The sequence below is a fragment of the Streptomyces rishiriensis genome (genome assembly GCF_003112535.1).
Classification (GTDB): Bacteria; Actinomycetota; Actinomycetes; order Streptomycetales; family Streptomycetaceae; genus Streptomyces; species Streptomyces rishiriensis.
The window spans coordinates 151073-208428 of sequence record NZ_BEWA01000001.1 but is presented as its reverse complement, the minus strand read 5'-3'; the positions used below and the strand labels follow the sequence as shown (position 1 = coordinate 208428).

Annotated in this window: 45 protein-coding genes and 14 pseudogenes (1 of these 59 cut by a window edge); 31 read left to right on the top strand and 28 right to left on the bottom strand. The window is 69.5% G+C overall.

Annotated elements, in window-relative coordinates; all coding sequences use genetic code 11:
* Positions 1–6201, top strand: the 3' portion of a protein-coding gene (locus Sri02f_RS01010; RefSeq protein ID WP_108999145.1) for a type I polyketide synthase. Its footprint begins 1320 nt before the window's first position; the window shows 6201 of its 7521 coding nt (coding positions 1321–7521); its start codon lies off the left edge, out of view; it ends in the stop codon at positions 6199–6201.
* 260 nt (positions 6202–6461) lie between these two features.
* Positions 6462–6618 (top strand): annotated as a pseudogene (locus tag Sri02f_RS42445) (flavoprotein); the annotation flags it as partial.
* Positions 6619–6620: 2 nt separating this feature from the next.
* Here Sri02f_RS42445 and Sri02f_RS01000 read toward each other — a convergent pair.
* The 7 genes and pseudogenes from Sri02f_RS01000 to Sri02f_RS00965 all read right to left on the bottom strand — a co-directional run bounded on the left by Sri02f_RS01000 (position 6621) and on the right by Sri02f_RS00965 (position 12573).
* Positions 6621–7115: a recombinase family protein gene (locus Sri02f_RS01000; protein WP_245970269.1), complete on the bottom strand. Its 495-nt coding sequence runs from the start codon at positions 7113–7115 to the stop codon at positions 6621–6623.
* 251 nt (positions 7116–7366) lie between these two features.
* Positions 7367–8791, bottom strand: a complete 1425-nt coding sequence (locus Sri02f_RS00995; protein WP_108999144.1) for a hypothetical protein — start codon at positions 8789–8791, stop codon at positions 7367–7369.
* Between the two features lie 142 nt (positions 8792–8933).
* On the bottom strand, positions 8934–9581 hold the full coding sequence (locus Sri02f_RS00990) for a Tn3 family transposase (protein WP_245970267.1): 648 nt from the start codon (positions 9579–9581) through the stop codon (positions 8934–8936).
* Positions 9571–9894 (bottom strand): hypothetical protein, encoded by a 324-nt coding sequence (locus Sri02f_RS00980; protein ID WP_245970260.1) that lies wholly within the window; start codon positions 9892–9894, stop codon positions 9571–9573. The genes Sri02f_RS00990 and Sri02f_RS00980 overlap by 11 nt, the downstream gene beginning before the upstream one ends.
* Before the next feature lie 238 nt (positions 9895–10132).
* Positions 10133–10594 (bottom strand): annotated as a pseudogene (locus tag Sri02f_RS00975) (NUDIX hydrolase); the annotation flags it as partial.
* 74 nt (positions 10595–10668) lie between these two features.
* Positions 10669–11562, bottom strand: coding sequence for an ATP-binding cassette domain-containing protein (locus Sri02f_RS00970; protein WP_245970257.1), 894 nt, complete (start codon positions 11560–11562; stop codon positions 10669–10671).
* A gap of 129 nt (positions 11563–11691) precedes the next feature.
* On the bottom strand, positions 11692–12573 hold the full coding sequence (locus Sri02f_RS00965) for an SDR family oxidoreductase (protein WP_108999143.1): 882 nt from the start codon (positions 12571–12573) through the stop codon (positions 11692–11694).
* Between the two features lie 88 nt (positions 12574–12661).
* On the opposite strand from Sri02f_RS00965, the gene Sri02f_RS00960 reads away from it, so the two are divergent.
* Both Sri02f_RS00960 and Sri02f_RS41005 read left to right on the top strand, forming a co-directional pair.
* Positions 12662–13240 (top strand): TetR/AcrR family transcriptional regulator, encoded by a 579-nt coding sequence (locus Sri02f_RS00960; protein ID WP_108999142.1) that lies wholly within the window; start codon positions 12662–12664, stop codon positions 13238–13240.
* Between the two features lie 117 nt (positions 13241–13357).
* Complete coding sequence (locus Sri02f_RS41005) at positions 13358–13603, top strand: hypothetical protein (protein ID WP_159106630.1); 246 nt, start codon at positions 13358–13360, stop codon at positions 13601–13603.
* On the opposite strand, the gene Sri02f_RS00955 is transcribed toward Sri02f_RS41005, so the two are convergent.
* The 3 genes from Sri02f_RS00955 to Sri02f_RS00945 form a co-directional block, all read right to left on the bottom strand.
* A complete protein-coding gene (locus tag Sri02f_RS00955) occupies positions 13588–15084 on the bottom strand; it encodes a cellulase family glycosylhydrolase (RefSeq protein WP_108999141.1) in 1497 nt (498 codons plus the stop codon). The genes Sri02f_RS41005 and Sri02f_RS00955 overlap by 16 nt on opposite strands.
* Before the next feature lie 191 nt (positions 15085–15275).
* The gene (locus tag Sri02f_RS00950; RefSeq protein WP_373865053.1) at positions 15276–16460 is read right to left on the bottom strand and encodes a cellulose-binding domain-containing protein; all 1185 of its coding nucleotides are present in this window, start codon (positions 16458–16460) and stop codon (positions 15276–15278) included.
* Between the two features lie 26 nt (positions 16461–16486).
* Complete coding sequence (locus tag Sri02f_RS00945) at positions 16487–17710, bottom strand: cellulose binding domain-containing protein (RefSeq protein WP_245970256.1); 1224 nt, start codon at positions 17708–17710, stop codon at positions 16487–16489.
* A 400-nt stretch (positions 17711–18110) separates the two neighbouring features.
* Between Sri02f_RS00945 and Sri02f_RS00940 the strand changes: the two are divergent.
* Both Sri02f_RS00940 and Sri02f_RS00935 read left to right on the top strand, forming a co-directional pair.
* Positions 18111–18650, top strand: a pseudogene (locus Sri02f_RS00940) (NF041680 family putative transposase); the annotation flags it as partial.
* 55 nt (positions 18651–18705) lie between these two features.
* Positions 18706–20244 (top strand): transposase, encoded by a 1539-nt coding sequence (locus Sri02f_RS00935; protein ID WP_159106629.1) that lies wholly within the window; start codon positions 18706–18708, stop codon positions 20242–20244.
* Between the two features lie 570 nt (positions 20245–20814).
* On the opposite strand, the gene Sri02f_RS00930 is transcribed toward Sri02f_RS00935, so the two are convergent.
* From Sri02f_RS00930 to Sri02f_RS00920, 3 genes and pseudogenes are all read right to left on the bottom strand, one after another.
* Positions 20815–21102, bottom strand: a complete 288-nt coding sequence (locus tag Sri02f_RS00930; protein ID WP_108999137.1) for a hypothetical protein — start codon at positions 21100–21102, stop codon at positions 20815–20817.
* A gap of 297 nt (positions 21103–21399) precedes the next feature.
* Positions 21400–23856, bottom strand: coding sequence for an FtsX-like permease family protein (locus Sri02f_RS00925; protein ID WP_108999136.1), 2457 nt, complete (start codon positions 23854–23856; stop codon positions 21400–21402).
* Positions 23850–24587, bottom strand: a pseudogene (locus tag Sri02f_RS00920) (ABC transporter ATP-binding protein). The gene Sri02f_RS00925 and the pseudogene Sri02f_RS00920 overlap by 7 nt, the downstream one beginning before the upstream one ends.
* 199 nt (positions 24588–24786) lie before the next feature.
* Here Sri02f_RS00920 and Sri02f_RS00915 point away from each other — a divergent pair.
* The 4 genes from Sri02f_RS00915 to Sri02f_RS00900 all read left to right on the top strand — a co-directional run bounded on the left by Sri02f_RS00915 (position 24787) and on the right by Sri02f_RS00900 (position 27396).
* Positions 24787–26058, top strand: a complete 1272-nt coding sequence (locus Sri02f_RS00915; protein WP_108999265.1) for a sensor histidine kinase — start codon at positions 24787–24789, stop codon at positions 26056–26058.
* Positions 26058–26690 carry a response regulator transcription factor gene (locus tag Sri02f_RS00910; protein WP_108999135.1) on the top strand — a complete coding sequence of 211 codons (633 nt, stop codon included), beginning with the start codon at positions 26058–26060 and terminating at the stop codon, positions 26688–26690. The genes Sri02f_RS00915 and Sri02f_RS00910 overlap by 1 nt, the downstream gene beginning before the upstream one ends.
* A 188-nt stretch (positions 26691–26878) precedes the next feature.
* Positions 26879–27118, top strand: a complete 240-nt coding sequence (locus tag Sri02f_RS00905; protein WP_108999134.1) for a hypothetical protein — start codon at positions 26879–26881, stop codon at positions 27116–27118.
* Positions 27115–27396 carry a hypothetical protein gene (locus tag Sri02f_RS00900; RefSeq protein ID WP_108999133.1) on the top strand — a complete coding sequence of 94 codons (282 nt, stop codon included), beginning with the start codon at positions 27115–27117 and terminating at the stop codon, positions 27394–27396. Before Sri02f_RS00905 ends, Sri02f_RS00900 begins: the two co-directional genes overlap by 4 nt.
* A 47-nt stretch (positions 27397–27443) precedes the next feature.
* On the opposite strand, the pseudogene Sri02f_RS00895 reads toward Sri02f_RS00900, so the two are convergent.
* Positions 27444–27638, bottom strand: a pseudogene (locus Sri02f_RS00895) (IS6 family transposase); the annotation flags it as partial.
* Between the two features lie 244 nt (positions 27639–27882).
* Here Sri02f_RS00895 and Sri02f_RS00890 point away from each other — a divergent pair.
* Genes Sri02f_RS00890 through Sri02f_RS00880 form a run of 3 tightly spaced genes read left to right on the top strand, consistent with a single transcriptional unit; the run spans position 27883 to position 30318 of the window.
* Positions 27883–28329 (top strand): GntR family transcriptional regulator, encoded by a 447-nt coding sequence (locus tag Sri02f_RS00890; protein WP_245970334.1) that lies wholly within the window; start codon positions 27883–27885, stop codon positions 28327–28329.
* Positions 28330–28333: 4 nt separating this feature from the next.
* On the top strand, positions 28334–29266 hold the full coding sequence (locus Sri02f_RS00885; RefSeq protein WP_108999131.1) for an ABC transporter ATP-binding protein: 933 nt from the start codon (positions 28334–28336) through the stop codon (positions 29264–29266).
* Positions 29263–30318, top strand: a complete 1056-nt coding sequence (locus tag Sri02f_RS00880; protein WP_108999130.1) for an ABC transporter permease — start codon at positions 29263–29265, stop codon at positions 30316–30318. The genes Sri02f_RS00885 and Sri02f_RS00880 overlap by 4 nt, the downstream gene beginning before the upstream one ends.
* A 1495-nt stretch (positions 30319–31813) precedes the next feature.
* Here the strand turns inward: Sri02f_RS00880 and Sri02f_RS00870 are convergent.
* Together Sri02f_RS00870 and Sri02f_RS00865 are read right to left on the bottom strand one after the other, a co-directional pair.
* Positions 31814–32173: a DoxX family protein gene (locus Sri02f_RS00870; protein WP_108999129.1), complete on the bottom strand. Its 360-nt coding sequence runs from the start codon at positions 32171–32173 to the stop codon at positions 31814–31816.
* Positions 32174–32346: 173 nt separating this feature from the next.
* A complete protein-coding gene (locus Sri02f_RS00865; protein WP_174855559.1) occupies positions 32347–32841 on the bottom strand; it encodes a dimethylsulfonioproprionate lyase family protein in 495 nt (164 codons plus the stop codon).
* Positions 32842–32937: 96 nt separating this feature from the next.
* Between Sri02f_RS00865 and Sri02f_RS00860 the strand changes: the two genes are divergently transcribed.
* The 6 genes from Sri02f_RS00860 (at position 32938) to Sri02f_RS00830 (ending at position 39246) form a co-directional block, all read left to right on the top strand.
* Positions 32938–33774, top strand: a complete 837-nt coding sequence (locus Sri02f_RS00860) for a LysR family transcriptional regulator (RefSeq protein ID WP_108999127.1) — start codon at positions 32938–32940, stop codon at positions 33772–33774.
* A 586-nt stretch (positions 33775–34360) separates the two neighbouring features.
* Complete coding sequence (locus Sri02f_RS00850; RefSeq protein ID WP_245970253.1) at positions 34361–35542, top strand: tyrosine-type recombinase/integrase; 1182 nt, start codon at positions 34361–34363, stop codon at positions 35540–35542.
* Positions 35539–38040: a tyrosine-type recombinase/integrase gene (locus Sri02f_RS00845; RefSeq protein WP_108999124.1), complete on the top strand. Its 2502-nt coding sequence runs from the start codon at positions 35539–35541 to the stop codon at positions 38038–38040. The genes Sri02f_RS00850 and Sri02f_RS00845 overlap by 4 nt, the downstream gene beginning before the upstream one ends.
* 43 nt (positions 38041–38083) lie before the next feature.
* Complete coding sequence (locus Sri02f_RS00840; protein ID WP_086680618.1) at positions 38084–38509, top strand: hypothetical protein; 426 nt, start codon at positions 38084–38086, stop codon at positions 38507–38509.
* Between the two features lie 52 nt (positions 38510–38561).
* A complete protein-coding gene (locus tag Sri02f_RS00835; protein WP_245970251.1) occupies positions 38562–38798 on the top strand; it encodes a hypothetical protein in 237 nt (78 codons plus the stop codon).
* Positions 38785–39246, top strand: coding sequence for a hypothetical protein (locus tag Sri02f_RS00830; RefSeq protein WP_108999123.1), 462 nt, complete (start codon positions 38785–38787; stop codon positions 39244–39246). The genes Sri02f_RS00835 and Sri02f_RS00830 overlap by 14 nt, the downstream gene beginning before the upstream one ends.
* A 69-nt stretch (positions 39247–39315) precedes the next feature.
* Here the strand turns inward: Sri02f_RS00830 and Sri02f_RS00825 are convergent, their stop codons facing one another.
* The 4 genes and pseudogenes from Sri02f_RS00825 to Sri02f_RS00805 all read right to left on the bottom strand — a co-directional run.
* Positions 39316–39717: a DUF5958 family protein gene (locus tag Sri02f_RS00825; protein WP_108999122.1), complete on the bottom strand. Its 402-nt coding sequence runs from the start codon at positions 39715–39717 to the stop codon at positions 39316–39318.
* Between the two features lie 2 nt (positions 39718–39719).
* Complete coding sequence (locus tag Sri02f_RS00820) at positions 39720–40346, bottom strand: DUF6000 family protein (protein WP_037652290.1); 627 nt, start codon at positions 40344–40346, stop codon at positions 39720–39722.
* A 75-nt stretch (positions 40347–40421) separates the two neighbouring features.
* Positions 40422–41060: a site-specific integrase gene (locus Sri02f_RS41600; protein ID WP_167467460.1), complete on the bottom strand. Its 639-nt coding sequence runs from the start codon at positions 41058–41060 to the stop codon at positions 40422–40424.
* An 895-nt stretch (positions 41061–41955) separates the two neighbouring features.
* Positions 41956–42240: pseudogene (locus tag Sri02f_RS00805) on the bottom strand (zinc-binding dehydrogenase); the annotation flags it as partial.
* Between the two features lie 50 nt (positions 42241–42290).
* On the opposite strand from Sri02f_RS00805, the pseudogene Sri02f_RS00800 reads away from it, so the two are divergent.
* The 3 genes and pseudogenes from Sri02f_RS00800 to Sri02f_RS00790 all read left to right on the top strand — a co-directional run.
* Positions 42291–42554, top strand: a pseudogene (locus Sri02f_RS00800) (transposase); the annotation flags it as partial.
* A 122-nt stretch (positions 42555–42676) separates the two neighbouring features.
* Positions 42677–43980 (top strand): annotated as a pseudogene (locus Sri02f_RS00795) (IS256 family transposase).
* Positions 43981–44306: 326 nt separating this feature from the next.
* A complete protein-coding gene (locus Sri02f_RS00790; RefSeq protein WP_108999118.1) occupies positions 44307–44645 on the top strand; it encodes a potassium channel family protein in 339 nt (112 codons plus the stop codon).
* Between the two features lie 36 nt (positions 44646–44681).
* On the opposite strand, the gene Sri02f_RS00785 is transcribed toward Sri02f_RS00790, so the two are convergent.
* Entirely contained in the window at positions 44682–45779 is a 1098-nt protein-coding gene (locus Sri02f_RS00785; protein WP_108999117.1) for an FUSC family protein, read from the bottom strand.
* A 250-nt stretch (positions 45780–46029) separates the two neighbouring features.
* On the opposite strand from Sri02f_RS00785, the pseudogene Sri02f_RS00780 reads away from it, so the two are divergent.
* Positions 46030–46161: pseudogene (locus Sri02f_RS00780) on the top strand (transposase); the annotation flags it as partial.
* On the opposite strand, the pseudogene Sri02f_RS00775 reads toward Sri02f_RS00780, so the two are convergent.
* Positions 46161–46720 (bottom strand): annotated as a pseudogene (locus tag Sri02f_RS00775) (ISAzo13 family transposase); the annotation flags it as partial. The pseudogenes Sri02f_RS00780 and Sri02f_RS00775 overlap by 1 nt on opposite strands.
* Before the next feature lie 9 nt (positions 46721–46729).
* Here Sri02f_RS00775 and Sri02f_RS00770 point away from each other — a divergent pair.
* Together Sri02f_RS00770 and Sri02f_RS00765 are read left to right on the top strand one after the other, a co-directional pair.
* Positions 46730–47314, top strand: a complete 585-nt coding sequence (locus Sri02f_RS00770; RefSeq protein ID WP_108999116.1) for a DinB family protein — start codon at positions 46730–46732, stop codon at positions 47312–47314.
* A 34-nt stretch (positions 47315–47348) separates the two neighbouring features.
* On the top strand, positions 47349–48179 hold the full coding sequence (locus tag Sri02f_RS00765) for an IS5 family transposase (RefSeq protein ID WP_174855558.1): 831 nt from the start codon (positions 47349–47351) through the stop codon (positions 48177–48179).
* Between the two features lie 57 nt (positions 48180–48236).
* Here Sri02f_RS00765 and Sri02f_RS00760 read toward each other — a convergent pair whose 3' ends face one another.
* From Sri02f_RS00760 to Sri02f_RS00750, 3 genes are all read right to left on the bottom strand, one after another.
* Positions 48237–49001 (bottom strand): IS5 family transposase, encoded by a 765-nt coding sequence (locus Sri02f_RS00760; RefSeq protein ID WP_108999115.1) that lies wholly within the window; start codon positions 48999–49001, stop codon positions 48237–48239.
* 125 nt (positions 49002–49126) lie between these two features.
* Positions 49127–50029: an MBL fold metallo-hydrolase gene (locus Sri02f_RS00755; protein WP_108999114.1), complete on the bottom strand. Its 903-nt coding sequence runs from the start codon at positions 50027–50029 to the stop codon at positions 49127–49129.
* A 50-nt stretch (positions 50030–50079) separates the two neighbouring features.
* Entirely contained in the window at positions 50080–51363 is a 1284-nt protein-coding gene (locus Sri02f_RS00750) for an MFS transporter (RefSeq protein ID WP_108999113.1), read from the bottom strand.
* A gap of 128 nt (positions 51364–51491) precedes the next feature.
* Between Sri02f_RS00750 and Sri02f_RS00745 the strand changes: the two genes are divergently transcribed.
* From Sri02f_RS00745 to Sri02f_RS42440, 5 genes and pseudogenes are all read left to right on the top strand, one after another.
* A complete protein-coding gene (locus Sri02f_RS00745; protein ID WP_108999112.1) occupies positions 51492–51701 on the top strand; it encodes a hypothetical protein in 210 nt (69 codons plus the stop codon).
* Positions 51688–53079 (top strand): amidase, encoded by a 1392-nt coding sequence (locus tag Sri02f_RS00740; protein WP_108999111.1) that lies wholly within the window; start codon positions 51688–51690, stop codon positions 53077–53079. Before Sri02f_RS00745 ends, Sri02f_RS00740 begins: the two co-directional genes overlap by 14 nt.
* A gap of 167 nt (positions 53080–53246) precedes the next feature.
* The gene (locus Sri02f_RS00735; protein WP_108999110.1) at positions 53247–53825 is read left to right on the top strand and encodes a TetR/AcrR family transcriptional regulator; all 579 of its coding nucleotides are present in this window, start codon (positions 53247–53249) and stop codon (positions 53823–53825) included.
* Between the two features lie 445 nt (positions 53826–54270).
* Positions 54271–54540, top strand: coding sequence for a hypothetical protein (locus Sri02f_RS00730; protein ID WP_108999109.1), 270 nt, complete (start codon positions 54271–54273; stop codon positions 54538–54540).
* Positions 54541–55006: 466 nt separating this feature from the next.
* A pseudogene (locus Sri02f_RS42440) lies at positions 55007–55123 on the top strand (alpha/beta fold hydrolase); the annotation flags it as partial.
* Between the two features lie 187 nt (positions 55124–55310).
* On the opposite strand, the pseudogene tpg reads toward Sri02f_RS42440, so the two are convergent.
* Together tpg and Sri02f_RS00715 are read right to left on the bottom strand one after the other, a co-directional pair.
* Positions 55311–55847 (bottom strand): annotated as a pseudogene (gene tpg, locus Sri02f_RS00720) (telomere-protecting terminal protein Tpg); the annotation flags it as partial.
* Positions 55848–55871: 24 nt separating this feature from the next.
* A pseudogene (locus Sri02f_RS00715) lies at positions 55872–56305 on the bottom strand (telomere-associated protein Tap); the annotation flags it as partial.
* 187 nt (positions 56306–56492) lie between these two features.
* Between Sri02f_RS00715 and Sri02f_RS00710 the strand changes: the two are divergent.
* Positions 56493–56873, top strand: a complete 381-nt coding sequence (locus Sri02f_RS00710) for a VOC family protein (RefSeq protein ID WP_108999263.1) — start codon at positions 56493–56495, stop codon at positions 56871–56873.
* A gap of 265 nt (positions 56874–57138) precedes the next feature.
* On the opposite strand, the pseudogene Sri02f_RS00700 reads toward Sri02f_RS00710, so the two are convergent.
* Positions 57139–57356 (bottom strand): annotated as a pseudogene (locus tag Sri02f_RS00700) (hypothetical protein); the annotation flags it as partial.

Below are 57356 nucleotides of genomic sequence, written 5' to 3'. Positions count from 1 at the left end.
CCCCGCAACCGCGGTGGCGTCTCCCGGGGTTCCCGGGACCACACCGGTGAGCCCCACAGCGCTTCCTACGCCGGCCGATTGCCGGTCGTGGTCTCCGCCCGCACCCCTCAGGCACTCACCGCGAGCGCCGAACGTATGGCTCAGCACCTGCAGTTCACCGCCGATGACGACTTCTACGATGTCGCCTACACCTCCACCGTGCGCCGGGGTCGTCACGAGCACGCCGCGGCTGTGCTGGCCGCCGACCCACAGGAGGCAGCCGAGGCTCTGCTGGCCCTGGCCGAAGGACTGGTCGACGGCCCCGGCGTGAAGGTCACCGTTCCAGAGCGCCCCGGAGGCCTGGCGTTCGTGTTCAGCGGGAACGGCTCGCAGTGGGCCGGCATGGGCGCCGATCTCCTGCGCCACGAGCCGCTCTTCGCCGCAGCAGTGAGCGCCGTGGACGCCGAACTTCACCCCGCTCTGGGCTGGTCGGTGACCCGAGCGCTTCAGGAGGGATCCACCGGCCTGGAACGCACTGAGGTGGCCCAGCCGCTGCTGTTCGCCGTGCAGGTCGGCCTCCTGGCCCTGCTGCGCCAACACGGTGTGGAACCCGATGCTGTCGTCGGGCACAGCGTGGGGGAGATCGCGGCCGGGTATGCGGCCGGCTGCCTTGATCTGGCCCAGGCCTGCCACGTGGTGGCCGTCCGCAGCCGCGCACAGGGCGCCACGGCCGGCAGCGGCCGGATGGCCGCGGTCGGGCTGGGGGCCAAAGAGGCCCGGAAGGAGCTGGCCGCATTCGGCGGCCTCCTGGAGCTGGCCGGCACCAACACCACCCGCGACGTCACCATCGCCGGCGACGCGGCCGCACTGTCAGAGCTGGGCCGTCAGATGGAGCTGCGCGGGGTGTTCTTCCGCGAACTGGACCTCGACTACGCCTTCCACTCCCGGCACATGGACCCTGTCCAGCAGCAGATCCTCCACCCGTTGCGCTCCCTGCGCCCCCGCCCGGGTAGGTTGCCCCTGGCGTCCACGGTCACCGGCAGCATCATGGGCGGCGAACAGCTGGATGCCGAGTACTGGTGGCGCAACGTGCGCGAACCGGTCGCCTTCGGTGACGCCGTCACCGCGCTCACCGACAACGGCTGCACCCAGTTCCTCGAAGTCGGCCCCCACCCGGTGCTCTCCACCTACCTGCGCCGCCTCCTGCCAACCCTGTCGGCTCACGCCACCCTGCGCCGTGACGGCGACGGGCCGCTCTCCGTGCGGCGCGCCGCAGCCTCTCTCATCGCCGTTGGCGTCCGTCCCGGCAACCGCTGCCTCCCCCACCCGGGCCGGGTGGTGTCCCTGCCCGCCTACCCCTGGGAGCGGGAGCGGCAGTGGAACGGCTCGCCCGACTGGTGGGCGCACATCCCCCAGGACAAAACCCTCATCCACCCGCTGCTGGGCCGGCGGGCGGCGGTGGCCGAACCGGCCTGGCATCAGCAGCTCAGCACCGTCAGGCTGCCATGGCTGGCCGACCACCAGGTGGACGGAACCATGGTGATGCCCGCCACCGCGTACCTGGAGATGGCCCTGGCCGCAGGCCGCCAGGCTCTGGCCGCACCGTGCGAGGTGAGCGGCCTGGACATCGTCCGTCCCCTGGCGCTGCCCCGCAGCGACAACCCCTCGCTCCTGGTCCTGCAGACGTCAGTGTCGGCCGAGGACGGCATCGTCCTGATCGCCTCCCGCACCGACGCCGCCGGCGAGTGGACCCTGCACGCCCGGGCCTGCGTGCGCCGCCTGATCCACCCGGCCCCCCAGACGCACAGCCCCGCGCCCGCCCGTCCCACCGGCAACAACCCAGGCCTCGACCCGGACGGTGCGCTCCGCATCGACGCCGCGGTGCACTACACCCACACGGCCCGGGCCGGCCTGGAATACGGTCCGGCCTTCCGGGTCCTGACCGACCTCAGCGTCAACCCGACGTCCGTCCGCGCCCGCTACCAGCTCCCCGAGGCCGCCGCTCGCCACTGGCAGGACTTCCAGGCCCACCCCGTGATCATGGACGGAGCTCTGCAGGCAGCCGCCCCGCTGCTGGCCCAGGCCGCCGGAGGGGGCATGTTCCTCCCCACGGCAGTGGAGAGCCTGCGCGTGTGGCAGCAACCGGCCGCCCAGGGTGAGATCCTCGTGTCCCTCCAGCACGTGGTGGGCGCCGACGCCGTCGTCGACGTCACCGTGCTCAACCAGGACGGCACCACGGCCGCAACCATGACCGGCTGCCGCCTGCACGCAGTCGCCCCCGGCCGCCCCCTGCAGGAACTCACCCCCATCCTGCGCGCCGCACCACAGGTTGCCACTCTTACGGAAACCGACGGCGCCGTGCCGCTCCCCAGCCCTGCCAGCACCGTCACGGCCACGGCCGCAGCCCGGGCAGCGATCGAAGCAGAACTGGCCGACGACTACCGGCACTTCGCCCCTCGGGCGAAGAACGCCGCCGCGCACTGGGGCGCCGCCGCCTTCCGCCACCTCCTGCCCGACGCCACCGACTTCGGCCTGGACGAACTCCTGCACGCCGGCCTGCGCCCCCATTACGCCCCCTACATGGCGTTGATGGCAGACCTCGCCGCCAGGGCGGGACTCCTGCACCCCGACACCTCCCAGGCAGACGGTCCGCGCTGGCAGTTCACCGGCCTCCCCGCCGACCCCTTCACCCACATGCGGCAGTTCGCCCAGCAACACCCGAACTGGATCACCGCGATCGCCGTCTTCAACCGCTGCGGCGCGCACCTGGCCGACATTCTCACCGGCCGCACCGACCCCCGCCAGCTGCTCTTCGGCGAAGCCGACCGCCACCTGGTCGAAGCCTTCTACTCCGACACCCCCCAACTGCGTATCCATACCCAGTTCGCCCGCATCCTGCTCCAGCACGCCCTGCAGGACTGGCCGACCCACCGGCCACTGCGCATTCTGGAAGTAGGTGCCGGAACCGGCAGCTTGACCGCGGCCCTGCTGCCCGCCCTGCCGCACCAGCTCACCCACTACACCTACACCGACCTCACGGCCGCGTTCTTCCCGCGCGCCCAAGCCCGCTTCATCCGGTACGACAACCTCGACTACCGAAGCCTCGACCTCAACCAGGACCCCACAGATCAGGGCTTTGCCCCGGGCAGCTTCGACCTGGTCGTCGCCGCGAACGTCCTGCATGCCACCGCCGACCTGAACGCCACCCTCACCCGCCTGTCCGGCCTCCTCGCCGACGGCGGGCAGCTGCTGGCGGTGGAGAGCCACGACGAGGACATCCTCGGCCCCTGCTTCGGACTGCTGCCCGAATACTGGTCCAACACCGACACCCACCTGCGGTCCAGCCCCCTGCTGCCCCGCGAGAAGTGGGCACCGCTGCTCGCCGGGTGCGGCTTCGACCAGATCACCATCTCCGGCAGCACCGACGAAGAAGCGGCCGGCGACTACTCCGTCCTTCTCGCCCGCCGCTCACCCGCCCACCCCACCAGCCCCGAAACCCGCCCGGCCGGTCACGCCCAACCGGCCGCGACCGACACCGCGGACAGCACCAGTTCCTGGCTGGTCATCGCCCCCACCGCTGACCGGGAGCTGGCCGCCGCCCTCACCCGTACGCTCCCCGCAGCCGACCTGCTCCTCGTGGAGCCCGACGCGGACACCTGGTCCCTGTCCCTGGACGCGGCCGCCGCCAGCCGCATCGTCGTCCTGTCCACCACCACCGACACCGGCCGCTCGGCCGCACAGGCAGTGACCCGCATGGCGGGCCTACTGAAAACCGCGGCCACCGCCGCCACTGCCTCCGGCCCCAGCGAACCGCACCTGTGGCTGGTCACCGCCCCCACCGGCCTGCACGGCACCCCAGAAGGGCTCGCCGACCCGCACGCGGCCGCACTGTGGGGCATCGGGCGGGTCATGGCGAACGAGCACCCCACCCTGACCGTGCGCCGCCTCAGCCTGCACACCTCATCCGACACCGCCTCCGATGCCGCCCGCATCGCCGCCGAAGTGCTGCATCCCAGCACCGAGGATGAAATCGCCCTGAACCGTCACGGACGCTTCACCCCGCGCCTGCACCCCCTCAACCCGCCCACCCACCCAGCCTCCGACGGCGAGGGCTACCGCATCGAACTGCGCCGCCCCGGCCGCGCACACCAGCTCGCCTGGATCGCCGACGACCCCGGACGGCCCGGACGCGGCGAGGTCCTGGTCCAGGTGCGGGCCGCGGCGCTGAACTACCGCGACGTCATGCTCGCCGAGGGCATGCTGCCGCCCGGTGCCGAACCGGCCACCGAAACCGGCCCCCGTCTCGGCCTGGAATGCGCCGGCACCGTCACCGCCATCGGCCCCGGCGTCACCACCCTGGCGGTAGGCGACCGTGTCTTCGCCTTCGGCCATGGCACCCTCGCCTCCCACGTCCGAGTCCGTACCGAACAGGCCGGACACATCCCCCCCGGCATGACCTACGAGCAGGCCGCCACCCTGCCCGCCGTCTACCTCACCGTCCAGCACAGCCTCGAGACCCTCGCCCACCTCCAAGAGGGCGACACCCTCCTGGTCCACGGCGGCGCCGGCGGCATCGGCCTGGCCGCCCTGAACTACGCCCGGCACGTCGGCGCCCGCGTGATCGCCACCGCAGGCAGCCCCGCCAAACGCGACCTGCTGCGCACCCTCGGAGCCACTCACGTACTCAACTCCCGCGACCTGTCCTTCGCCGCACAGGTACGAGAGGCAACCGGCGGACGCGGCGTCGACGTCGTCCTCAATTCCCTGGCCGGCGAAGCCATCGCCCGCAGCCTGGACTGCCTGACGCCCGGCGGGAGGTTCATCGAACTCGGCAAGCGCGACATCTACGCCAACGCGCCCCTGCTGCTGCGCCCCTTCTGCAACAACCTCGCCTACTTCGGCGTCGACATCACCCGCCTGATCGCCGACACCCCCGCACAGGCAGCAGACGCCTTCCGCACCGTCACCTCGCGCATCAAGGACGGCACGTACCGGCCGCTGCCCCACCAGAGCTACCCCGCCCCCTGCATCACCGACGCCGTCACCGCCCTGCGGCACTCCCGCCACCTCGGCAAGGTCGTCATCACGTTCAGCCCCAGCATGCCCGTCGCCGTCGAAGAACCCGACAACCCGCCCGTCCTCGACGCCCAGGCCACCTACCTGATCACCGGAGGGCTCAGCGGGCTGGGCGCCGCCACCGCCCGCCACCTCGCCGCCCGCGGCGCCCGCCACCTCGCGCTCGTCTCACGCCGCGGCGCGACCGCCCCCGAAGCAGCCAGCCTCCTCGCGGATCTGCACCGCCTCGGCGTCGACGCCCACGCCCACGCCCTGGACGTCACCAACGCCGCAGCCGTGGAAGAGCTCCTGGAGGAGGCCGATCGTCAAGGGCACCCGGTGCGCGGCGTCGTCCACGCCGCGATGCACCTGGACGACGCCCCCCTACAGGACCTCGACGCCGAACGGTTCACCGCAGTCCTCGAACCCAAAATGAGCGGCGCGGAAATCCTCGATCGGCTCACCCGCGACCGGCAGACGGACTTCTTCATCGTCTACTCCTCCGTCGCCGCGCTGATCGGCAACATGTACCAAGCCCCCTACGCGGCCGCCAACCTCCACCTGGAAGCACTCATGCGCGCCCGACGCGACCACGGCCACCCCGGAATGGCTCTGGCATGGGGCGGCATCTCCGAGACCGGCTACGTCATGCGCCACCGGCTCGCCGACACCATCGCCCGCTCCGGCATCGGCCTCATCACCCCCGCCACCGCCCTCGACGCGCTCGACCGCCACCTGCACCGCACCACCTGCCAGACCGTCATCGGCGTCATGGACTGGGAGCGCCTCACCCATCTCCTTCCCGCAGTGACCGCCCCCCGCTTCACCGCGCAGATGACCGGCAGCAGCGACCGCTCCAGCCGCGCCCGCGCCCAAGACCTGCGCCAGCAGCTGAAGGCGGCGGACGACGACGAGGCCCGACTGAATCTGATCACCTCCACCCTGACCGAGGTGGCAGCCCACGTCCTACAGACCAGCCCCGACCGCATCAACCCCAGGGCCAACCTCACCGACCTCGGCCTGGACTCCCTCATGGGGGCCGAGCTGAAAGTCCTCATGGAGCAGACCTTCGCCTGCGAGCTACCTCTGATGGAACTGATGGCAGCCGGCACTGTCAACGGCCTAGCCCAGCGCCTCCACCTCGTCCTCAGCCCCGCCCCCCACTGAACCCACGCGCTCAGGGGCCCTCACACGAAGTCCCGCCGGAAGGCCCCTGACCGCCAGAACACGTGCGCACCAAGGACCTCAAGGGTGGCGTGCGGTGAATCGACACCGCCCTCAACTACGCCACGGGCCAGGCGCAGACCCTGCTGGCCCCGGCCCTGGCCGCCCGCCCGTCCCTGCGGATCGCGACGAAGGCCGGCTACTTCACGGCGGCCACCGGCGCCGACGCTGAACGCCGGTGTCCTCACCGAGGACCAGACCATCGCGCCCCGACCTTCCTCGCCATGACCGGCTACGAGCAGGTCCGCTCCGCTACCGCAGCGATCGCGGGCGACCTCGAGTCCGTCGACCGCGTCGAGCTCACTCTTCCGGAGAGCGGAGTGTGTGGTGGCGCCGGCCTCTTCGACGACCCGGCCGGGCCATCACTGACCGCAGGGGGAACCACCCACTACGGCCGTCTGTCCGGACTCCTCGCCGCGCAGCCCGTCGTAGGTCAGCTCACGCTGGAGGTCGCGCTGGAGTTCACCGGCGGCTGCGAGGGTCTGCACCATGAACTTCACGGTGGACAGCGGTTCGCCGGTGCGCGGGTGGCGGGCGGTGAGGTCCATCGCGGAGAACGCGCCGTCGTGGATGCGCAGTGCCACCTGGTCGTGGTGGAGGACGTCGAGCACGTCGAGGATGCGCCCGGTGCCCTGGAGGAGGCGGAACATCTCGGAGAGGTGCACGGTGTCGCCCGGCCGCGCGCAGGTGAGCAGTTCGCGGAACTTCGGACGCTGGAGGGGGTGGAGGCGGCTGGAGGTACCCGGGTCCTCCTCGAAGAGGACCGGGTCCTCGATGCCAGCCTCGTCGAGGACGAGGTTCTGCCGGGCGGTCGACTGCTGGTCGGTCGAGACCCGCTTGTAGACCAGGTTCGCCACCGAGGGCCCCCTCCGTACGGAGGATCGGACCCTATCTGTCGTCAAACCCTGTCAGCGATCACCATCGGATGTGATCGGATTCGCGCCGCCGCGAACCCGGCGTCGGCAAACGATCGTTTGACGACAGGTGGCCCCGCGTCTAATCAACCCGCGCAATCCGGGTGAGGCGGGAATCGAACCCGCGACTCCCGCCACACAGGTGATCGCCGGACCGATCTTGATTTCGGGCATATCTTCATTCCGGTGAATCGTCATGTCTTGCGCACGGCACCGGTGAAACCGGCGATGAACAGGGTGGCCGACGCCCACGCGGCCAGCTGCAGCAGCCAGCCCGCGACGGTGAGGGTCTGCCCTGCACGGGTACCGGTGGGGGCACATAGGTCAGCCATCCCCGTCTTGACCACCGGCAGACCCAGATCCAAACCCACGCCGACCCGCTCCACGACGCTGCAGGGCGTCGTGGGTGTGCTCGCGCGAGCGGTGTGCTCCAGGCCGCCGCCCGGCCCGCCGAGGACGACCGCCAGCGTGACCGAGCTGGCGAGGACGGCGAACAGCAGCAGCAGCGCTCGCCAGGGTTGATAACCGAAGCCGAGGGCCAGCCCGGTGAATCGGACCCAGGCCCGGTCACGCCGCCGAAGCCCGCCGCGGTCGATCTGGTCCCGCCGCTGCGCCATGAGAATGTCCCGCACCGCGCTGTCGTGGCCGGCCGCCCGGTGGACGGCGGCCAACTGCTGGTACGGCTGGGCGGAGTAGCCAGGCGTGTGGTCACGCAACAGCTCCAGCCACCGGGACAACCCGACCGGCGCCGGCAGGTCCGCGTAGGTCAGCCCGTCGATGCCGACCAGGGCCCCCGTGGCCTGACCCGACCGAGTCACCCCGCTGGTGTCCAACCACAGCGAACCGACCGACACGCCGTTCAAGGCGAGCACGGAGTGTCCGGCGCCGGTGGCCCGGAACCCGTCGCGGAGGAACACGGCTCGGTCGACCCGCAGACCGTCGGCGTGCAGGGCGGGACCGGAGGTGTTCGCCAGCCGCGCCCCGTCGCATGCCAGCCGACCGAGATGGGCGTAGGCGAACCGGACCGTGCCCTGTTCGCCGACGCCGGTGGCCCGGAACCCGTCGCGGAGGAACACGCTGTGATCGACCCGCAGAAACTCGGCGTGCAGGGCGGGACCGGACGTGTTCGCCAGCCGCGCCCCGTCGCAATCCAGCAGACCGAGGTGGGCGCCGAGGAACCGGACCGCGCCGGAAGGTGTGTCGGCGTTGGCAACCGCTCCGCGCATCGTCACCACCGGCGCGGTGAAGCGTGCGGCGTCAACCGGTGGGGCGTGCGAACCCGCGGGGTGCCCGAAACAGGAACCGTCCAGCACGAGGCCGGGCAGCCGGCTGTCGCACAGGTTCAGACCGTCGGGGACGAAGCAGTCGACCAGCTCGATGCGCAGATCGCTGGTGATGTTCGCCAGGTCGACGCGGCCGGTGATGCGCGCCCCGCGCAGCCGCAGCCCGTGTGGGTCCGCCTCGATGTCCCGGCGGCCGCGGACCAGGTCACGGATCAGCGCCGCCGGGACGGTGTGAGTGCCGTCCCAGGACCGCATCGCGGCCTCGTCGACCGGCCCGTCACCGGCCAGGTCCAGCATCTCGCCGTCGCGGACCGCGTCGAGCAGGCTCTGCTCCAACCAATCGGCTGCATCCGAGCATGCTGGCGTGCCCCACCGTACGACGGCAAGCACGCCGACACGAGGCACCGTTGAGCCCGCTGGTCGTCTTCGATGGCGATCTCCGGGTGCAGCAGGGCCAGACGGAACAGCAACTGGCCCGCTACCGCTTTGCTGTCATGGGCTGCCCAACGTCGTCGGCCGCGCGGGGCGGGCGGGGCAGGGTGGCGAACAGCGGGAGTTCGAGCCGGGAGTCCATGTCGAGGCGGAAGGTGCCGTACGGGTTGATGTTCGACCAGGACAAGGCGGTCAGCCTGCGCCGGTCCTCGTCGGTGAGCTTCTTCGCCCAGGCCGGTTCGGCGAGGACCTGCTGAAGCAGCAAGGTGTTGACGTGCACGAGCGCGGACTGGAGCAGGTGCAGCGCGAGCATCGACGTCTCGGCGTGCTCCTTGTCCGGCCCGGTCAGGGCGCCGTCCCTGCCGTAGTGGAGCACGGTGTTCGCCGAGTTCCCGTTCTCCACGACCTGGAGCCCGCCGTGGATCTCCCGGCGCAGGTTGGGGCTGGCCAGATAGCCGCAGGCGAAGATCGTGCGGACTCTCGAACGGGACCGCGGCCGAGCTCTCCGCTCTCCTCGAGCCGGGCGACCATCGCCGCCCGGGCCGCCGCAGTCTCGGAGGTGTCGGCGGCGGACTGCGGCGGAAGGAGGGGCGCGGCGGGCACGGTGTTGTCGGTCAGCACGGGGTTCTCCAGGGGATTGGGTGGTGCGGCAGCGGAAGTCGCCGACGAGTTCGGCACCTCGTTCACGAGGCATCGCTTCCGAGTGATCGGTTGTGCTGCGCGTCGTCCGTGCACGCTGCAGTGGGCACGGTGGGAGGGGCGGTACGGGCTGCGGGAGGCGACGGCACGGTGGTGGCGGGCGGGTCCGGCATCTGCCGTAGGGCGCGGATCGGGGAGCGGGCGAGGACGACGAACGGGACGAGCGGCAGGAGGGTTCCGGCGGTCAGGGCGGGCCGGACACCGAGCCACGTGCCCAGTGCGCCGGCGAGGAGCGCGGCCACGGGCCGGGCGCCGGACGTCAGCCAGGTGATCACCGCCTGCGTCCGCGCCTGCATCCGCGCCTGCATCCCGGCTGTGGTGACGATCTGGCGGATGGATCGCTGGGTGGTGCCCGCGGCACCGGCGCAGGCGAGCTGCAGGAAGAGCGCCGCACCGACCGGTCCCGTGGATCAGCGCGGAAGCGTTCACCGGCTCCAGCCGGCCGTCCAGGCCCGCCGCGAGGAGTTTCGCGCGCAGTGTCGGTGAGGTGACTTCCGGCTGCGGGAGCCACTGGGCGCCGGAGACCTCCTGGTCCTGCAACACGATCGTCGGCGGTTCCTCACCGGCGAGGTAGAGGACGTAGCGGAAGTCGTAGTGGCGGTGGGCCGGTTCGCCCTTGGACGGGCTGGCGTCGATGTCGTGGACGTCGATGTCGATCGGCGAGCCGAGCAGCTGCCGCGTCAGGCACAGGGCGCCCGGCGCGATTCCGGCCTCCTCCGACACCTCCCGCAGCGCCGCGGCGAGCAGCGTGCGGTCCTCGGGCTCGATGTGGCCGCCGGGGGTGAGCATGAGGCCGCCGGTGGCCCGGTGTCGGATGTGCAGGACCCGGCTCTGCCGGTCGACGATGACAGCGCTGCACGTGACGTGCCCGGGCTGCGTCGTCCGGGCGGTCGCGTCGACGGGCCGGTCCAGCGCGGCAAGGAGCTCGGCCAGGGCGTCACGCTCGCCGGGGTGCCGGCCGAGGTACGCCTCGACGGTCCTGCGGATCGCGGTGGAGCTGGGGGACATGGGCGTCGTCTCGCCTTCGAAGTCGTGAGAACGGGGTGGCGGGCAGGCTGAGGGATTGGGGGCGCTCGAGTGGATCAGCTCGCCGTCTCGTGGCCGGACGGCTGGGCGCCGCGGGGGCCGGGAACGCCGTCGGACGCCGCCGCGATCCCGTACTGCGCGGCCTGGGCGGTGAACATCCCCTGGTACAGACCCCCCGTGCGGGGCATCAGGTCCTCGTGGGTGCCGTCCTCGACGACGCTGCCGCGATCGAGAACGTAGATGTGGTCGGCGTGCATGGTCGCGGCGAGACGGTGGGTGACGAGCACGACCGCGTGCCCCTCCTCGGCCAGGGACCACAACCCCTCGAACGCGGCGATCTCCTCATGAGGGTCGAGGGCGCTTGTCGGCTCGTCGACCAGCAGGAACGGCGCCTGCCGGTACCTTGTTCGAGCTGTCCCCAGCTTCTGGCACTGGCCTCCCGAGAGCTGGACACCGCGCTCGTAGCCCTTGAACACGATCGAGTCCCAGCCGTTCGGCAGGCCCTCGACCAGTTCGAGCACGTCCGCCTCATCGGCGGCCTGGCGGACGCGGTCCATGTCGCGGGGGCGGTCGCCGGCACCCATGGCCACGTTCGCGGCCGCCGTCATCTCCCATCGCGGGAAGTCCTGTGCGAGCAGACCGACTTCGGCGAAGATCTGGGCGCGGTCGGCCTCACGCAGCTCGACCTGCTCGCCCGACTCGCCCACCCACCACACGTCCCCCTCGGCGGGGAGCAGCAGTCCGGCCAGCACCCGCGTGAGGGTGGTCTTCCCCGAGCCGTTCGCACCCACCAGGGCCGTCACCTTCCCCCGCGGCACGCGCACGCTCACGCCCTTCAGGGAAGGACCGTCGGCGCCCGGATAGGTGAACGAGACCGCCTCCGTCCTCACCTCCCGCACCGGTGCGGGAAGCGGGGCACAGGTGAGCGGGATCGCGTTCTCGTCTGCCACCTTGATGGCGTCCTCGGTGTCGGTGAGGAACAGCAGCTCCTCGTACGGCCGGTCTGCTGATTCAGGAGCAGGGGCGGTAACGGGGGATCGCTTCGGTCAGGGAGCCTGCCCGAACGTCCCGGTCGCCGGTCAGGGCTGGATGTTCTCCAGGTCGTCCAGGAGGCTGGGGTGCTTGGGCTCCCAGCCGAGCGCCTGCCGGGTGTAGACGCTGGACGAGGGCTGGTCGCTCGCGAAGATGTGGCCGAGGGGGCCGAAGGTCTCCGCCGGTACCGACTCGACCGGCAGGTCCAGCCGTCGGCCGATGACCGTGGCAATGTCGCGAACGCTGTCCCCCTCATCGGCCACGGCGTGCCAGGAGGTACCCGCTTCCGCCTGTTCCAGAGCGAGCCGGAAGAGGACCGCCGCGTCGAGCGCGTGCACGGCCGGCCAGTTCTGTGCGCCGTCACCCGGGTAACCGGACACTCCGGTCCGGCGCGCGATGTCGGTCAACAGGCCGGCGAATCCGCCGGAACCCTGGTTGTGAACCGTGCGCGGCAGGCGTACGGCGCTGCTGCGGACCCTGCGCGAGGACAGCCCCAGGACCGACGTGACCGCACTACCGCGACCGCCGACCGGCCCGTCGGTGGGCACCGGGTCGCTTTCGACGGATGCGCGGCCCGGCACGGCGGGCGTACCCGAGCAGGTGACGAAGGGGCGGTCGCTGCCGACGAGTTCCTCGCCGAGGGCCGCGAGGGCGGCGCTCTCCTCCGCGACCGACTTCGCGAGGGTCTCGGGGCTGCTGAAGTTGTGGTCGAACGCGAGGTGGATCACCCCGTCGGCTCGGGCGGCGCCGGCGCGGAGGGTGTCCAGGTCGGCGAGGGCTCCCCGGAGGGGCTCGGCACCGGCCGCCTCCACGGCCTGCGCGGATGCGTCGGAGCGTGCGAGTGTGAGGACGGTGTGGCCGTTGTCGAGCAGTTCGGCGACGACAGCGGAACCGATCAGACCGGTGCCGCCGGTGACGAAAACGCGCATGGGAAACCCCCCCAGGAGTGATGGGACTCTTGTCCCATCACTCTACGGCAGCGACGGGACAAGAGTCCCATCACTTAGGATGGTGACCATGGGCAGATGGGAACCGGGCGCGCGTGAACGCCTCGTCGTGGCTGCCGTCGACCTGTTCACCGAGCAGGGGTACGACGCCACGACGGTCGCGCAGATCGCCGAGCGGGCAGGAGTTACCAAGAGCACCTTCTTCCGGCACTTCCCCGACAAGCGCGAGCTGCTGGTGGCCGGACAGGAGACGCTGAGCCGACTGCTGTCTGAGGGGATCGCCGACGCGACCGCTGACGCCAGCCCGCTTGAGGCGGTCGCCGCCGGTCTGGAGCGCGCGTCGAGCGCGATGGGCCCCATGAGCCGCGAGCTCGCGCCTCGCCTGAAGGCGGCCGTCGCCGCCAGCGCCGAACTCCAGGAGCGTGACGCCCTCAAGAGCGTCAGCCTCGCGGCCGCGATGACGACCGCTCTGGTCGCCCGCGGCATACCTGATCCGACCGCGGCACTGGCGGGCGAGCTGGGCGTCCTCGCCTTCAAACGGGGATACGCCCAATGGTCCGAGGGCGACCATGACGGCAACGGCGAGCTCGCCAGGTACACCCTGGCAGCCCTGGACGAACTGCGTGCAGCGAGCGCCTCGCTGGGCTGACCGGCAACCTCACCCCGCCGTTCACGGAACTTCGGCCAGAGCCAGATTCAAAGAGCGTCATCACCCGGCCAGGCCCTCACGGCCGCCCGCGTACGCGAAGGAAAATCACCCGCCCGGGTGCCGCTTCACGGCTGGGCCGGACAGCTGTGGTGGGGCGACCACGGGCCCGACCATGACGTCTGGCGGTACTCACCCGGGCTGCCGCCGAACGGCCCGTACATGTCCAGCTCCCTGCCGACCACCACCCCGGGGCCGACCGGGTCGGGGCGCAGGCAGACACCGACCAGCACGATCTCCGCACCGGCCGGTGCGCTGTCGACGACCCGGGCGAGGACCTGGGCACTGGGTTATGGGGTCGAGTAGGGGTCTTGGCTGATCAGGTGGGCCTTCAGACCCTCTCCGACGCCGGGTTCCGGGGTGCCCGCCCAGTCCTTGATGAGCACGCCACCACTGCTGCAGCCCCAGGGGTTCCAGGTCCACGCGAGATAGCTCATGTTGTGCGCGTCGGCCCAGTCCACCAACTGCTGCATGTAGTCGAAGCCGCAGTTGTCCTGGCCGAACTCACCGATGACGACCGGCACGTGCTGGGCGAGCGGCGCGACTTGGCTGTCCCAGCAGGACACTGTCGCACAGGCGTTGAAGCTGTACGAATGCCATGACGCGGCGATGTTGTTCAGCGGGTCGTTCGGCATGTGCGTCAGCCACTCGCGCATGTCGTTGGCCCACTCAAGGCCACCCAGCATGAGCACGTTGGTCGCGCCGGTGGCCCGGACCGCGTCGACCAGGTCCTGCATGCCGGCCGTCTCGTACGGGAGGCCCGTGCAGGTGCCGCCGTCGCGCCAGCACTGCCAGCCGACGGTCTTGTCCCAGCCGGCGGCGATCTCCGGGTACGGCTCGTTGAACAGATCGAGGACGACGGCGTCATTGCCCTTGAAGGCGTCGGCGACACCGGTCCAGAACTGGGGGGCGTACTGCGCGTCCGGCATGGGTTTCTGGCAGGTCGCGGTGGCGTCCTTGCAGTGCCAGTCCGGCCCGTTGGTATAGGCGCCCCGCGTCCAGTGCAGGTCGAGGATCGGGGTGATGCCATTGGCGACCAGCAGGTTGACGTAATCTTTGACGCCCTGCTGGTAAGCGGTCCCCTGGGGCGAGCCGTTGAGGCCGAGCCAGCATTCCTCGTTCAACGGCACACGTACCGCGTGGATGTTCCAGGTCTTCATCGCGTCGACGGAAGCCTGGTCGACCGGGCCGCCGTCCCACAGTCCCTTGCCCTGAACACAAGCGTATTCACCGCTGGAGCGGTCCACGCCCAGCAGCCGGTACGGCTTGCCGCTCGCGGTGACGATCTTGTTGCCGGAAACCTTCAACTCCGGGGCCGGACCGCTGGGACCGCCGGTCGGAGTGGGGGTGGGGCTGGGGGTCGGGGATGTCACCGAGCCGGTACAGGTCACGCCGTTGAGCGCAACCGATGCGGGTTGCGGATTGGCGCCCTTCCACGCACCGTTGAACCCGATGGACGCCGACCCGCCCGTGTCCAGCGTCCCGTTCCAGTCGAGGTTGGTGGCGGACACGTGGGCTCCGGACTGTGCCCAGGTGGCACTCCAGCCGTTGGTGACCTTCTGGTCGGAGTTCGGGAAGTCGAACGTCGCGGTCCACCCTCGCACGGGGGAGCCGAGATTGGTGATGGCCAGGTCCGCGGTGAACCCCCCCGGCCATTCGCTCTGCACCTTGTACGCGACCGAGCAGCCGGTGGCGGCTGCCGATGCGGGCAGGGCGGCGATGGCAAGGCCACCCAGGATCAGTGCACCGGCGGCGCCGGTGGCTATCAAGGTGTAACGACGTTTCACCTGATCTCCTTGTTGCGTAAGGGATCGATGAGCTCGATACCCATCTGATCGACGGACGGGTGAGCCAGGGCCCAGGCCGAGGGCCTGCAGCTGACCGGTCCACCAGGCGGGTGCTACGCGCCGTACGGATCAAGGAATCGACGACTGTCGCGCGTTCAGATCCTGTCGTCCCGGCACATTCCATGCGGCCGTCAGCAGCCGATCGGTGAGGAGCCCAGGGCCACGTCGTCGAACCAGAGAGTGTCATCCCCGGTGCCGTAGCTCTCCCAGCCCAGCCGCAGGCCGGTGGGGCGGGGAGGGGTCCTGCGGGCGAGCCACTGCCCGTCGACGTTCTGGGTCGGCACCCCATCCACGCGCAGCCCGGCGATCTCCTGGTCGTCGACCCAGGTGCGCATGGACTGGGCGGTGGTGTCGATCTGGTACCGCAGGCACAGCCACCGGCCGGTCGCCAGCGGGGTGCTGAGCCCGACACCCGCCGGGCTCTGTTCCGGCAGCGTCGCGTCGTCGCTCTCGCGGTTCCACTGCAGCGCGCCGTTCTGCCCGCCGACGCGCAGCGCCTTGCTGCCCTGTGAGGCGTCCGGCATGGACACGAAGGTGACGTGGTTGATGGGCAGGGCGGTGGTGTGCCGAACCCGCATCCGCACGTACACCACGGGCCCGACGGAGGACAGATCGCGGGTGGAGGCTGCGAAGACGTGGTTGCAGTAGCCGGCGCCGCCGTCGACGCGCAGCGACCTGGTGCCGCTGTAGGCGACGGACGTGTCGACGCTGACCTTCCCCGTTCCCTGGCAGTCGGGTGCCGTGGTCTGCCAGGCGCCCGAGGGCACGGTGCCGGCTTGGTCCTCGAAGTCGGAGCAGATCGTCACGCCGGCCCCGGCGCAGTCGGCCGGCGCCGTGGACGTCGGCGTCGGCGTCGGCGTGGGAGTCGCCGTCGGCGTCGGCGTGGGAGTCGCGGTTCCGCCGCACGGAGCGCCGTTGAGGGCAAAGGCGGTGGGGGCGGGGTCGGCGGTGCCCCAGGTGCCCTGGAGGCCGAAGTCCACGGACCCGCCGGCCGCGAGCACGGCATTGTGCGCGGCGTTCACGGCGGTCACCGCGCTGCCCGACTGGGTGACCTGCGCGTTCCAGGCGGACGTGACCTGCTGGTCGCCGCTGTAGGCCCACTCCAGCCGCCAGCCGTTCAGGGCGGCGCCGAGATTCGTGACGCGGATCTGGGCGGTGAAGCCGCCGGACCACTCGTTGGTGGTGTACGTGACCGTGCAGCCCGTCGCCGCGCCCTGTGCGCGCGACGTCGCGATGGCGGGAAGGGCAACCGCCACCACGGTCAGAACCAATGCCCACAGAGGGAGCCGGTGGCGGCGCACGCGTAATGAAGTCATAGCCATGACCACTCTCTCGACGGGAGTCAGGACGCGGTGCAGGAGAGCGTGCCGAGGTCTCGGTCGTCGCCGTTGAGCGTCATTCCCCAGGTCGTCGACGCGCCCGGCGCCAGGGAGCCGTTGTAGGAGGCGTTGTGCACGGTGGTGGCGGGGCGGGATGGATCCACCACCGCGTTCCAGCGGTTCGCCACGGTCACACCGCCCGGCAGGGTGTGGTGCACCGACCAGCCGGCGACCGGCCGGGACCCGGTGTTGGTGACCGTGACGTCGGCCTGGTACCCGCCCTGCCATGAGCCGGTCAGCTTCCACTGCGCCGTGCAGGCGGTGTCGCCGGAGGGGCTCGGCGGGGGAGTGGGAGGCGGTGTCCCTCCAGAGGTGTCAGTGGTGTGGGGGACGGCGGTGTAGTCCTGCGAGCAGCCTCCCGCGCAGCCCGACGGCAGCGAGAAGGAGTACGTACGGCCGCCGCCCAGCCAGGCGTCGGCGGCGTCGCGGATCCGTATGGTGAAGTCGCTTCCGCCGGAGGCCGTCGCGCCGATGACATAGGACTGCCCCATGTCGCTGTTCATGGTGGCGTCGGTCCAGGTGCCGTTCGCCAGGTACTGGATGCCGTGGACGCCGTTGGGCAAATGGGAGACGGCGATGGCGGGCCAGTACCGCTGGGCTCCCCTGAGAAAGCCGATACGGATGTCGCCGCTGTAGTCCGGGGCCGGGACGAAGCTCCAGGAGACATGACGGTTGTTCCAGCGGTCCGGGTACATCGCCCCCACGGGGGTGCCGCCGATCCGGAAGCGGTTGAGGGAATCGGTCGCCAGGTCGAGGTGGTTCGGGTCGTCCCGGCACCAGGCGTTGGAATCGGCACAGCTGTCCGCGACGAGCATGGTCAGGGTGGCCCCGTTGTACTTGTCGGCCACCCAGGAGCCGTTGCGGCAGAAGGGCTGGCCAGGGGCGCCGTCGTTGGTGCCGGTGCAGTAGTCCCCGATGGTGACCTTGACCCAGCGGCCGCAGTTGCGGCCGTTGTCGAAGACACCCTTGATCGATGCCTTCGAGTCCGGCACCGGGCGCGGGTAGGAGCCCGAGTAGTCGCCGGGCGTGTTGAACACGTTGAGCGCCACGAAGTCCTGGCTGTCCAGTTCGCGCTGCGGCAGACCGCAGCCGCCGTAGGGGCTGCCGAGCCCGTCGAAATGGGTCGCGTTGCCCAAGACCTCGGTGGCGGCGACGCTCGCCACGGGCGGCTGGCCGGCCGCGGCCACGACGGGTAACGCGGCACAGCAAAGCGCTGCCAGCGACACAGCAATGCGCTTTCGGGCGGGCGAGCGGTGGATCGAAAGAAGCTGCATGGGGGGATCCGCCTTCTTCGTGACGGGGCACCGTGACGTTCGTGTGGGACTCCTCTCGGAGTGAGCGCTGGAGCACCCCACTGTGGGAGCGCTCCCACAGTCTCCGTATCCGGGACTGTAGAAGAGGGCCATGACCCTGACAAGGGGTCGCGTTCCCATCGGAGTTTTCGCCGTGTCCGAGCTGGGGCGTGTGCCCGGCCCGGACAGGGGTGGAATCAGTGGGGGTTCGGCCTCTGCTTGGTGCCGCAACGCCCGGCGGTGGTGCGCACCGGATGCGCGCGGTGCGCACCGCCGCCGTCCCCGGATGCGCACTCACGAACCCGACGTCACCACAGCTACGGACGCCACTCGATACGGCAAGGCCGAGAACGATCGCCTGGGACCGGATGCACCCCAGGCTCACCCACCGAGGCCCCTGGCTGGACCATGCCAAAGAGGAACTGCCCATCCTGCACGGCACGTTGATTCGTCTCAAGGTCGAGCGCCTGTCGGGCGACCGCGACCCGAAACCGGTCTGGCTGTGGCGCTCCGCCACCGCAGCCACACCGGTGGACGTCGACCGCTGGTGGCGATCCTTCCTCCGCAGATTCGACCTGGAGCACACCTTCAGGCTCCTGAACCAGACCCTCGGCTGGACGGCCCTGAAGGTCCGCCTCGCCGACAGCGCCGATCCGTGGACATGGCTCATCATCGCCGCCCACATTCAACTCCGCCTCGCCCGCCCCCTCGCCGAGGACCTGCGCCGTCCCTGGGAGCGAGCCGCCGCCGCCCCCCCGCCCGCGTCCGCCGGGGGTTTCGCAACGTCCGCGCGACGGCGGCGAGGCTGTCGCACGGCTCCTGCCCGGTGAAGGTCAAGAGCGATTCGTTGTTCGGTTCCGAGGATCAGGGAGGCGTCGAAATCTTGGTTGGTGGGGCGGAACTTCTTGTCGTGCGACCGTGAATGTGATCTTGAAATGCCGCTGGATGTGCGGGAGTGGCTGCCGCCCGAGCACCTGTGCTGGAAGGTGCTCGAAGTCGTCGAGCTACTTGACCTATCGGGGTTCGAGAACAGCTACCGTGACGACGGGCAGGGTGGTGTGGCCTACCCTCCCACGAGCCTGATTGCGTTGCTCCTGTACTGCTACAGCAAGGGAGTACGTTCCTCCCGTCGCATCGAGCCGGCTTGCTGGGACGACGTGGGCTGCCGCATCATCACCGCGAACCGCCGAGTGGACCACTCCACCGTCGCACGGTTCGTACGACGCCACCGTGCCGCCTTGAACTCACTGTTCGTGCAGGTGTTGTCTCTGTGCGGCCGACGCGGCCTGGTCGATCTTTCAGCGGTGGCCGTAGACGGCTCGCCGATGGAGGCGAACGCCTCACGCGACGCCAACCAACGGCTCCAGCGCCTAGAGGAGACCATCTCTCAGTGCGAGAAAGAGATCCACGCGCTGATGGAGGATGTAGTCGACCACGCGCTGAGCGTCGAGGCCAATGGCTCGACAGCACAGGGCGATGGCGAGGACGCGTGCGACAACTGGCCTCGCCTGTCCCGGCTGTGCGGCCGGCTCACCCGGGCCCACCTGGCCAGGGACAGACTGTATGAGCGGGCTATGCCTTCACCTACCGAGATCCGGATCAAGGTCGAAGCCGCCGAGCGGATGGTGGCCCGCGCGGAGAAGCGCCTGGCCGCCGAGACCAAGGCTCACCAGGAGATGCTGAAGAAGTACGAGCTCCGCGTCCGAGAGGACCGGGCGGCAGGACATCGTGGAGCAAACGGACGGCCGCCGGTCTCGACGGAGCACAAGACCGTCCTCGTTCGCCAGCGAACGCGACTGGTGAAGATGCGGGCCTGGCTGGAGCGGGCCCGCACACCCCGGCCGTCCCCCTCCCCGGAGTCCCGTGCCTGCCTGAGCGATCCCCACTCCCGGCTGATTCCCGGCAAACGCGGCGGCTACCTGCAGGGATACAACATCCAGATCGTATGCGCCCGCCGTCAATTCCTGCTGGCCATCGAAGCGCACGACAATCCCTCGGACAGAACGGCCCTCGTTGCGATGGTGAAGAAGACCCAGCACAATCACCAAGCCGCACAGCTCCCCGACGACATCCAACTCTGGCTCGCCGACAGCGGCTACGCTTCCGCCGCCTCATTCGAGGCCCTCGCCGAACTTCCGCTACTGGTCTCGGTCACCAGCGATGCCGACCAGGCAGGCTTTCCCGCGAAACGTCAGCAGGCCCCTGCCGGCCAGCAGGACATGGCGGCCCGCCTCGCCACCCCAACAGGACGGGCCCAGTACCGTCAACCCAGTGCCCTGGTCGAGCCGGGATTCGCCCAGATCTTCCAACGCTTCGGACGACACCTCAACTACCGCGGCCGCCAAGCGGTGGACGCCGAGATCAAGCTCCTCGGCACAGTGCACAACCTCAACAAGCTCATCAATCACACGCCCAAGAAGCACCCTTGACCTTCACCGGGCAGGAGCCGTGCGACAGCCTCCGGCCCGTCCGTCGGCCACACCGAAACCGTCCAAGCCGGGTCAGGGACGGCCTCCCGGTCGAAGAACAGGCAGCGGGCCACACGGCACGACGTCGGCAAGACGGTCGAACGTGCTGAGTCGATCAAGGAACACCAAGCCCGCCGAGGATTGTAGGTGATGCGCTGTGCGGCGAAGGGGCCATCCCTCGCTCGTGCGGGGAGCAGGCCTAAAGGTTCGTGCGCACATCGACGCTCATGGGACCGTCCCGCGCGGACGGGAGTGGACGAGCTCGTCCGTCAGTGACGGCGGGCCCGGGGGAGCATCCCCGCGTGGACGGGGAGCAGGTAGCGGCGGTGCGGGTCAGCTGGATGGCCCTGGGGTCATCCCCGCGCCCAGGGGATGGCCCCGCCACACCGAGACCGCCCCCGAGAAGCAGCAACTGCTCCCCGCGCCCGTGGGGGCAGCGCCGGCCGGCCTGCAGGCCGGCGCCCATGGGGCCTCCGGGCTGGAGCGTCAGCCGCGCGCAGCCGTCATACCGCCTCGTGAGGACCGGACAGTTCACGGCCTCTTCTCGAACAGTTCTACGATCTGCCTGGTGTGGGCGGTGGCCGGGTGGTCGGGGCCGAGGGCCCGGACCTGGTCGGCGAGCAGGCTGCGCAGTACCTGATGGGCGACGGGCAGCTCGCGGGCCCTGATGAGCCAGTCGACGAGGTCGCGGCGTGCGGCCAGGGCCTTGGGATGGTCGGGGTGAAGGTATTTCCCGTAGTTGTCGATCAGCACGGCGAACTCGGTGATCGCACGCTGGACATGACCGCACGAGGTCGAGGAACTGAGGGCGCGTCTCACCCGTCAGGAGTCCGTGATCAACCAACTCACCGAGTTCGAACAGCGAGCGATCAGCCGACTTGCAGCGCAGTACGCCGAGATGGAGCATCTGCGGTCCACCTCCGATAGTCCCACGGCCACTGTCTGCTCCCTGCCAGCCCAGCATTGACGTCGCTCGTTGAACGGAAACCCGCCACTCCGAAGCAGGGCCGATCACGTTCGCCGTTCCCCACACGCCTCAGCAGCGACGCTTGCTGGTGGGGGCGGAGCCCGGTTGTTGGGGCACCGCGGCATCCGCAGGCCAGCGCCGGTCAGAGGTCACTCGCGTACGCCCGCCAGCTCCACCGCCCTGCGGCGCAGAGAGAGGCCGGCCGGAGCGACCGCCGAGATCACGGCGAGCACCGCGCAGGCGCTCAGGGCCGCCGCGAGCGTCGCCCACGGGACCTCGATGGGCGTCCACACCGAGAGCAGGCCCAGCGCGCTCCACATACCCAACAGGTTGAGGCCGGCGACCAGTGCTCCCAGCAGTCCGCCGACCATGACCACCATCAGCGCCTCGGCTCCCACCAGCCGCAGCACCTGCCACCTGGTGGCGCCGACCAGCCGCAGCACAGCCAGCTCGCGGACCCGGTCGGAAGTCGCCATGACCATCGTGTTGACCAGCGAGATGCCGGTGTAGAGGAGAGCGATCCCGAGGACCAGGAGGAACCCCATCCGGGTCGTCCTGTTGGTCTCGGGGTACGTCGCCCGCACCCAGGCGTCCCTGGTCAGGACCTGCCCGCCCGACGCCCGCACCGCCTGGCGCAGACCGGCGGCCACGGTGCCCGCGTCGGCACCGTCCGTGAGGCGTACGTCGACCCGGTCGACGGGTGCCGCGGGGGCGTTGCGCGGGGTGACGTAGACGCCGTTGTTGCCGGTGCCGATGGTCATGACCGCGGCGACCTTCAGGGACTTCCGCGTGCCGTCACCGAGCCACACTTCCACCCGCTCGCCCACGGTGTGCTTCCTCCACTCCCCGTTGACGATGATCGAGTCGTCGTCCAGGTCGCTCGCCTTCCCCGCGGCGAGCGGGAGACGGGCCGTTGCCGCGAGCCCTTCCGGCTCGACGGCCCTGGCATCGGACCTGATGAGCGCCACACCGTCCTCCAGCACGTACACGGCGCTCGACGAGCTCGCCGAGACCTCGGCACGGGACACGGCCCGAAGCCGCTGCAGCGTCGCCTCGTCGAAGCCGGTGCCGCCCGCCTCGGTGACCACGAAGTCGGCGGTCGTCTGCTCGCGCACCTCGGTGGCCTTCGCCTCGTTGAGGGTGGCGGTGGCACCGAGCAGCGAGCCCGCCAGCGCCACCGTGACCAGCACGGGCGCCGCGACGGCGGCGGTGCGGCGCACCCCGGCGGCGGCGTTCTCCCGCACCAGCATCCCGCCGGCGCCCGGCAGTTGGGCCGGCAGCCAGGCGATCAGCCGGGCCAGTGGCCGCACCAGCACCGGCGCGAGCAGCGCGACCGCGGTGATCAGCAGCATCGGTCGGCTCACATAGGTCTTGCGCTGCAGCAGGTCGCCCTGGTCCGTCACCAGGGCCAGGGCCAGCGTCACCGCGGCGGTGATCAGCAGGGCCGCACCGAACAGCCAGCGGCCCCAGGTCATCGGTCGAGTGTCAACGGACGCCTCACGCAGTGCCTCGGTGGGACCGGTGCGCCCGGCCCGCCAGGACGCGGCCAGCACCCCGCACAGGGCCACGAACAGGCCCGTGCAGAACGCCATGTGATAGGGCCAGGTGTGGTCCCCGATGGTGAACCAGCGGGGCGCAAGGCTCTCGTCGACCGCCCACTCGGCGAGCTTCGGAGCCCCGTAGGAACCGAGCACACAGCCGGCGGCCGAGGCCAGTACACCGACCACGAGCGCCTCGGAGACGACCATGCGGCGGATCTGCCCCGGGGTCGCCCCGGCGGTGCGCAGCAGCCCGAACTCGCGGCGCCGCTGGGCCACCGCGAACGCGAAGGCCGAGGCCACCACGAACACCGACACGAACCCGGTGACGCCGCCGGCCGTGCCGAACATGGCGTTCATCGCGGTAAGGGCCTCGCTGTCCCGGTCGGGGTCGGCGTCGGCGTACCGGCGCGCGTCCCCGGTGAGGACCTGAACGCCCTCGCTGCCGCGCACCGCCTCGCGCACGGCCGCCGCATCCGCGTCGACCACGAGCTGGAAACTGCGCGGCGCCAGTTCGGCAGCGTGGGCGTCGGTGTAGAACACGGCGTTCTCGAAGCCGAGCCCGCCCACGGCGCCGACGACGCGCACCGTGCCGCCGTCGGTCCGCACCCGGGCGCCCGGACGGGCCCAGTCACCGCTGACGACGATCTCGTCAGCGGCCTCGGGCGCGCGTCCCGCGTCGAGCTCGTACGGCGCGAAGGCCGCCGTGGACCAGGGGTGTCCCACCAGATCGGAGGGCCCGCCCTCCGCCCGCACGGCGAACGACCGGTCCTCGACGACGGTCCCGAGATCCCGCAGCTTCGCGGCCGCGTCGTCGGGCACGGCACGCGGCTGAGCGAGCTTCTGGGTGCGGTCGCCGATTGAGGTGAGCACCTCAAGGGTGTCCTGGCCCTTGACGACGACCGGCGCGGCGGCGAACCGCTCCGGCCCCCGGTCGGGAGCGTCCAGCGAGGACGCCAGGGCCAGCCCCATCACGGCGATCAACGCCACGCCCAGGGAGAGGGCGACGAAACTGCCCACGAAGGTGACCCAGCGGGTATGCAGGGTGCGCAGCGTGATGCTCAGCACGGCGCCGCCTCGAGCTTGGTCATGCGCGCCGCGATGTCCTCGGCCAAGGCGCCGATCAGCTCACCGTTGACCCGGCCGTCGACGAGGAAGACGACGCGGTCGGCATAGGAAGCGGCGACGGGGTCGTGGGTGACCATGATGATCGCCTGACCGTCCCGGTCGACCATGGCGCGCAGCAGGGTCAGCACCTCGCGGCTGGTCTGCGAGTCGAGCGCGCCGGTCGGCTCGTCGCCGAACAGCACTTCGGGGCGGGTGATCAGGGCGCGGGCCAGGGCAACGCGCTGCTGCCGGCCGCCGGACATCTCAGTCGGCCGGTGCCGCGCCCGGTCGCCGAGTCCGACCAGTTCGAGCACCTCGCGCACCTGGGTCTTCTTCGGGCGCCGGCCGGCCAGCCGCAGCGGCAGGGCCACGTTCTGCTCGGCGGTCAGCGAGGGCAGCAGGTTGAACGCCTGGAACACAAAGCCGATGCGCTCGCGGCGCAGCAGGGTCAGCTTGGTCTCGTTCAGCCCGGTCAGCTCGGTGTCGCCCACGGTGACCGAGCCCGACGTGGGTCGGTCCAGGCCCGCGGCGCACTACAGCAGGGTCGATTTGCCGGACCCGGACGGGCCCATCACGGCGGTGAAGGTCCCCCTCGGGAAGGCGAGCGATACCTCGTCCAGGGCGGTGACGGACGTGCCGCCCGAGCTGTACCGCCGGGTCACGGAGCGCAACCGGATCGCGTCGTTGCTCATATGTTCTCCCACCAGTACCCGCTCCTTGGCTCGTTGGTTCCTCCACGAAACCGCGAAAGCCTCGCCTGACGCAGTACGGCACGAACGAGACTTGGGGTAGTGCCAGGCCTACCCCTGATACGCACCCTGGACCGATGGCGCCGGACTGGTGGGGCCACTTACGGTCATGCACATGCACTCTCGGAACGTGTGGCAGGCCATGTCCCGGCCGGGCTTCCTGCTGTCGGCCTGGCCCTGGCGCGTCACCGCGTATCTGCTCACCGGCGCGGTCACCGGCGCCGCCGCCCTGGTGGGGATCGTGACGGTGGCAGCGGTCTGCGGTGCACTCGCTATCGTCCTGGTGGGGCTGCCGCTGCTCATCGTGGTCGCCCTCAGCGGGATCCCAGTGGCCGGGGTGGAGCGGCGCAGGCTGCGCCTGATCGACCGCAACCCGGTGTCCAGTCGGCACCAGGTGCCGGCCGCGCCGGGACTGTGGGCCTGGCTGAACACCCGGCTGCGCGAACAGGCGACCTGGCGGGAGCTCGGGTACGCGTTGCTGTTCGCCGGGCTGCTGTGGCCCGTCGATGCCCTGGCGATCACGGTCGCCCTGCTCTTCCCGCTGTCCATGGTCACCACCCCGCTGCTGATGGCCACGGTCGGCGACGGCCGAGAAGCGAAGGTGCTTAAGCAGTGGACGGTCACCACCTGGCCGACCGCCTTCGGCGTCGCCGTGCTGGGCCTGCTCCTGATGGGCCTGGGCGCTTACGTGCTCGGCGTCACAGCGGGCGCCCGCTCCGAACTGGCCCGGCTGCTGATCGCCTCCCGCGAGGGCGAGCTCGGCGCCAAGGTGGTCGAACTGGCCCGCTCCCGCGTCCGGTTGGTCGAGGCCTTCGAGGCCGAGCGGCGCCGTATCGAGCGCGATCTGCACGACGGCGCCCAACAGCGCCTCGTGGCCCTGACGATGGCCCTCGGGCTGGCCCGCCTGGACGCCCCTCCCGGCCCGCTCGCCGACCAGCTCACCAAGGCCCACGAGGAGGCGGGCAAGGCGCTCGCGGAACTGCGCGAGCTCATCCACGGCATCCACCCCAAGGTCCTCACGGACTACGGCCTTCAAGCCGCGGTCGCCGACGCCGCGGACCGCTGTGTGGTCCCCGTCGACGTCGACTTCGAACTGCCGGGCCGACCACCCCAGGCGGTCGAATCCGCTGCGTATTTCGTGGTCTGCGAGGCGCTGACCAACGTCGCCAAACACAGCGGCGCCGACCGCGCGCAGGTGTGCGGCGGTCATCGCGACAGACGCCTCTTCCTCGAGGTGCGCGACGACGGCTGCGGCGGCGCGGACGCCTCGGCAGGCAGCGGCCTCACCGGTCTCGCGGACCGGGTATCGGTCCTGGATGGCAGACTTGCCCTGACGAGTCCGCCGGGTGGGCCGACTCTCTTGCGTGTGGAGTTTCCTTGCGAGTTGACCAAGGCGGCCGATCACTCCGCGTAGTGCTGGCCGAAGACAGCGTGCTGCTGAGGGAAGGGCTCATCGGCCTGCTCAGCCGCTGCGGCAACGAGGTGGTGTCGGCCGTCGGGGACGCGCAGGCACTCGTCGCCGCGGTCGAGGAGCATGCCCCCGACATTGTGGTGACGGACGTACGCATGCCGCCCGGTTTCCAGGACGAGGGCCTGCACGCGGCAGTGCGGCTGCGCGCCAAGCGCCCCACACTGCCGGTCCTGGTCCTCAGCCAGTACGTGCAACGGACATACGCAGCAGAACTCCTGGACTCCGGCGACGGATCGGGTGTCGGCTATCTGCTCAAGGACCGGGTTGGCCAGGTTGAGGAATTCGTGGAAGCGCTGCACAAGGTGGCGGACGGCGGGACGGTGGTCGACCCCGAGGTCGTGCGCCAATTGCTGCGCCGCCGCCGCGATCCGCTGGAGCAGCTCACCCCGCGCGAACGAGAGGTGCTTGCGCTCATCGCCGAAGGCAAGTCCAACGGCGCGATCGCCAAGGAGCTGGTGGTTTCCGAAGCGGCGATCGGCAAGCACATCGGCAACATCCTCACCAAGCTGGACCTACCTCCGACGGACAAGACCCACCGCAGGGTCCTGGCCGTGCTCACTTACCTGCGGGCCTGACCCCGACCGCGCGCACCGTACAGCGTTCGTTGCCGCCTGCATGCCACGTCCACTCTCGTGGATGGCGCGGATGACCTCTCATTCTGTGATCTCCATCGCAAATCACGTGATGTGGAATCCGACACCGGACCCTTGGTCGACTGCGCGCACACCGAGCCGTCCACCCCATCGCTGAAGCGACACGCGAGATGCAGGACAAGGAGTTCGCCACGACGAAGTCGGACGGCATCGTCTGCGAGCACGAGATCAAGCCCTCCGGAAAGCCCCGCGACCCGGAATCCGGCTGCACCGGACGTGCGAACTACCAGGTGATGTGCAGCGAGCACGGCAAGGTCGGCGAACCGCACGGCCTGCGCGTCCTTGCTGAGCCCGCCCAGTCCGCGCACCGCGACAGCCACAGGGCCGTCCCGGCCTCCAACGCCGCGTGACCGCCCGGCACCGACGCTGCGGCCACGGCACCGGCCCGCTCCACCCCGGCGACCAGAAGGCCGTCGCGGAGTTCACCGCGATGCTCACCACCCGGAAGAGACCAGCCCCCTGGACCGGCACCGGCGACATCGCCCTACGGATCGCCGTCGACGGACAGTCGGCCGGTGCCGACCCCGTCGCCCCGGTCCTCATCCGCCCCGACCCCGAGACCGCGCTCACCAGCACACTTCACTGCGCCAGGAGGCGGATCGGCGCTGTCACGTTGTTGGGTGCGTGAGTGCCTGACAGCGTGGTGGAGTGCGGCCGCCCGGGTATCGGCCTGGGTCAGGCTGTTGCGGGCAGGCCGGCGGTGCCGGTGATGTGGTCCCAGATGGCGAGGCGGATGCTCATCTCGGCTCGGTAGTGGGTGGCGGACAGGCTGTGGCGGTGGGGCCGGAAGCGGCGTGAGATCCCGCTGAACGCGGCGAGGAATCTCTGCGCTGCGCCGGTGCTGCGGAAGCCTTTCACGCCCCGACCCCTCGACATCGACAAGCCGATCGCGGACCTGGTCGCCCGGGTCCAGCTGGAGACGCTGCGCAAGGGTCATCGTCGGACTGGCCTCCATCAGGCTCTCTTGCTGGACATGCCTTGTTCCCTGTCCGCTGATGTCCCAAAAAAGACGGCCGGCGCACCTCCCGCCCGCTTCTCCTCGTCCCCGGTCGGCATTGACAACCGTCCTCGCATCCCTCCATCATCATTCCACTAATCAAGTAGTGGAATGATGATGGTGACCGTGGAGTACCGCATCGACAGGCGGAGCGGCGTCCCCGCCTTCCAGCAGATCGTGCAGCAGACCAAGCAGGCCCTCCGGCTGGGCGTACTCGTGCCGGGTGACCGGCTGCCCACCGCCAAGGAGGTCGCCGAGACCAGCACGGTCAACCCGAACACCACCCTCAAGGCGTACCGCGAGCTGGAGCGCGAGGGCCTGGTCGAACCGCGACCCGGCCAGGGCACCTTCGTACGACGCACGCTGGGCCGCCCCGAGACGGGCACCGACTCGCCGCTGTACGCGGAGCTGGTGGCGTGGATGTCGAAGGCGGCCGGGGCCGGTCTGGAGCGGGAGGACGTGGCCGCGCTGGTCGCGTCGGCGATGGAGAAGCAGTACGCCGCCGGGAACGTGGCGGCAACGGGGTCCACGGGGGCCACGACAACCAGGAGCACAGGTGAGTGAAGGTATGTACGCGGAGGAACCGGCGATCGAGGCGTACGGGCTGGGGATGCGCTACCGGCGGGGCTGGGCGTTGCGGGACTGCTCCTTCCGACTCCCGGCGGGACGGATCTGCGGCCTGGTGGGACCCAACGGGGCGGGCAAGACCACGCTGCTGAGCATCGCGGCCCATGTCCTGCAGCCGACGCACGGCTCGATCAGCCTGTTCGGTGGGGCTCCGGGCTCGGTGGAGTCCGGTCGGCGCACAGCGTTCCTCGCCCAGGAGAAGCCCCTGTTCCGCCGCTTCACCGTGGCGGAGACCCTGCGTCTGGGCCGGGAGCTGAACCCCGGCTGGGACCAGCGCGCCGCCGAGGGCATCATCCGCGCGGGCAACGTGCCCTTCGACGCGAAGATCGGCACCCTCTCCGGAGGCCAGCGCACCCGCGTCGCGATCGCTCTCGCCTTCGGAAAGCGCCCCGACCTGCTGATGCTCGACGAGCCGATGTCGGACCTCGACCCGGTCGTGCGCCACGAGATCATGGGCACCCTCCTCGCCGAGGCAGCCGAGCGCGGCACCACCGTGCTGATGTCCACCCACGTCCTCGCCGAACTGGAGAACGTGTGCGACTACCTCGTCGTCGTCTCCGGCGGCGGAGTGCGCCTCGCCGGTGACGTGGACGAGCTGATGTCCGTGCACACCCTGGTCACGGGCGCCAAGGAGGGTGACGGCATGCCTCCCGCCCTCGGGTGCCACACCCTCGTCGAGTCCCGGACCAGCGGACGGCAGTTCACCGCGCTCATCCGCCCCGAGGGCCCGGTCACCGGCCCCTGGGACACTAACGCCCCGAACATGGAGGAACTCCTGCTCGCCTATCTCCGCTCACCCGACGCACCACCGCTGATCACCCCCACCGCTCAGGTCCACGGCCAGGGGTTCGGCACCGGGGCGGTGGCGGCATGAGCACCTTCACCCGCAGCTCGACCAGCACCTCGACCGGCTCCACGAGCGACGGCAAGAACGGGACCATGAACGCGACCACCACGCCGGCCGACCGGCGCCCCCGACTCAGCGGTATGACCTGGCTGGTCTGGCGCCAGCACCGGGCCGCGTTCTGGACGATCCTCGCCGCCACCGTGCTCTCCGTGGCCTGGATCGTCTACCAGCGCGGCCAGTTGGTCGACTTCCTCGACGGTTACGGCTATCCCGGCAAGAGCCTCGACGAGGCGGGCGGCAAGTTCCAGCAGTACAACGACGCGTTCTCCTTCGTCTCCACGGGTCTCCAGGTGATACCCATCCTGCTCGGTGTCTTCCTCGGCGCCCCGCTCATCGCGGGCGACCTGGAGAACGGCACCGCCAAGCTGGTCGCCGCCCAGTCCATGAGCCGGACCCGCTGGCTCGCCACGAAGCTGGCGCTGGCCGTACTGGTGATCGTGGTGAGCACGGGCGTGTTGTCGGCGGTGTTCGGCTGGTGGTGGAACCCCGTCAAGTCCGAGGCCACGGTCATGGACTGGACCTCGGGCGCCGCGTTCAACACGACAGGCCCGGTGCCTGTCGCCCTCACCCTCTTCTCCGTCTTCGGCGGGGTGGCGATCGGTGTGGTGCTGCGGCGCACGCTGACGGCCATGGTGGTCACCTTCGGTTTCACCGTCGTCCTCCAACTCGTGTGGGGCTACTTCCTGCTGTCGCTCGGCAACGTCGTCACGGTCACGACGAACAAGGGTGTCACGGGCGAGAACGCGTCCCCTTCGCTCCCTCAAGGCGCCTACCAAATCGACCAGTCGTATGTCACCGGCAGCGGGGACCTGGTGGGCTGGGGCATCTGTTCGGAGTCGCAGACCGACGCGGCACGGCAGGTGTGCCTGGACAAGGCCGATGTCGTGGGCTGGTCGGTGAAGTACCTCCCGATGTCGCAGATGAACGCCATGCAGTGGTTCGGGGCGTCGATTCTGTTCGCCCTGACCGCCGGTGTCGTGGCGTTCCTCTTCTTCTGGGGTCGTAAGCGGCTCGTCTGAGTCCGTACGCCCCGCGCCCCTTTGCGAAGGGGCGCCTCTTCTAGCCCAGCGTCAGGACCGGTGAGCGCCTCAAGGCCGCGCTCACCGCGTCCGCCAAGCCCGCCCTCGGCGTCTCGGCTTTCACACAGGGCACGGACCGTACGGACATCGTCCGCGCCCTTGGACAGCAACTCACCACCAGCCCGGCCACCCACGGCTTCCCCACCCAGCAGTGGCCGCACACCGACGACAAGCCGGTCACCAAGACCGTCACCCACCGTAACGACGGCGACCGCCCCCTCATCCTCGACCTCACCACCGAGGTGTGCGGCGAGGACGGAAAGCCCGCCGCCGAGGGCATGTTCGAGGTCTCGCCGAAGCGGCTCACGCGTCCCGGCGGGCGGCACCGCGACCGTCCAGGGCACCGCTGACAGCGCCGCGGGCACGGCCGACGGCGGCTTCGGCGGCTCGGTCACCGCGACGGACGGCGCCAGCATCACCGTACGGACCGGTGTCGGCGTCCAGCGCGAAGTCGAGTCGTACGACCTGACCGTCAGGCATCTCGACTCAGGGGGAAGCCCGCCGGGCGGTCCCAGACCGGGGTGCAGGGGCTGGACAACGAGATCTGGAACGACTACTCGGACGACACGGACGGCGAGTTCACAGCCCCTAATAGCCTTGCGGTCCGCGGCGCCTTTGACGCCGAAACGGAAAGGGCGCAGTCCCGCACCCCGCCCTGCCCGGGGACGGGCACGGCGAGTCTCGGCCGGGGACGGGGCGGCTGCTTGCTCCTGCACGGGGGCTCCTTCGTCGGGGCGGGCTCAGCTCCGGTAGATCACAGGGGCGGCGTCCTCGTCGCCCAGGGCAGCAAGCAGGGTGCGCCACCCCGGGAACGGGCTCGGCACGCTCGGTGCGAAGCCGAAGGGCGAGCGCCGGCCGGGGCGGAGCCGAGCGGTTGGCGCCGCTGGCATGAAGGATCCCCGCGGACGGTGGATGATCACGGTGCCGCGCGGTACGACGGCCGCCCAGCTGCCGGCCTCGCCGGCGGAGTCCGGTCCGGGCAGGTCGTCGGTGTTGATGCAGCGCCGCCTGCGCGGCCTCCAGCCACCACCTCGACCGTGTCGAACGCGGCCGCAACCGCCTGGACGTCCACCTCGTCGATCCCAGCGGACATTAGCGAGTCCCGGAACAGAGCATCGGTCTGCATGCCCAGCACCCTCACCGTCCACCGCCAGCCACAGCAGCGGACGAAGGCACCTGAGGGAGCGTCACTTTCGGCTGTCGGACGGCAAGGCGTACGCCGTCTCGCGCGGGCCGGACTCCTTGCAATCGAACATCGAGGTAACGCTCCGCCACGGCTCCCCAAGATCTGTGCCGGAACCGAGTTGCGACAGCAGATGTACGCCTCACCGCGCAGCGCGTGGACGGCGGCGTGTTCGATGTCCATGAGAAGTGACAGCGGCCGTGAGGCGGCTGGCCGAGCAGTCGCCTCCGCCGGTCGAGAAATGAGCCACGGTCACGGCCTGGTGGCCAACCAGACGGTCACGGCCGCGGTGGCGGTGAGTGCGACATTGAGTGTGATCCGGCGGTCTTCCCCGGTCAGGTGAACGGCGATCGCACCGGTCTGCAGAAGTACGAAGCCGATGGCTGCGGCCGACGCCAGCCAAGGAGCGGTACCGGTCAGCGGTGGCAGGACCAGACCGGCCGCGCCGAGTATTTCGACCGCCCCCAGCGCCCTGAGGGCGGGCAGGGGAATACGGTCGACCCAAGCCATCATCGGTCGGAGTTGATCGCGGCTGCGGATCACCTTCAGCGTGCCTGCGTAGAAGTAGAAGAGCGCGAGCAGTCCCGCGACGATCCAGTAGGCGATGTTCATGGTTTCCGTTCACGGGGGCCCCGGTTCGCGGGGTCCTGTCGATTGCGTCGTGTGCCAGGGAGGCCCCTGGAGACGGCCGGTCCGTCGTCCGAGGGGTTCGGACGCGAAAGGCGGGAGCGCCACGGCCCCAGAGGCCGAAAGGAGGGCGGCCGGGCCGTTCCGTCCCGCCGACTTCAGGCGAGGTCGGTCGCGGGCTGTGTCGCGTAGCGGCTCATTGCGTCGATGTTGGCCTGTGGCGTCAGCGGCTGTCCGGATGCGAGCACCTCATGAAGGTCTCGGAAGTACTGCACATACAGGTCGGGTGTGAATGTGCTGAGCATGACGGCGGGTTGGTCGGTCACGTTGGCGAAGGTGTGCGGGGTGCCGGGCGGAACCATGACGAGCGTCCCCGCGGCGGCGTCGTAGTCCTCGTCCCCGACGGTGAACCGCACGGTGCCGGAGAGGACATAGAAGCCCTCGTCGTGTTGGCCATGGCGGTGCTGCGGCGGGCCCTGCGTGTGCGGGGCGAGGACGGACTCGGCGATCGCGAGGCGGTGCCCGGTGTGGCTGCCGTCCTCCAGAACGCGCATGCGCGTGGCGCCCAGAACGATCGTCTCGCCGTCGTTGGGACCCACCACCGATACGGCGGGGTCGGCCTGCGGCTCGCTGGTCTTCGCTTTTTCGGTCATGGTCACGAGTGCACCGCCGGGACCTCGCCGGTGTCCAAGACCCATTCAGCAGAGCCGATACCTCATGGGTATTGTTGCAGCGTGGAGCTACGGACCTTGCGCTACTTCGTGGCGGTCGCCGAGGAACTCCACTTCGGCCGGGCCGCCACCCGACTGCATATGAGTCAGCCGCCGCTGAGCCGGGCGATCAAGCAGTTGGAAGCCGAGGTCGGGGCCCTGCTCTTCGCCCGCTCGACCACCGGCGTCACGCTCACTCCAGTGGGCGCGGTGCTGCTCGACGAGGCGCGAGCCCTACTCGACCACGCCGACCGCGTCCGGGTACGTGTGAGCGCAGCAGCCGGCGTCGCGACTATCACCGTCGGCATCTTGGGCGACGGCACCGACCCGGGCGTGGCCAGGCTGGCCGCGGCCTACCGCCGAAACCACCCCGGAGTCGACATCCGCATCCGCGACACCGATCTGACTGACCCGACGTGCGGACTGCGCGCTGGACTGGTCGACGTCGCCCTCACCAGGGCACCGTTCGACGAGACCGCCCTGACGGTGCGTACGCTGCGGACCGATCCGGTCGGCGTGGTCCTGCGCGCCGACGATCCGCTGGCCCGCCGCGATGAGCTGCGGCTGGCCGAGCTGCGCGACCGCCGGTGGTTCCAGTTCCCGCAGGACACAGACCCCATCTGGCAGTCGTACTGGAACGGTGGCAGGCCGCGGGAGGGACCAGTGGTGCGCGCCGTCCAGGAATGCCTGCAGGCTGTGCTGTGGAACGGCACGGTCGGCTTGGCCCCGCTCGGACACGACCTGCCCGCGGAGTTCACCGTGGTGCCGCTGATCGACATGGCGCCGAGCCGAGTGGTGGCGGTGTGTAACGAAGGAGACACCAACCCGTTGACCCGATCATTCATCAAGATCGCGACAGCCGCGTACCGCCACTGAGGATCGGCAATGGGGCTGCCGTAGCTCGTGAACAATTCGAACGCTGCAGCCCTCGTGACCGCCTCCGGAAATGGTGAATATCTACTGTCGCTTCTTGTGAACAAGCCAGCGATCAGTGCACCGGCCGTCATGAGTGTGGTCCATCTGCGCTCGCGCGGCGAGTGATCCAGGAGCGTCGTGGTCACGGGTGGTCGGCCGTAGAGGTGCGTCCGGCGAGGTCGGCATAGGAGGGCATCCCCAGGTCGACGGTCTGCCGCGCGCGGGCTTGCTCTGCATTGAGCAAGCTGAGTTTGTCCTGGGCTCCGGCGAGGCTGATCTCGAGTCCTTCGATCTCGCCAAGCCATCCTTCGCGTTCGGCTTCGGTGATCCGGGCGAGAAGGTTGTCGCGGATCTCCGTGAGGCGGCCTCGTTGGGCAGAGTCGGGGCGGAGTATGGAGCAACGGATGCCCCGTTGACTGAACGAAGCCTGTTATTGCCCAGTTCAGTGGGCGGATGGAGTCATTGGGCACTACGTTCACCGGTCGTGATGAAGGATGCTCCCCAACGAGATTTGGCAGCCCTGGCGGTTCCCCAGTGGGGTCGGCTGATGGAGACCGGCAACCGGTACGAGCCGTACCGGCTGATCGATCCCGACGGAGCGGCCGTCGAGCCGGTCGCCGTCTACTTCCAGGAGTTGCTGGCGGCCGGGAAAGCGCCGTCAACGGTTCGCTCCTACGGGATGGATCTGTTGCGGTGGTGGCGTTTCCTGCAGGCCGTGGATGTTCCCTGGGATCGGGCGACCCGCCGGGAAGCCCGGGATTTCAGCTGCTGGATCCAGCAGACCGTCAAACCCAGGAAGGTCAAGGCCCAGGGGCCGCGGGCGGTAGGGGAAGCCGGTGCCGCGAACCCGGTGACCGGGAAACCGTCGACCGGATCCGGGTACGCTCCGGCCACCGTCGTGCACAGCGAGACGGTCCTGCGCCGGTTCTACGACGTGCACCGCGATGCGGGGACCGGCCCGCTGCTCAACCCGTTCCCGCTGGATCTTGCCCGCCGTTCTGGACGGGCTCACGCGCACCACAATCCGATGGCCGGCTGGAAGCTTGAGCGCGTGGGCCGGTACCGGCCGAGCCTGCCGCGGCGAATCCCGCGTTCGATTCCGGAAGCATGGTTCAACAAACTGTTCGCGGCGCTGCCCTCCAACCGCGACCGGGCCTTGGTCGCCTTCTGGATCTCCACCGGGGTGCGGGCTTCGGAACTGATCGGCATGCGTCAGCGCGATGTCGACCCTGGCCAGCAGTTGATCAGCGTGGTGCGCAAGGGCTCGCGGGCAGTCCAGCAGGTGCCGGCATCTGCGGACGCTTTCGTATGGCTGCGCCTCTACCAGCAGGAGGTACAAGGCCAGGTTGTGCGAGGACGCACCCAGCCGGTGTGGTGGACACGGCGAGATCCGATCCGACCCCTGACCTACCACGGCGCCCACCGGATGTTCGAGCGTGTCAACGCCTCGCTCGGCGCCGACTGGACCCTTCATGACCTCCGGCACAGCGCGGCCGCCCGGATGGTGCGCGACACGAAGCTGACGCTGTCCGACGTGCAGTGGGTGCTCGGACACGCTCACCTGTCCGCCACGGAGGTCTATCTGACGCCGCACAAGGACGAGGTCGTGGCCGGCGTGCTGGCGCATCACGCACGCCAGGCCCGCACGAGCATCCAGCCGGTGCCACCGCCGCCAGCACCAGGCTACGATCCGGCGTCGCTGGAGGTCTTGTTCGGGCGCTCGTCATGACGGCCGTCGTCAAGCACACGACGCGCAAGCCGTTGGAGATCACGAACCCGAGCGCGGAGCAGGCCCAGGCGCGCAACAGCCGACTGCGGGAGCAGTTCCCGGCCCGGACCGCGGAACGGTGGTGGCCCCAGACCGCGCAGTCGTCTGAGGAGACATTGCGACACCTGACGATGGCGCCGTTCCTTCCGGTGGCGAACGGCACCCGAGCGGGACGCCGCCGCGGGGTGATCAAGTTGCTGCGCTGGCTGTCGAGCCGGCCCGGGGATACCTGGCAGCAGCGCTGGATGGCCACGGGAGCCGAGGGGTTGTCCGGAGCCTCCTGGGTGGAGATCCCCAAGCGGTGGCTGAGCAAGCACGGGCCCTCACCGTCGCATGACCGGGAGGACCTGGCCTCTGGGCTGCTCATGCTGATCTGCGGAGACGTCATTCGTCCGGCTCTGCCGTGGATGCTCACCCGCTCGCACCGATATCTCGCTTCTGTGATGGCCGAGACCCGGGACCCGGATGGATTCGCGCGCCTGCGCCAGCTGGCCGCCGCCGGGCCGGCGAGCGCGCGCCAGGATGCGCAGACCGCCGCGACGCGGATCGCCATCCTGCTGGCCTGCAAGGGCGGGCGGATCGACGACATCACTGTCGGCGACTGCGTGGAGCTCATCGATACCCAGCGCCGGGTGCACGCCCGCGGCGGACAGAAGAAGGTCGACTTCTACCTGCGGCTGCGGGCTATGGGCATCTTCCCCGAGGACGCCCCGGCCACGATCCGCGCCTTCGGGCTCGCCCTGGGCCAGTCGAGCATCGAAGAGCTGGTGGACCGCTACCAGATCCGCTGCCAACCGGTACGCGACGTGATCGTGGACTATCTGCGCGAACGCCAGCCATCGCTGGACTTCACCAGCCTGGACGCGATCTCCCGAACGCTCGCGGGCCTGTTCTGGGCCCGCATCGAAGATCTGGCACCAGGAATCGACTCTCTGCGGCTACCCCCGGCGGTGGCTCGCGCCTGGAAAGACGACCTGAAGGTCAAAAGGCGCAACGTCGTCGGCCCCGACGGCAAGAGCATTGAAGTCACCAGCCCGCGGCTCAACGCCAAAGACGAACTCATGCGCGTCCGAGCGTTCTACCTCGACATCGCGCAATGGGCGGCCGAGGAACCGGCCCGCTGGGGGCCATGGGCCGTGCCCTGCCCGATCAGCGACGACGAGATCCACAAGGCAAAGGAACGCAAGCGGCGCAAAGCCCGGATGGACCAGCGCACCCGCGAGCGGCTTCCCGTCCTCCCCATCTTGGTCAGCGCCACCGACCGGCGGCGCCGCGAAGCCGCCGGCCTGCTCCAGGCGGCGCGAGACACCGAGCCCGGGGAGCTGATCCCAGGCACGGACGGCGCCCTGCGCAGAACCATTGCCCCGAAGGCTGCGGGCCACCTCACCTGGGCCGAGGAGAGCTCCAGTGGGCGTCGGCGGAATCTTTCGTACGAGGAAGAGGAGGCGTTCTGGGCGTTCGCCGTGATCGAAGTCCTGCGTCTGACCGGTGTTCGCAACGAGGAGCTTCTGGAACTCACTCACCACAGCGTCACCCAGTACCGGCTCCCGTCCACCGGCGAGGTCGTCCCGCTGCTGCAGATCGCTCCATCCAAGACCGACACCGAGCGACTTCTGCTGGTCAGCCCGGAACTCGCCGACGTTCTCAGCGCCATCATCAGTCGGCTGCGGGGCCCCAGCGGGATGGTTCCGCTGGTGGCCGCCTACGACGTCCGTGAGAAAGTTTGGAACCCGCCGATGCCACTGCTGTTCCAGCGTGGCGTCGGCTCCGAGCATCGCGCTTTCACACCGACCGCGATCCGCAAACTGCTGATCAATGCGCTGGCCGCGACCGGGCTGACCAACGCCGACGGTGAGGCACTGTTCTTCTCTCCCCACGACTTCCGGAGGATCTTCGTCACCGACGCCATCATGAACGGACTGCCCCCGCACATTGCCCAGGTCATCTGCGGTCACAAGAGCATCGACACCACGATCGGATACAAGGCGGTCTACCCTGCCGAGACGATCGAGGCCCACCGAGCCTTCATCGCCCGCCGGCGGGCCTCCCGCCCCGGGGAGGAGTACCGCATCCCGACAGAGGAGGAGTGGGACGCCTTCCTCTCCCACTTCGAGAAGCGGAAGGTGTCCATCGGTACATGCGCACGCGCCTTCGGATCCCCTTGCATCCATGAGCACGCTTGTGTCAGATGCTCGCTCCTCCGGCCTGATCCGGCCCAACGGTCACGGCTGATCGACATCCGTGACAACCTGATCGCCCGGATCGCTGAGGCGGAGCGGGAAGGATGGCTGGGCGAAGTCGAGGGCCTCCAGGTCAGCCTCACCGGCGCGCAAGGCAAGCTGGACCAGCTCGATGCCGAAGCAGCCCGCCGACCCTCCACAGTCGATCTCGGCATGCCGACCTTCGCCGACGTCGCCATCCGCACCACCACTACGTCGACGGACCAGCACCATCCCTGAAATCCATGGTCGCCACGAAGCTGAACTGCCTACGCTCCAACCCATGCGAACTGTCTTCGTGTTTCCCGCAGGTGAGCGAGCTGCGACCGTCGCCTCGCTCAATCGGCATCTGCCCGAGCAGCGCAATCCGTGGACTCTGGACGGCAACCTCTACATCGACATCGACGATGAGCAGACCGGCTACCTCTTCTCCGATTGGGATCCCGAGGATGTGGCGATCCTTGAAGCGGCCGTCGGACATCACCCCACTTGGGCGGTGCAGATCGACATCTCCGGGCGGATCGACGGCACCGCAGAGGTTCACCGAATGATCGCGCTGCTGCTTGAGCATGGAGGCGTGGCAACGGACGACTACACCCCCCACCCTTGGACCCTGCCGGAAATCCTGTCTGGAGCGGTGATCGACGGCCTGCGGTTCTTCGACTTCCGCGGCTACCACGAGCTCAACCGCGAGCACGGGCGCTCCTGACTCTGTCCGCTGCTCCCTCCTGCGCCCCGACCCCGCCCAGCGCGGCCGCCTAGTGGAGATCCGCGACAACCTCCTCGACCGGATCGCCGAAGCCAAGAAAGAGGGCTGGCTCGGCGAAATCGAGGGCCTGCGCGTCAGCCTCGCCGGCGCCGAATCCAGAATCGACCAGATCGACTCCGCGCCCGGCAGCGTGGCGATCAACCTCGGCATGTCGCGCAAGGCCCCGGCTCACCCCGCCCAGAAGGAGGGAGCAGGGTCGCTGAGACAATCGCGGGATGATCAGCAATGAGATCCGGTTCGATTGCCAGCACCGTGGCGACAGGGGTCTGCTCGTGGTCGTCCCTCACATCGACGGAGCACCACTCACCGAGCTGATCGATGAGTACGAGATCGCGGCCGGGATGCAGCCTGCAGGTGATGCCTACGGTGGTCTGATTCCGGAGTTCTTCCGGTTCGGCCCGATGCAGGACCACTTCCTCGGACTGTCCACTAGCGCGATGGGGCCGAAGACCCCCGTCCTCGGTTGTGAATGCGGTGAGTGGGGGTGCTGGCCGCTCATGGCCCGCATCACCGCGACAGCGGATCTCGTAACCTGGGACGCCTTCGAGCAACCCCACCGCAAGACCCGCGACTACGTGGCATTCGGTCCGTTCCAGTTCGACCGCCACCAATACGATGGCGCCTTGCAGGCCCTGAGCGCGGTGATCGACTCCGCCGCCGACGACACGAGCGCATGAACACTGCCGTCAGTCCGTCTTGCCGCACATGGAGTCCAGGGGCGGAGGCCAGCGGCGGGGGACTCGTCCTCACCCGTCGGCGACGGGCAGGTTATGCCACCAGTGACCGCATCCGCCGGAGCAGAAGCGTTCGCGGCGCCGTTCGTCTGCGACCGCGAGGACCTCGACCAGTAGCCGGAACGCCTTGCGTCGTTCGTCGACAGGGGTGAGGCCGGCGATCTTCCCCAGTTGCTGGTCGATCGGGCCGCAGGTGATCAAGACCGCCGGGGTGTGCGTCGGGCGCAGCCCGGCACGTCGGATGCTCTCCGGTCCGTCTTCGGTGACGGCGCGCGCCTGCACGCAGTGGTGGCGCAGGAACAGGAGTATCTCGGCCTGCTCCTCCGGGCTGTGGGTGTCGAACCACTCGATGCCCTGTGACATCGGGCGCAGTCCTTGGGCGAGTTCGTTGAGGATGATGTCCCGCTCGGTCATGATCAGCTCCCGCAGGCCAGCGAGGCGAAGACCTCAGCGGTCTCGTCGACGAAAGCGCACAGTTGCTGCACGGCCTGCCGACAGTCATGCGGGTCGAGAGCCGCCACGGCCCGGACTTCGAGCCATCGGTCCCAGGGACCGGCCGGGGCAAGGAACCGTGTCGTGTACTCGGAGCCGAGAATCTCATCGAGGTACAGAAGCGTCCCAAGGACGACTGCCTGGTCGTAGTCGAGGTCGGGACGCGACAAGTAGTGATCAAGGTATGCGCTGAGCAGTTCGGCATCCGCTGCAGTACCGAACTTCGCAAGGGCGACGCAGTATGCCGCGCCCGCATACGGCCCCTCGCTGGCCAGCAGGAGCCGGCCTATGAGCTCGCGGAACTCGGACCTGTGGGCCACAGCAACCAGCCAGGCGGCAGTCTTGCGCTCGCGCCATCCACCCTCGAAGAGGACGCCGAGCTCCGCCGGAGTGATTTCGTACGCAGCCTGAGCCAGATCCCGCACAAACGCGGAGCGCTCGACCGGGCTCAACCGGAAAACGCTCCCGCCCAACCGAAGGTATCGCCGATCAGGCGTGACGAACCGCCGAACCAGATCCTGCAACTCGGGATCGCTCTGGACATCACGCATAGCCGCATCCTGGCCCGGGACGGTACTCATGTGCCACAGGTTTGCCGACTGCCTCAACGGACCGTAGTTACTGGTTCAGAGAAGCATGCGTGTTCGTGGATACAGGAGGTGCCGAAGGCGCGGGCGCAGATGCCGACGGAGAGCTTGCGTCGTTCGAAGTGGCCGAGGAAGACGTCCCATTCCTCGGATGTGGGGGTGCGGTTTCCTCGCTGGAGCGCAGGGCTCGGCGGCGGGTGATGAACGCGCGGTGGGCTTAGGTGGCTTCGGCCGGGTAGATCGCGTTGTAGCCCATGGTGGTGTTGATGTCGGGGTGTCCGGCGATGACTTGGGCGATGTGTGGGGGAGGCCGCTGCGGATGGCGTCGGTGATGAAGATGCGCCGGAAGTCGTGCGGGTCGAAGTCCAGGGGGCAGCCCTCGGCGTCGGTCAGGCCGGTGGCGCCGAGGACGTCGTTGAGGCATTTGCGGAGGAACTCGCCGTTCATGGCAGAGATCTCGCCGCTGCGGTCGTACTGGAACAGCAGCGGCATGGGCGGATTCCATACGCGTTCGTTGTAGTCATAGGCGGCGACCTGCGGGACGGCGCCGGTCCGCGGGTCCCGGACACGTCTGCTCCCGCAGGTGATGATGGTGCTCAGGACGTCGGCGAGTTCGGGGCTGACCAGCAGGACGCGCTCCTGGTCGGTCTTCGAGGGGGCGATCTGCAGCAGGGGCACGACCTCGCCCGTCGTGGGCAGTCGGTACTGGATCAGGCTGTGATGGCTGGTCCAGCATCTCCTCGATCCGGGCTCCGGTGTGCTGCAGGAATTCGACCATGGCCCATCGCCAGAAGGCCCGGCGCTCCCGCTGGGCCAGGTCCCGGCGTCGCCCGCAAACGTCGTAGACCCAGGTGGATCCTGGCCTTTTGGTGCGGGTGAAAGTCTCGCCGAGGACCTCGAACCGGCCGCCGACCGGAGCGATGTGGACGGCGTGCAGTCGGGTCTGGGCGTTGTCCAGAGTTCTTTGGCAGCGCGGACCACCGTCGGCAGGGCGGGCAGGCGTTGCCGGGTGCGCTGGTCCATGCGGGCCTTGACCCGCTGGCCGTGTTTCTTGACGTTGAGGTCGGCCTCCCTGATCGGGCAGGGCCGACCCACGGGCCCCAGCGGGCTGGCTCCTCCCCGGCCCATCGGGCGAGATCCAGGTAGAGGGCCCGGACCGCGATCAGCAGAGCGGAGCCGTCCAGGCGGGGGGACACGACCTCGTCGTAGGTGCCGTCGCTGCGGCGTCGCCGCACGGTCTTCGTCTGGGCCCGCTGCTTGCACTGCACCGCCACCTGCGCCGGCAGGTGCAGCGAGTGGATCCCAGGATGATGCGCTTCCAGGTCGGCCCAGAAGTGCAGGGCGAGGAACCGGGAGAGGTCGTCCAGCGTCGCGTAGTCCAGGCCGGGCCGCCGCTGGCACGGCACCGACCACTTCCAGCGGGACGCCGCCACCGGCGCCGACCTCACCGACGCCTCACAACCGTCAGGGACGGGACGGACCACTCCGGGGCGATGACCCTGGGCGTTTGGTGGCGAGCCCGGCCACGCAGCGGGAGGCCCTTGCTGCGCTTCTGTGGGGAAAGGACGCTCCGTCAGGGCAGGAGCAGGACCCGGCCGAGATTCGACCGCTCTTCCAGCAGGCGGTGCGCCTCAACCGCCTCGGTGAGCGGGAGCCGGGCATGGACCGCCGTGCGCAGACGTCCGGCCACCGAGTAGTCCGTGACCTCGGCGATGTCCTGCCTTGCTCGCTCCGGATCGGCCGCGCGCCAGGCCAGCAAGGAGAAGCCGGTCAGGGACTTCAGACGGAAGAGGCTGGTGAGCGGTACATCGTCGAACCCGCTGCTCGACACGCCGTACATCACCGTCCGGCCTAGTACTGCAACGGTGTCTGTCGTGACTGCTGGCCAGGTCGGTCGTTGGTGTGGTTATGGGTGGGGACCTTGCTGATGTCAGATGGTGGGCGGGTGAACTGACTGCTCTGCATGAGCGGTTCGTGTACCGCTTCAACAGGTCGGAGCCGCGGGAGTCGGCTCTGGCCTACATGCGGGGGCTGATTGCTCCGCTGGAGCGCAAGAACGGCTGGACGGTGGCCGAGGAGGCCGGTCACGACGGCCCGGACCGGATCCAGCGGATGCTGAACCGGATCGAGTGGGACGCGGACGAGGTCCTGGACGACGTCCGTGACTACGTGAGCAATGCTCAGGACTTGTGGATCGGCTTCGGGATAAAACGCGGAGGGCGTACCTTCCCGAACGATCCTGTGTTGGTCACCGAGTAGGCCCGCGTTGCAGCGCGGGTCGGGAAGGCACGCCCATGCTCAGCGTAGTCACCGATGAAGGCTCCAGACAGTCCGGCTCCCTGATCGACGAGATCGTCCGCGAAGGCGCCCGCCGGATGCTCGCCGCCGCCCTGGAGGCCGAAGTCAACCAGTACATAGCCGAGTTGGCCGCCGAGACCGATGAGCACGGGCACCGCTTGGTGGTCCGCAACGGCCACCACCGGCCCCGCACTGTCGTGACCGCGGCCGGACCCGTCCAGGTCGAGGCCCCGCGAGTGAACGACCGGCGCGTCGACGAGGCCTCTGGCGAGCGGCAGCGGTTCTCCTCGAGGATTCTGCCGCCGTGGTGCCGCAAGTCGCCCAAGGTGTCCGAGGTACTGCCCTTGCTCTACTTGCACGGCCTGTCGTCTGGGGACTTCGTGCCCGCGCTGGAGCAGTTCCTCGGCGGCACCGCCGGACTGTCGGCGGCGACCGTGACGCGGCTGACGAAGCAATGGCAGGACGACCATGCTGCCTTCCAGGATCGGGACCTGTCCCACCGGGACTACGTCTACGTGTGGGCCGACGGCGTGCACCCCAAGGTTCGCCTCGGCCAGGCCCACTCGTGCGTCCTGGTGGTGCTCGGGGTGCGGCTGGACGGCACCAAGGAACTGATCGCCCTGGCCGAGGGGCTGCGCGAGTCGACAGAGTCGTGGGCGGACCTGCTGCGCGACTGCCGACGCCGCGGCATGCGCGACCCCGAGCTGGTGGTCGGCGACGGCGCGATGGGCCTATGGAAGGCGCTGGCTGAGGTGTTCCCAGCCGCCCGGCATCAAAGATGTTGGGTTCACAAAGCCCGCAACGTCACCAACTGCCTGCCCAAGTCCGCCCAACCCGGGTCGACGAAGGCCGCGCAGGAGATCTACAACGCCGAGGACCGCACCCACGCGGAGAAGGCGATCGATGCGTTCGCGAAGACCTACGGCGCCAAGTGGCCCAAGGCCGTCGCGAAGATCACCGACGACCGGGAGGAACTGCTCGCGTTCTACGACTTCCCGGCCGAGCACTGGATCCACCTGCGGACCACGAACCCCATCGAGTCGACCTTCTCGACCGTCAAACTCCGCACCAAAGTCACCCGAGGCGCTGGCAGCCCAGCCGCCGCCCTCGCGATGGTGTTCAAGCTCGTCGAGTCCGCCCAAGCCCGCTGGCGCGCGATCACCGGCGCACACCTGGTCCCGCTGGTCCGAGCCGGCGCACGCTTCGAGAACGGCGTCCTGGTCGAACGCACTGAGGAGGTTGCGGCCTGAGTAGCACCGTTGAAGCTCGCAATCCTGGACCGCGTGTCGCTTCCACGTGATGTCGCTCCGGCTGGTCACCATTCCAGGTGATCGTGCCAGGAGGTGCATTGTGCGGGAGAAGGGCAAGCCCCCAGGCGAGTCGGGTGACGAGCGGGCAGAGTCGGCGCGGAGCGCCGTGTCGAGCGTGCGTTCAGGAGTGGAGGGGTGGCCCTCTTCTCGCAGGATCCTGTGGATCTTGCTGCGCGTGGTCGGCTCGGTGGCTGCGCTGGTGAGCGCGTAATACCTGATCCCCTTCGATCGCTCCTCGGCGGCGGCCGCCGTCACCAAGCTCCTCATCGGGCTCGCGGGATTCATCGCCTTGGTCGTCCTACAGGTTCGCTCGATCATGCGCTCCTCAGGGCCGGGTGTGCGGGCCGTCGAGGCGCTGGCCACCAGCGTGCCGTTCTTCCTGCTGCTGTTCGCGGCCACCTACGTCTCGATTGCCTCGGTGACACCCGGCAGCTTCGGCGGGCACCTTTCTCATACCGACGGGCTCTACTTCACCGTCACTGTGTTCTCTACCGTCGGATTCGGCGACATCACCGCCAAGACCGAGGGAGCGCGGCTGGTGGTCACCGCGCAGATGCTGGCCGACTTGATCATCCTTGGCCTGGCCGTCAAGGTCATCGTGGGCGCGGTCCGCCTCAGCCAACATCCTGCGGCCGGCCGGAAGAGCACGGATTAAGCAGACTGGAACCGTTGATGATGGGGGCGACAGCGGTCAGGTTCCCATTCGTTCCTGCTGTGACCTTGTCTGGGCGGTGCGCTTGGCGAGCAGGCCGGCGAGCAGCATGACGAGCACACCGATCCCCACACCGCAGAACGTCCACAGCACCCGGTAGCCCTCGGCGGCGTAGTCGGAGGGTTGCGGGAGGTCAATCAGGACGAGCGCCCCCGCCGCGATGGCCGCACAGTAGAGCGCGTAGTTCAAGAAGCGGATCCCCACCCCGTGCATGAACAACACGAGCGCGACCACTTCGAGTCCGCGCTCGACCGCGAACAGCCTCAGTCCGTGTTCACTGGTCGGGATCAGCAGCAGCAGCGCAGCCACGACGGCACCGATCAACGCTCCGGCAAGGCGCTGCGCGCTGACCAGCGTGGCCTGCTCCAGGCTCGGCTTCAGCGCGATCATGGTCGCGATCGGCAGCCAGACGCCGTGCGACAGGTTCAGTCCGAATGCCAGCGCGACGCTGCCGGCGATGGCCATGGCGCGGATCACCGCGAACATGACCTTCGGGAGGGTCAGCTTCTGGCGCGAAGTGTCGCCAGGGAGTTCCGCGATCGGCTGGGGCCGGTCCTCGCGCCCGCGGATCAGCCACCCGATGAACGTCACCACGATCCACAACACCGACCCCCCGGACCACGCAAGAACCTGACCCCAGGTGTAGCTGGTGATGCGGGCATGTTGCTGGAAGCTGAACGCGAGCGACAGGGCGAGGATGAACCAGACATTGAGAAGCAGGGCGGTCACGAACCTGCGAACCCCGAAAGCGACTGCCAGCCCCGCCACCAGGGTGACTGCGAAGGCGGCCAGCACCAACCAACCCCAAGCCTCTCCGCCGATGCCGAACCCCAGCGCCGTCAGCCCTGCGCCGATCAGCGCAAATACGGCGACGTGTGACGCACGGTGCCCGAAGCCCCCGCCCGGGTCGTCCAGCCAGGCAAACAGCAGGCCGAACAACGCGCTGAGCAGGTACTCCTCATGCCCGATCGCCCAGAAAACGACCAGTGGCACCAGCGCGATGTCCAGGAAGAACACCGCTCGCGGCCAATTCACGCCCTCGGGGTGGAGCTGAAACACCTTCGACACCCAGCCCATGATCTTCCCCGCGTGAACGGGCTGTCCTTCTGGTCCGCTCATCCTGGCCATGGCCGCCTTCGCCCGCCCTAATCACCGGATATGCTGCCTCAGACTCGCATTGTCCGATTTCGCCGAGACCGCCGCGAAGCGACGCGCGGGCCCCGGTCGAAGCCCGTGCGTCCATCAGTCGTACGGCTCAGCCTCACCGAGCACGTGGCGCCCCGACGCTCCAAAAGAACCCCGAGCCAAGACTTCACCCACAACTCTTGACGATTGCTCTGACTACGTCGTGGAACACCTCGGCGACCGAGACGCGGTGCTGATCGTCGACGACACCGGCTTCCTGAAGAAGGGCCTGCGGTCGGCCGGGGTGCAAAGGCAGTACTCCGGAACCGCCGGGGCCCGTATTTCAATAACTGTCAGCGACGGGTTCCTGCGAGGGTAGTTCGGGCGTGTAGCTGTTCCAATGTGCGGGCGGGCGATCCTGGTATCGGCGTGACGAGGATCCGGTGCAGGTCCAGGAGCCGTTTTGCGTCCTGGTACTGGATGGACAGGTTGGTGCGGTTGACGTCCAGTAGTTGGGCCAGGAACGTCATGGTCACCGCTCTGCGGCGGCGGAGGAGGGCTGCCAGCAGTCGGTGGGTGTGGTCCACGCTGCTGGTCTGTGGGTGCCGGTAGCTGCGCGGGCGGTGGAAGCGTCGCTGGAATGCTGCCTCGGCCAAGGCATCCCAGAAAGGCTCCGAGACCGCCACCAGATGCTCGAAGTCGGTTCGCGACATGCCGGTCAGGGCCGGGTCGGTGAGCATCGCGGTCAGGGCCGGGTCGGCCTGGTGTGTCGTTGCCGGCGCGTCTGGCGCTCGCGGTGGAACGGGAGACAGCGTGTAGTTCCAGTCACCGTGGAAGGTTTTGGGTGTGATCGGAAGGGCGCGGAACTCGGCGGGTGTGACGCTGATGCCGAGGCATGCTGCATGATCGATGAATTCGCGAAGAACAGCCTGCACGAGAGACTGCGGCGGGACCGCAAGGCGCTGCTCTGGAAACTCGACGGCCTGTCCGAGTACGACGCCCGCCGACCTTTGACAGTGACCGGGACCAACCTCCTCGGCCTGGTCAAACACGTGGCCAGCGTCGAGGCCAGGTACTTCGGCGAGGTCTTCGACCGGCCGTCCCCGGAACCGCTGCCCCGGTGGCAGGACCACGACGGCAGCGATCTGTGGGCGGCTGAGGACGAGGCGCGCGATCAGATCATCGAGTCCTACCGGCGCACGTGGGAACACTCAGACGCGACGATCGACGAGCTTGCCCTCGATGCCCCCGGCCACGTGCCGTGGTGGCCGGAGCCTTACTCCAACACGAACCTGTTCGCCATCCTGGTCCACGTCCTCGGCGAGACCAACCGGCATACCGGGCACGCCGATATCCTGCGTGAAGGCGTCGACGGCCGAACCGGGATGCGCCCCGAACACGAGATGCAGATCGATGAGGACGCCCGCACCGCCTACTGCGCGAAGATCGAGAAGGCCGCCAGATCGGCCGCATCAGTCAAGGCATAGAAGGCTGTCCCACGTAACTTGATGTTCGAGCGGCATGTTGCCGGCCGTGAGTGCTGATCTGTCGAAGCGTCTGGTTCCTGATGAACTCTGGGAGCTGGTCACCCCGTTACTGCCGTTGTTCGCGGCTCGACCGCAAGGTGGCGGGACCGCTCCACGTGACGAGCGGGCCGTGTTCACCGCAGTGGTGTACGTGCTGACCAGCGGCTGTGCCTGGCGGCATCTGCCGCCGACGTTCGGCACATCCTCCGCCACCGCGCATCGCCGCTTCACGGTATGGACCGAGGTCGGCCTGTGGCGTCGGCTGCATCGGGCGGTGCTGGACGAACTCAGGGTCCGGGGCGAGGTGGACTGGACCTCGGCGATCGTCGACGCGGCCTCCGTTCGCGCCAAGAAGGGGGGATCGCTGACGGGGCCGAACCCGGTCGATCGCGGCAAGAAGGGCAGCAAGCTGCACGTGCTGTCCGATGCCCAGGGCATCCCCCTCGCCGTCGCCGTGTCAGGTGCGAACATGCACGACAGTTTCGCCTTCAAGCCGCTCATCCTCGGCATCCCCGCCGTCCGGTCCCGCCGGGGACCACGGCGGCACCGGCCCGTCAAACTCCGTGCGGACAAGGCGTACTTCTCCGCCGAACACCTCAGCTGGCTGCGCGAGCGTGGGCTCGTCGCGCGCATCGCGCGACCAGGCGTCGAGTCCGGCGAACGCCTTGGTCGGCACCGCTGGAAGATCGAGCGGTCGATCGCTTGGCTCTTCGGCTACCGCCGCCTGACCATCCGATACGAACGAAAGGGCTCGCACTTCCTCGCCTTCCTCGGCCTGGCCGCTGCCCTGACCTGCTACAAGAAGCTCGCGAAACTTGCCACGTGAGACGCCCTCTTAACCAGTACCCACGAAGTTTGGTAGGACAGTGAGCCTTTTCCAACCTCAGTTCGAGCCGGTGAGGTGGAGGGTGAGGACTGCCTGGACGAGGTGGGTGATGCGGGTGGTCGAGCAGCGGAGTTTGCGCAGGAGGCGCCAGGTCTTGAGGGTGGCGATGGCGGGTTCGACGAGGGCCCGGATCTTCGCGTGGGATCGATTGACGGCCTGCTGACCTGTGGAGAGCGTCTCCCAGCGACCCCAGCAGGGGGTGCGGACCGTGCCTCCGGCGCCTCGGTAGCCCTTGTCGGCCCAGCGCTTGATGCCGGCATCGGCGAGGGTGTCGATGATGCCGTGCTCGCGGGCGGCGCGGACGTCGTGGATGGCGCCGGGCAGGGCTGGTGAGGCCCAGAGCAGTCGGCCTGCCGGGTCGGCCAGGACCTGCACGTTCATGCCGTGCTTCTTGTGTTTGCCGGAGTAGAAGGGCCGGTCCGCGGCGATCCGGTCTGTCGGCAGCAGCGTCCCGTCCAGGAGCACGAACGCCTTCGTCGATGCGCTCTGTACAACCTCGGCAAGGCTCGGTGCGAGAGCGGCCAGGACGTCCACGGCCTCGGTGATGTAGCGGTAGGCGGTCGTGGTCCCGATGCCGAACCCGGCCGCGAGCTGGGCGTACGGATGCCCGTTGCGCAGGTGGGCGAGTGTGAGCAGGGCCTGCCGGCCGGCGCTCAGCCGGCGCCACCGGCTGCCGATCGCGCGGCGGCGTTCCCGGAGGCGGGCAGTGAGGAAACGAAGGTGCGGGCTGGACAGGTCCAGCCCGGACGGGTAGACAAGCACGTGAAGCCTCTGGCGGAACGGGTGATCTTGGTCGTGAACCCGTCTACCAGGGGCTTCACTCGTCTGTCACCCCAACTACCGTACCGAATCTGCAGGTTGGAAAAGGCTCAGTGTGGCAACGGCAATCAGGAAGCGGGGACGGGATCCAGTCGGTAGGCGTCCCCGTGGGCGACCACGCGGCCGGCGGTGGGCGGTGTGAAGTGGGTGCCGAGGAGGAGGGTGTCCGTGCCGGCGAGGGAGCCGAGCAGCTCGCGGCGGGTGGCCTCGGACTGCCGCGGGTCGATGTCGACGCAGGCGCCGATGACGGGGTGGGCGAGCTGGACGGGGTGGTGGACGCAGTCGCCGGAGATCAGCGCCGTCTCCTTCTGGCTGGTCAGTTTCACCGCGACGTGGCCGGGGGTGTGGCCGGGTGTCGGGATCAAGCGCAGGCCGGGGGAGATCTCGGCCCCCTTGTGCGGGACGTCGACCGTGCTCAGCAGACCCGCCTGTTCGACCGGGATTACGGAGTCGCGGAACATCTGTTCGCGTGCCTCCTCCATGTCGTACGTGGCCCAGAACTCCCGTTCGGCGCGGGAGGTGAGGTAGCGGGCGTTGGGGAAGGTGGGGACCCATTCGCCGTTCACCTGCCGTGTGTTCCAGCCGACGTGATCGGCGTGCAGGTGGGTGAGGATCACCAGGTCGACGGAGTCCGGGGGGAAACCGGCGGCGGTGAGGTGCTCCAGAAAGTCGGTCCGCAGGTTGTGCCAGGCCGGGTTGGCCCGCTCCTTGCCATTGCCGATGCCGGTGTCGACGAGAACGCGCAGCCCGTTCACGACGAACGCGAAGCTGTGGCTGTCGATGTGCAGAATCCCGTCCTGGCCGGCGAAGTGGGGGAGCAGCCAGTCCTGGGCGGTCACCATCTCAGGGGTGGCGTCGGGCAGCAGCCAGGGTCCGGTCGCGGGCGGCAGGGCGACTTCGTCGATGCGGTGGACGGTGACGCCGCCCACGGTCCAGGAGGGGATGGGGGTGGTGGCGGGGGAGGTGTGCATTGTGTGTCGTTTCCCTTGATCTCTTCAGCGGAAGCGGTTGGTTGTTCGCTTCAGCGGAAGCGGTCGGCTTCGGGGCGGGCCGCTACGCGTCGTGACGCGGTGAGTGTCGCCAGGGCCGCCAGGGCCGCCAGGGCGAGGAGAGCGGCGATGATGGCGTAGGCGTGTGAGGTGGTTCCCAGCCCGTAGTGCTGGGTGGCGGCGCCCGCGGCGACGGCGGGCAGGCTCATGGCGAGGTAGCTGAGGATGTAGTAGGCGGCCAGTGTCGCGGCGCGGTCCCGCTCGTCGAGCGAGGCGAGGAGCATACGCAGCGCCCCCTGGGAAACGGCGCCGAAGGCGATGCCGGCCAGCACCGCGCCGCCGTAGACGGCGGGCAGCCCGGCGCTGTGCAGACCGCTCAGGGTCAGGGCCGCGGCGGGCAGGACGGACAGGCAGCCGCCGATCGCCATGGCGCGGGGCGGCGTGCGCCGCAGCGCCCATACGGTGAGCGCGGCAGTGGCACTGAGGGTGAAGAAGACCATGCCACGGGCTGCTTGCGGGGCGTCGGGGGCCACCAGGCCTACGAGGGCCGGGCCGAGGGAGGAGTAGAAGCCGCCCAGCGCCCAGACGGTGCCCACAGCGGCGCCCGCGGCCAGCAGGGTGCGGCGGACCGGGGGCGGGACGCCGGCCCGCGGGCGCAGCGACCGCAGCGCTCCCACGCGGCGGTGGGCCGTCTCCGTGGTGAAGGTGGCCGCGATCGCCTGGGCGAGGAACAACGCCGCCAGCAGTACGAAGACGGTGGGGGCGGGGGCGAAACGGACGAGCAGGGTGGAGACGAGCACGCCGGTGGCTATGCAGGCGACCGGGGTGACGCTGTTGGCCAGGGCGGATCGGCCCGGGCGCCGGGGGTTCTCCAGGTCGAGGAGTGCCGCGCCCGCGGCGCTGGTGGCCGCGCCGGTGGCCGCTCCTTGCAGGACCCGGGCGATGGTCAGGGAGCCCGCGCCGTCCGCTGAGGCCAGGAGGACCATGGAGGCGGCCGCCATGAGCAAAGCGCCTGCCAGGACGGGGCGTTGCCCCAGGTGGTCGGAGAGCGCTCCGGTGGTGAGCAGGGCCAGCAACAGGGCCAGGGCGTACGCGCTGAAGACCACGGTGACGGCGAGCGCGGAGAGGCCCCACTGGTCCTGGTAGAGAGGGTAGAGCGGGGTCGGAGCGCTGGACGCGGCCAGGAGGGCCGCGAGTATCGACACGTCGAGGGCGAAGGAAGCCGTGCGCCTCCTCGTACGGGTGCGGGTGGCCTGATGAGCGATGTGCGCGGGTGCGTCGGACGCCGAGGGTGCGTCGCAGATGACGCCGGGCATGGGACTCCTTCCGTAAATGCAATGTATTTGCTTTAACTCGACCGTAGGGCCTACAGTCGAGTTAAAGCAAACCGTTAGCTTTTGCTACGGGGTGCTTCGTCGCCACGCCCCTGATCAGGAGAAAGCCTGTGTCCTCCGCTGAACTCACGCCGCCCGAGGCCGCCCGCTGGACCGCCCGTGCCGGACTTCCGCTACCCGATGACCGCCACGCCGCGGTCGCCGCCACCGCCGGCCACATCCACTCCGTCGTCTCGGTCCTGCGTGAGCTGGACTTCGGGGACACCCCGCCCGCCGGCGCCTACCGTGCCGGAAAGGAGAAGCGCGATGCAGCCGTATGAGCTGACCCTCGCCGACGCCGCGCAGCAGATCCGGGCCCGCCGGCTGTCCCCCGTCGAGCTGGTGGACTCGGTCCTCGAACGCATCGACCAGGTGGACCCGCACGTCGGGGCGTACGTCGCGGTCACCGCTGAGCAGGCCCGCGGCGCGGCGCGGGAGGCCGAGCAGGAAGCGGCCCGCGGCATGTTCCGGGGGCCGCTGCACGGCGTCCCGGCCGGGCTCAAGGACCTGATCGACGTCGCCGGCTCGCCCACCAGCGCCAGTTCCCGGGTCCGGGCCGGCCACCGCGCCGGCGCCGACAGCACGGTCGCCGCCCGGCTGCGGGCCGCAGGCTCCGTCCTGGTCGGCAAGACCCACACCCACGAGTTCGCCTACGGCCTGACCACCCCGCAGACCGGCAACGCCTGGGACCGCGGCCGGGTCGCGGGAGGCTCCAGCGGCGGGTCCGCCGTCGCGGTGGCGGCCGGGGCGGCGACCTTCGCCCTAGGCACCGACACCGGCGGGTCGATCCGGGTTCCCGCCGCGCTGAACGGGGTCGTCGGCCTCAAGCCGACCTACGGGCTGGTGCCGCGCCACGGCGTCACGTCACTGTCCTGGTCGCTGGACCACGTCGGCCCGGTCACCCGCACCGTCGAGGACGCGGCCCTGGTCCTGAACGTCCTCGCCGGGCACGACCCGCGTGACCCCGCCTCGCTGGACACCTCCGCCGTCGACCATCGGCCGGAACGGGAGCCGGACCTGGCGGGCGTGCGCGTCGGGGTACCGCGCAACTACTACTTCGACCATGTCGACGCGGAGGTGGAGACCGCCGTCCGCCGGGGCATCGCGCAGCTGGAGACGCTCGGCGTCCATCTCGTCGAGATCGACATCCCGATGACCCGGTACATCCACGCCACGCAGTGGGGGCTGATGGTTCCGGAGGCCACCGCCTACCACGAGGGCACGCTGCGCACGGTCCCCGAGCTGTACCAGGCGGACGTCCGCATCCTCCTGGAGGCCGGTGAGCTGATGGGCGCGGGCGACTATCTGCGTGCCCAGCGCTCCCGGACGCTGATGCAGGAGGAATGGGCTCGCGTTCTGGAGAAGGTCGACGTGATCGCCGCCCCGACGGTCCCGATGACCGCGGTGAAGGCCGGCCAGGAGAGCGTCACCTGGTCCGACGGCTCGACCGAGGCTGTCTCCGACGCCTACGTGCGTCTTTCCTCCCCGGCCAACATCACCGGAGTGCCCGCTCTGTCCGTCCCGGTGGGCCACGACACGGCGGGCATGCCGATCGGCATGCAGCTGCTCGGGCGGCCCTTCGGCGAGCGGCAACTGCTGCGGGTGGGCCACGCGTACGAGCGGACGCAGTCCGCCCGGTCGCTAGCGCCGGCCGCCTGAGAGCGGCGTGCGGGCCGGACGGTTCCGGACCGGCCCATATGCTGTTCGGCTCCGGTCGGGATCAGGACCGGATGCCCGCAGCGAGGAGACCGGCGAGGGAGGCCTGGCGCGGCCGTCGAACCGACACACTCCACCTAAACGCAATAACCGTGCTTTAAGGTGGAGTCATGAGTCGTAAGCCGATGGTGCGCCCCGGTGGGCGCAGTGCACGGGTCCAGGCTTCGGTGCACACCGCCGTCCGCGACATCCTGTCGGAGCGGGGCCGCGACGCGGTGACCGTCCCGCTGGTCGCCCAGCGCGCCGGAGTCACCCCCTCGACGATCTACCGCCGCTGGGGCGACCTTCAGGAGCTGCTGTCGGACGTCGCGGTGGAGCGCCTGAGGCCCGACACCGCGCCGGAGGACCACGGCGACCTGCTGTCCGACCTGACGGCCTGGGCCGAACAGTTCCTCGACGAGATGTCGTCCCCCTCCGGCCGCGCCTACATCCGTGACGCTCTGCTCGGCGACCCGGACGGCAGCAACGCCGGTCGGTGCTCGGCCTACGCGGCCGAACAGATCGACGTCGTCCTCGCCCGCGCGATCGGCCGCGAGGAGAACACTCCCGACGTCGAGACGGCGATGGACCGCGTGGTCGCCCCCATGATGTACCGCATCCTCTTCCGCCCGGCCGGACTCGACGCCGCGTACGCCCGTCGGCTCGTGACCGAACTCCTCGACGCGGGCGAAGAACACCCCCTCCCATGATCCAGATGCCTCGCGGCCCGCGCAGGAGGAACCGCCCAGATTCACCGTTGCTCATGCCCGCGGGCTATCGCAGCTCGGGCGAGGCGAGGGCCTTCGGCTTGTGGCGTGGTCCGTGGAGATCACCGAGCTGGTCGGTATACGGCGCCGCGGCGGCCACGACCTTCTTGCCAAGGCGGGTGAGCTGCTTGGGGTGTTTGACTCCGCAGGGGAAAGGAGCTCGCCGTCCAGGTCCTGTTCCAGCTTGTGGATCTGCAGGGTCACCGTGCCCGGATCGAGGCCCGCGTCGCGGGCGAACGTCGTCAGGGTGGGATAGCGGACTGCTTCCAGGAAGCGGCGCAGACGGCACTGTCCGCCTTTGGTTCCTGCCGCCGGCCGCAGCAGAGGGGGCAGGCGAACCAGCCTTGCTGCCGCGGCGGCGGGTGTACGTGGCCTCCGCCGAGGCCTGGTGGTCTTCGTCATCGAGGCCGTTCTCTTCCTGGTCTGGGCGCTGGCCGGCGACGACGAGGACAGTGCGCCAGGCTCGTTCCGCACGATCGTGACCCTTGCCTGGGCGGTCGCCATGGCAACGGCATATCTGCTGTATGCCTTGCTGCAGGCCAGCACCAAGTCCGCTGACGGCCAGGACGTCTCTGTCCCTCTCCACCAGTTCTTCATCGCGCTCGCCATTGGCACCGCAATCGCGCTCATAGGCCGCTTTCTCCCACGGAGGCACTGATGCACTCTCAGCACGACGACAAGCGAACGGTCTGGTACCGGTCGCAGTACAGCGGTTGGATGCTCGCTGTCGGCGTAGTTCTCGCCATCGCCCTCGTCACGGTGGCCGCATTCGTCGACGAGTACCGGACTGTCAGTCTCATCCTTCTGACCGCAGCAGCCGCCTTCCTCGTCACCGGCGGCATCAAGGTGACCGTGTCCGCAAACGGCGTCACGGTGGCCTCAGCCCTTGCACCCTTTCTTCGACGCAAGATCACGGTGGACCGGATCGCACGCGCCGAGGCTCGCTGGACCCGGCCCATGGAAGTGGGGGGCTGGGGCTACCGATGGAAGCCTGGCATGCGGGCGGTCTCCCTCAGGGAAGGCGACGCTCTCTGGCTCGAACTGACCCGCGGGACACGCTTCGTCGTCACCGTCGACGACGCCGAGACAGCAGCGGACCTGGTCAACCACTACCTGCCGCCGCTCTTGCTGCTCTGTCCGCCTCCCACCTCCTGGACGGCTGCGGCCACTGGGTCCAGCAGGAACGCCCGGACGAGGTCAACAGCCTGCTGACCGACTGGCTCGCTACCGTCCAGGGCTGAACCAGGCGGGCTACCTGGGCAGCTTGGCGGTGCGTTCCGGGAGGTCCGCGCCGAGGTAGCGCATGGCGGTCTGCTCGGTGATGCCGAACAGCCGCACCACTACGCCGGTGACGACAAGCGTGCCTGTGTGACAACTACCGTGCGTCGGCTCAACAAGCAGGTGCTGGGCCTGCGAGCCGGCGCCGGGTCAGTAGTCGATGTCGAGGTAGTCGATGTCGTTGGGGGTGATGTCGGTGAGTGCGGTGGCGCGGTTTCCGCTGTTCTGGAAGTACACGTCTTTGAAGCCTTCGGCGATGATCTGGCGCAGCTGCTGGTCGCCGGCTCCGGCGTCGCGGGCGTTGAAGGAGGCGTTGGGCGTAGGCCGCGGGCAGACGGACGGTGAGGCGGCGGAAGCGTGCGTCGTCGGTGGTGCCGATGGGTGCGGTGTAGCCGAACCGGGCCCGGGTCTCCCCGTGATCCCGGTCGTGACGGCCTGCTTGCGCCGGCGTTTGCGGATCTGGGGCTGCCAGCGCCGCCGCACGGCGTCGTCGATCTTCGCGGTGGTGTTCTTCGGGGGGTGCTTGCGCTCGTCTTTGCGGTAGCGCTCCGCTGACCGCTGGCTGACCCCGAGCTCCGCCGCGACGGCTTTGGTCGTCTTGAGCTGCTTGATCAGGAAGTTGATGCGGGCCTGGAGGGTCTTGGGCGGCTGGCGGGTGAAGCTCTCCCGGTCCGCGCGTTCGATGGCGTCGTCGATCTCCCCCATGGCCTCCTCGCCTTCGTCGAGGACGGCGTCGCCGCCCTTGATGTGGCGGGCGGGGTCGTAGCCCTGTTCCATCAGGTCGACTGCCCACAGCATGGACTGGACGCCCTCCGGCTTCGCCGGTCCCGGCGTGGGCCCGAGGCGGGAACCCGCCCGGCTGCGGCTTGCCGGAATGCCGCGTACGGGAGGAAGTCCAGCGGGCTCTCCCCTGGTGAGGGGTAGACGGCGCAGTCGGAGAGTACGGCGGGTGGGTACAGGCCCGTCATCGTGGCCATGTTGCGCAGTTTGCGGTGAATGTTGACCCGGGCCTTGGAGATGACGGCGGCGCGGATGTCGGGCCGCCAGGTGGGGCGCTGGAGGGCCGGCCATTGCTCGCCCTCCTTGTACTTCTTGCCCTGCGGGCGCTCGCGGAGTTTGTCGATGCCGCCCTTGTCGGTGGCCTTGCTGGGGCGACGAGGCCGGAGCCGGGGCCGTCTGCTCGTCGGGTGCGGGTGGCGCCTGCCACCGCTGGGCCGCGTCGGAGGGCTGCCTCAGCTCGGCGATCTCCTCGTTGAGTCGCTCCTTCTCCGCCTCGGCCTGGTCCGCTGATGCGCCCCGGGGGCTTGCCGGGCAGCCCTTATGGTGGCGTTCATGCACCGATCGCGCATGTACGCCCTCATCATCGACGCCCCCGACGAGGAAGCTTCGGCGGCGGCCGGGTTCTGGTCGGCCGCGCTGGGAGTGTCGGCGCGTCCCGATGCGGCAGAGCCCCAGTTCATGAGGTTGGTCGATGCGGTGGACGGGCTGGCGACGGTGGTTCAGGCGGTTGACGGTCCGCCGCGGATGCACATCGACGTCGAAACCGACGACGTGGGCGCCGAGGTCGAGCGCCTTGTAGGGCTCGGCGCCACGGAGGTGTCCTGTTGGCTCCAGTGCCACGTCCTGAGGGCGCCGGGCGGGCACCTGGTGTGTGTGATCCCCGTGCACAGCGATCCGGGTCTCTTCGCGGCGACCGCGCGGACGTGGGACTGACGCCACGGCCGGCGTGATGCCGCGTGTGGTGGCGGTCTGCTTCTGCCGGCGTTTGCGCACCTGGGGCTGCCAGCGGGCGGGCACGGCGTCGTCGGTGTTCGCGGCGACGTCGGGGCGGGCGTGTTCGCGGGTGGCGGTTGGCGGAGCGGGCGGTGGCCTGGGGTGGGGGGTTGTGGCGGAGGTTTGGGCTGGGGTCGGTGGGCGGGTGTGTGGTCCCGGCTGGTGGGCTGCGGGGCCGGGGGTGGTCGGTGGTGGTCGGGGGTGGTCAGGGTGTGGTGAGGGCGATGGTGGCGGTGAAGGCGGGGGTGTTGTTCTGTATGGCCTGGACGTGGACGAGGCGGTGGGTGTTGCTGTGGTCTTGGGTGGGTGTGCTGTGGATCCAGCAGGGGGTGTCGAGTTCGATGTAGTGGTGGAAGTGGGCGTCGAGGCTGGTGGGGAGGTTGGGGGTGGGGTTGGTGGTGGGGGTGGGGTGGGTGGTGTGGG

What these genes read in the sequence shown, in the direction of transcription:
- Sri02f_RS00990 (WP_245970267.1), bottom strand. Translation starts at nt 9,581, where the DNA reads ATGCCTCGTGAACGAGGTGCCGAACTCGTCGGCGACTTCCGCTGCCGC.
- Sri02f_RS00980 (WP_245970260.1), bottom strand. Translation starts at nt 9,894, where the DNA reads ATGCAGGCGCGGATGCAGGCGCGGACGCAGGCGGTGATCACCTGGCTG.
- Sri02f_RS00965 (WP_108999143.1), bottom strand. Translation starts at nt 12,573, where the DNA reads ATGCGCGTTTTCGTCACCGGCGGCACCGGTCTGATCGGTTCCGCTGTC.
- Sri02f_RS00960 (WP_108999142.1), top strand. Translation starts at nt 12,662, where the DNA reads ATGGGCAGATGGGAACCGGGCGCGCGTGAACGCCTCGTCGTGGCTGCC.
- Sri02f_RS00950 (WP_373865053.1), bottom strand. Translation starts at nt 16,460, where the DNA reads ATGACTTCATTACGCGTGCGCCGCCACCGGCTCCCTCTGTGGGCATTG.
- Sri02f_RS00915 (WP_108999265.1), top strand. Translation starts at nt 24,787, where the DNA reads ATGTCCCGGCCGGGCTTCCTGCTGTCGGCCTGGCCCTGGCGCGTCACC.
- Sri02f_RS00905 (WP_108999134.1), top strand. Translation starts at nt 26,879, where the DNA reads ATGCAGGACAAGGAGTTCGCCACGACGAAGTCGGACGGCATCGTCTGC.
- Sri02f_RS00890 (WP_245970334.1), top strand. Translation starts at nt 27,883, where the DNA reads ATGGTGACCGTGGAGTACCGCATCGACAGGCGGAGCGGCGTCCCCGCC.
- Sri02f_RS00885 (WP_108999131.1), top strand. Translation starts at nt 28,334, where the DNA reads ATGTACGCGGAGGAACCGGCGATCGAGGCGTACGGGCTGGGGATGCGC.
- Sri02f_RS00880 (WP_108999130.1), top strand. Translation starts at nt 29,263, where the DNA reads ATGAGCACCTTCACCCGCAGCTCGACCAGCACCTCGACCGGCTCCACG.
- Sri02f_RS00870 (WP_108999129.1), bottom strand. Translation starts at nt 32,173, where the DNA reads ATGAACATCGCCTACTGGATCGTCGCGGGACTGCTCGCGCTCTTCTAC.
- Sri02f_RS00865 (WP_174855559.1), bottom strand. Translation starts at nt 32,841, where the DNA reads ATGACCGAAAAAGCGAAGACCAGCGAGCCGCAGGCCGACCCCGCCGTA.
- Sri02f_RS00850 (WP_245970253.1), top strand. Translation starts at nt 34,361, where the DNA reads ATGGAGACCGGCAACCGGTACGAGCCGTACCGGCTGATCGATCCCGAC.
- Sri02f_RS00845 (WP_108999124.1), top strand. Translation starts at nt 35,539, where the DNA reads ATGACGGCCGTCGTCAAGCACACGACGCGCAAGCCGTTGGAGATCACG.
- Sri02f_RS00840 (WP_086680618.1), top strand. Translation starts at nt 38,084, where the DNA reads ATGCGAACTGTCTTCGTGTTTCCCGCAGGTGAGCGAGCTGCGACCGTC.
- Sri02f_RS00830 (WP_108999123.1), top strand. Translation starts at nt 38,785, where the DNA reads ATGATCAGCAATGAGATCCGGTTCGATTGCCAGCACCGTGGCGACAGG.
- Sri02f_RS00825 (WP_108999122.1), bottom strand. Translation starts at nt 39,717, where the DNA reads ATGACCGAGCGGGACATCATCCTCAACGAACTCGCCCAAGGACTGCGC.
- Sri02f_RS00820 (WP_037652290.1), bottom strand. Translation starts at nt 40,346, where the DNA reads ATGCGTGATGTCCAGAGCGATCCCGAGTTGCAGGATCTGGTTCGGCGG.
- Sri02f_RS00790 (WP_108999118.1), top strand. Translation starts at nt 44,307, where the DNA reads ATGCGCTCCTCAGGGCCGGGTGTGCGGGCCGTCGAGGCGCTGGCCACC.
- Sri02f_RS00785 (WP_108999117.1), bottom strand. Translation starts at nt 45,779, where the DNA reads ATGGGCTGGGTGTCGAAGGTGTTTCAGCTCCACCCCGAGGGCGTGAAT.
- Sri02f_RS00770 (WP_108999116.1), top strand. Translation starts at nt 46,730, where the DNA reads ATGATCGATGAATTCGCGAAGAACAGCCTGCACGAGAGACTGCGGCGG.
- Sri02f_RS00765 (WP_174855558.1), top strand. Translation starts at nt 47,349, where the DNA reads ATGTTGCCGGCCGTGAGTGCTGATCTGTCGAAGCGTCTGGTTCCTGAT.
- Sri02f_RS00755 (WP_108999114.1), bottom strand. Translation starts at nt 50,029, where the DNA reads ATGCACACCTCCCCCGCCACCACCCCCATCCCCTCCTGGACCGTGGGC.
- Sri02f_RS00750 (WP_108999113.1), bottom strand. Translation starts at nt 51,363, where the DNA reads ATGCCCGGCGTCATCTGCGACGCACCCTCGGCGTCCGACGCACCCGCG.
- Sri02f_RS00740 (WP_108999111.1), top strand. Translation starts at nt 51,688, where the DNA reads ATGCAGCCGTATGAGCTGACCCTCGCCGACGCCGCGCAGCAGATCCGG.
- Sri02f_RS00735 (WP_108999110.1), top strand. Translation starts at nt 53,247, where the DNA reads ATGAGTCGTAAGCCGATGGTGCGCCCCGGTGGGCGCAGTGCACGGGTC.
- Sri02f_RS00710 (WP_108999263.1), top strand. Translation starts at nt 56,493, where the DNA reads ATGCACCGATCGCGCATGTACGCCCTCATCATCGACGCCCCCGACGAG.